Annotated in this window: 62 protein-coding genes (2 of these 62 cut by a window edge); 18 read left to right on the top strand and 44 right to left on the bottom strand. The window is 62.8% G+C overall.

Translation table 11 applies throughout. The features are described from left to right. From J2S97_RS00875 to J2S97_RS00800, 16 genes are all read left to right on the top strand, one after another. Window positions 1-179, top strand: the 3' portion of a protein-coding gene (locus J2S97_RS00875) for a TadE/TadG family type IV pilus assembly protein (protein WP_307045666.1). The gene continues 214 nt to the left of window position 1, outside the view; the window shows 179 of its 393 coding nt (coding positions 215-393); the start codon falls outside the window, past its left edge; it ends in the stop codon at window positions 177-179. Continuing rightward, window positions 167-1,201, top strand: a complete 1,035-nt coding sequence (locus J2S97_RS00870) for a pilus assembly protein TadG-related protein (protein ID WP_307045664.1) — start codon at window positions 167-169, stop codon at window positions 1,199-1,201. Before J2S97_RS00875 ends, J2S97_RS00870 begins: the two co-directional genes overlap by 13 nt. Before the next feature lie 18 nt (window positions 1,202-1,219). Further along, window positions 1,220-1,987 carry a Flp pilus assembly protein CpaB gene (cpaB, locus tag J2S97_RS00865; RefSeq protein WP_307045661.1) on the top strand — a complete coding sequence of 256 codons (768 nt, stop codon included), beginning with the start codon at window positions 1,220-1,222 and terminating at the stop codon, window positions 1,985-1,987. Next, window positions 1,984-3,183, top strand: coding sequence for an AAA family ATPase (locus J2S97_RS00860; protein WP_307045659.1), 1,200 nt, complete (start codon window positions 1,984-1,986; stop codon window positions 3,181-3,183). The genes cpaB (J2S97_RS00865) and J2S97_RS00860 overlap by 4 nt, the downstream gene beginning before the upstream one ends. Further along, entirely contained in the window at window positions 3,180-4,610 is a 1,431-nt protein-coding gene (locus tag J2S97_RS00855) for a CpaF family protein (protein ID WP_307045657.1), read from the top strand. The genes J2S97_RS00860 and J2S97_RS00855 overlap by 4 nt, the downstream gene beginning before the upstream one ends. Next, window positions 4,607-5,557 (top strand): type II secretion system F family protein, encoded by a 951-nt coding sequence (locus J2S97_RS00850; RefSeq protein ID WP_307045655.1) that lies wholly within the window; start codon window positions 4,607-4,609, stop codon window positions 5,555-5,557. The genes J2S97_RS00855 and J2S97_RS00850 overlap by 4 nt, the downstream gene beginning before the upstream one ends. Window positions 5,558-5,570: 13 nt before the next feature. Then, complete coding sequence (locus tag J2S97_RS00845) at window positions 5,571-6,449, top strand: type II secretion system F family protein (RefSeq protein ID WP_307045653.1); 879 nt, start codon at window positions 5,571-5,573, stop codon at window positions 6,447-6,449. A gap of 439 nt (window positions 6,450-6,888) precedes the next feature. After that, window positions 6,889-7,095, top strand: coding sequence for a Flp family type IVb pilin (locus J2S97_RS00840; RefSeq protein WP_307045651.1), 207 nt, complete (start codon window positions 6,889-6,891; stop codon window positions 7,093-7,095). A gap of 129 nt (window positions 7,096-7,224) precedes the next feature. Continuing rightward, the gene (locus tag J2S97_RS00835; RefSeq protein ID WP_307045649.1) at window positions 7,225-7,599 is read left to right on the top strand and encodes a TadE/TadG family type IV pilus assembly protein; all 375 of its coding nucleotides are present in this window, start codon (window positions 7,225-7,227) and stop codon (window positions 7,597-7,599) included. Next, window positions 7,587-8,633 (top strand): Tad domain-containing protein, encoded by a 1,047-nt coding sequence (locus J2S97_RS00830; RefSeq protein ID WP_307045647.1) that lies wholly within the window; start codon window positions 7,587-7,589, stop codon window positions 8,631-8,633. Before J2S97_RS00835 ends, J2S97_RS00830 begins: the two co-directional genes overlap by 13 nt. A 26-nt stretch (window positions 8,634-8,659) precedes the next feature. Next, the gene (gene cpaB / locus J2S97_RS00825; RefSeq protein WP_307045645.1) at window positions 8,660-9,421 is read left to right on the top strand and encodes a Flp pilus assembly protein CpaB; all 762 of its coding nucleotides are present in this window, start codon (window positions 8,660-8,662) and stop codon (window positions 9,419-9,421) included. Continuing rightward, entirely contained in the window at window positions 9,418-10,614 is a 1,197-nt protein-coding gene (locus tag J2S97_RS00820) for an AAA family ATPase (RefSeq protein ID WP_307045643.1), read from the top strand. Before cpaB (J2S97_RS00825) ends, J2S97_RS00820 begins: the two co-directional genes overlap by 4 nt. Beyond that, window positions 10,615-12,171 carry a CpaF family protein gene (locus J2S97_RS00815; RefSeq protein ID WP_307045640.1) on the top strand — a complete coding sequence of 519 codons (1,557 nt, stop codon included), beginning with the start codon at window positions 10,615-10,617 and terminating at the stop codon, window positions 12,169-12,171. Window positions 12,172-12,181: 10 nt separating this feature from the next. Beyond that, on the top strand, window positions 12,182-13,114 hold the full coding sequence (locus J2S97_RS00810; RefSeq protein ID WP_307045638.1) for a type II secretion system F family protein: 933 nt from the start codon (window positions 12,182-12,184) through the stop codon (window positions 13,112-13,114). Between the two features lie 7 nt (window positions 13,115-13,121). After that, window positions 13,122-14,006 carry a type II secretion system F family protein gene (locus J2S97_RS00805; protein ID WP_307045636.1) on the top strand — a complete coding sequence of 295 codons (885 nt, stop codon included), beginning with the start codon at window positions 13,122-13,124 and terminating at the stop codon, window positions 14,004-14,006. A gap of 239 nt (window positions 14,007-14,245) precedes the next feature. After that, window positions 14,246-14,590: an Hpt domain-containing protein gene (locus J2S97_RS00800; RefSeq protein ID WP_307045633.1), complete on the top strand. Its 345-nt coding sequence runs from the start codon at window positions 14,246-14,248 to the stop codon at window positions 14,588-14,590. Here J2S97_RS00800 and J2S97_RS00795 read toward each other — a convergent pair whose 3' ends face one another. Then, on the bottom strand, window positions 14,591-15,388 hold the full coding sequence (locus J2S97_RS00795) for a response regulator transcription factor (RefSeq protein WP_307045631.1): 798 nt from the start codon (window positions 15,386-15,388) through the stop codon (window positions 14,591-14,593). It lies immediately after the preceding gene. Window positions 15,389-15,643: 255 nt separating this feature from the next. On the opposite strand from J2S97_RS00795, the gene J2S97_RS00790 reads away from it, so the two are divergent. Next, complete coding sequence (locus J2S97_RS00790; RefSeq protein WP_307045629.1) at window positions 15,644-17,317, top strand: sensor histidine kinase; 1,674 nt, start codon at window positions 15,644-15,646, stop codon at window positions 17,315-17,317. 28 nt (window positions 17,318-17,345) lie between these two features. Here J2S97_RS00790 and truA read toward each other — a convergent pair whose 3' ends face one another. From truA to rpsJ, 36 genes are all read right to left on the bottom strand, one after another. Next, on the bottom strand, window positions 17,346-18,236 hold the full coding sequence (gene truA / locus J2S97_RS00785; RefSeq protein ID WP_307045627.1) for a tRNA pseudouridine(38-40) synthase TruA: 891 nt from the start codon (window positions 18,234-18,236) through the stop codon (window positions 17,346-17,348). A gap of 31 nt (window positions 18,237-18,267) precedes the next feature. After that, window positions 18,268-18,837, bottom strand: a complete 570-nt coding sequence (gene rplQ, locus J2S97_RS00780) for a 50S ribosomal protein L17 (protein WP_307045626.1) — start codon at window positions 18,835-18,837, stop codon at window positions 18,268-18,270. Between the two features lie 77 nt (window positions 18,838-18,914). Beyond that, window positions 18,915-19,925 carry a DNA-directed RNA polymerase subunit alpha gene (locus tag J2S97_RS00775; protein ID WP_104172048.1) on the bottom strand — a complete coding sequence of 337 codons (1,011 nt, stop codon included), beginning with the start codon at window positions 19,923-19,925 and terminating at the stop codon, window positions 18,915-18,917. 132 nt (window positions 19,926-20,057) lie between these two features. After that, complete coding sequence (gene rpsK / locus J2S97_RS00770) at window positions 20,058-20,459, bottom strand: 30S ribosomal protein S11 (protein WP_028265083.1); 402 nt, start codon at window positions 20,457-20,459, stop codon at window positions 20,058-20,060. A 52-nt stretch (window positions 20,460-20,511) separates the two neighbouring features. Then, a complete protein-coding gene (rpsM, locus tag J2S97_RS00765) occupies window positions 20,512-20,886 on the bottom strand; it encodes a 30S ribosomal protein S13 (RefSeq protein WP_066293239.1) in 375 nt (124 codons plus the stop codon). Between the two features lie 173 nt (window positions 20,887-21,059). After that, window positions 21,060-21,173, bottom strand: coding sequence for a 50S ribosomal protein L36 (gene rpmJ, locus J2S97_RS00760; protein WP_009358722.1), 114 nt, complete (start codon window positions 21,171-21,173; stop codon window positions 21,060-21,062). 69 nt (window positions 21,174-21,242) lie between these two features. Beyond that, on the bottom strand, window positions 21,243-21,464 hold the full coding sequence (gene infA, locus J2S97_RS00755) for a translation initiation factor IF-1 (RefSeq protein ID WP_009358723.1): 222 nt from the start codon (window positions 21,462-21,464) through the stop codon (window positions 21,243-21,245). Between the two features lie 153 nt (window positions 21,465-21,617). Further along, window positions 21,618-22,793, bottom strand: coding sequence for a P1 family peptidase (locus J2S97_RS00750; RefSeq protein ID WP_307045622.1), 1,176 nt, complete (start codon window positions 22,791-22,793; stop codon window positions 21,618-21,620). Window positions 22,794-22,914: 121 nt separating this feature from the next. Further along, window positions 22,915-23,742: a type I methionyl aminopeptidase gene (gene map, locus J2S97_RS00745; protein WP_307045620.1), complete on the bottom strand. Its 828-nt coding sequence runs from the start codon at window positions 23,740-23,742 to the stop codon at window positions 22,915-22,917. A 37-nt stretch (window positions 23,743-23,779) separates the two neighbouring features. Further along, on the bottom strand, window positions 23,780-24,691 hold the full coding sequence (locus J2S97_RS00740) for an NAD-dependent epimerase/dehydratase family protein (protein ID WP_307045618.1): 912 nt from the start codon (window positions 24,689-24,691) through the stop codon (window positions 23,780-23,782). After that, window positions 24,688-26,385 (bottom strand): class I adenylate-forming enzyme family protein, encoded by a 1,698-nt coding sequence (locus tag J2S97_RS00735; protein WP_307045616.1) that lies wholly within the window; start codon window positions 26,383-26,385, stop codon window positions 24,688-24,690. The genes J2S97_RS00740 and J2S97_RS00735 overlap by 4 nt, the downstream gene beginning before the upstream one ends. Next, a complete protein-coding gene (locus J2S97_RS00730) occupies window positions 26,375-27,577 on the bottom strand; it encodes a cytochrome P450 (protein WP_307045614.1) in 1,203 nt (400 codons plus the stop codon). The genes J2S97_RS00735 and J2S97_RS00730 overlap by 11 nt, the downstream gene beginning before the upstream one ends. Further along, window positions 27,574-28,359 (bottom strand): glycosyltransferase family A protein, encoded by a 786-nt coding sequence (locus tag J2S97_RS00725; protein ID WP_307045612.1) that lies wholly within the window; start codon window positions 28,357-28,359, stop codon window positions 27,574-27,576. The genes J2S97_RS00730 and J2S97_RS00725 overlap by 4 nt, the downstream gene beginning before the upstream one ends. After that, on the bottom strand, window positions 28,356-29,390 hold the full coding sequence (locus J2S97_RS00720) for a 3-oxoacyl-ACP synthase III family protein (RefSeq protein WP_307045610.1): 1,035 nt from the start codon (window positions 29,388-29,390) through the stop codon (window positions 28,356-28,358). The genes J2S97_RS00725 and J2S97_RS00720 overlap by 4 nt, the downstream gene beginning before the upstream one ends. A 209-nt stretch (window positions 29,391-29,599) precedes the next feature. Further along, a complete protein-coding gene (locus J2S97_RS00715) occupies window positions 29,600-30,169 on the bottom strand; it encodes an adenylate kinase (protein ID WP_307046517.1) in 570 nt (189 codons plus the stop codon). A 5-nt stretch (window positions 30,170-30,174) separates the two neighbouring features. Beyond that, window positions 30,175-31,485 (bottom strand): preprotein translocase subunit SecY, encoded by a 1,311-nt coding sequence (gene secY / locus J2S97_RS00710; protein ID WP_307045608.1) that lies wholly within the window; start codon window positions 31,483-31,485, stop codon window positions 30,175-30,177. A gap of 188 nt (window positions 31,486-31,673) precedes the next feature. Beyond that, window positions 31,674-32,168 (bottom strand): 50S ribosomal protein L15, encoded by a 495-nt coding sequence (gene rplO, locus J2S97_RS00705; protein WP_011692793.1) that lies wholly within the window; start codon window positions 32,166-32,168, stop codon window positions 31,674-31,676. Further along, window positions 32,169-32,375, bottom strand: coding sequence for a 50S ribosomal protein L30 (gene rpmD / locus J2S97_RS00700; protein WP_056626615.1), 207 nt, complete (start codon window positions 32,373-32,375; stop codon window positions 32,169-32,171). It abuts the gene before it with no gap. Between the two features lie 3 nt (window positions 32,376-32,378). After that, complete coding sequence (rpsE, locus tag J2S97_RS00695; RefSeq protein WP_307045605.1) at window positions 32,379-33,104, bottom strand: 30S ribosomal protein S5; 726 nt, start codon at window positions 33,102-33,104, stop codon at window positions 32,379-32,381. Further along, a complete protein-coding gene (gene rplR, locus J2S97_RS00690; protein ID WP_011692796.1) occupies window positions 33,101-33,484 on the bottom strand; it encodes a 50S ribosomal protein L18 in 384 nt (127 codons plus the stop codon). The genes rpsE and rplR overlap by 4 nt, the downstream gene beginning before the upstream one ends. A 2-nt stretch (window positions 33,485-33,486) precedes the next feature. Beyond that, window positions 33,487-34,023 (bottom strand): 50S ribosomal protein L6, encoded by a 537-nt coding sequence (gene rplF / locus J2S97_RS00685; protein ID WP_307045602.1) that lies wholly within the window; start codon window positions 34,021-34,023, stop codon window positions 33,487-33,489. 18 nt (window positions 34,024-34,041) lie between these two features. Beyond that, a complete protein-coding gene (gene rpsH, locus J2S97_RS00680) occupies window positions 34,042-34,440 on the bottom strand; it encodes a 30S ribosomal protein S8 (protein ID WP_011692798.1) in 399 nt (132 codons plus the stop codon). 86 nt (window positions 34,441-34,526) lie between these two features. After that, a complete protein-coding gene (gene rplE, locus J2S97_RS00675; protein WP_011692799.1) occupies window positions 34,527-35,108 on the bottom strand; it encodes a 50S ribosomal protein L5 in 582 nt (193 codons plus the stop codon). Further along, a complete protein-coding gene (rplX, locus tag J2S97_RS00670) occupies window positions 35,108-35,467 on the bottom strand; it encodes a 50S ribosomal protein L24 (protein WP_024366125.1) in 360 nt (119 codons plus the stop codon). The genes rplE and rplX overlap by 1 nt, the downstream gene beginning before the upstream one ends. 3 nt (window positions 35,468-35,470) lie before the next feature. Beyond that, window positions 35,471-35,839, bottom strand: a complete 369-nt coding sequence (rplN, locus tag J2S97_RS00665; protein WP_003803789.1) for a 50S ribosomal protein L14 — start codon at window positions 35,837-35,839, stop codon at window positions 35,471-35,473. Window positions 35,840-36,248: 409 nt separating this feature from the next. Next, window positions 36,249-36,557 (bottom strand): 30S ribosomal protein S17, encoded by a 309-nt coding sequence (gene rpsQ / locus J2S97_RS00660; RefSeq protein ID WP_104172035.1) that lies wholly within the window; start codon window positions 36,555-36,557, stop codon window positions 36,249-36,251. Further along, window positions 36,554-36,883, bottom strand: coding sequence for a 50S ribosomal protein L29 (gene rpmC, locus J2S97_RS00655; protein ID WP_307045597.1), 330 nt, complete (start codon window positions 36,881-36,883; stop codon window positions 36,554-36,556). Before rpmC ends, rpsQ begins: the two co-directional genes overlap by 4 nt. 2 nt (window positions 36,884-36,885) lie before the next feature. Continuing rightward, window positions 36,886-37,302 (bottom strand): 50S ribosomal protein L16, encoded by a 417-nt coding sequence (rplP, locus tag J2S97_RS00650; protein ID WP_104172033.1) that lies wholly within the window; start codon window positions 37,300-37,302, stop codon window positions 36,886-36,888. Then, window positions 37,303-38,136 (bottom strand): 30S ribosomal protein S3, encoded by an 834-nt coding sequence (rpsC, locus tag J2S97_RS00645; RefSeq protein WP_104172032.1) that lies wholly within the window; start codon window positions 38,134-38,136, stop codon window positions 37,303-37,305. Further along, complete coding sequence (gene rplV / locus J2S97_RS00640; protein WP_003803798.1) at window positions 38,137-38,502, bottom strand: 50S ribosomal protein L22; 366 nt, start codon at window positions 38,500-38,502, stop codon at window positions 38,137-38,139. A 38-nt stretch (window positions 38,503-38,540) separates the two neighbouring features. Continuing rightward, window positions 38,541-38,822, bottom strand: coding sequence for a 30S ribosomal protein S19 (rpsS, locus tag J2S97_RS00635; RefSeq protein ID WP_011692805.1), 282 nt, complete (start codon window positions 38,820-38,822; stop codon window positions 38,541-38,543). 12 nt (window positions 38,823-38,834) lie between these two features. Next, window positions 38,835-39,674 carry a 50S ribosomal protein L2 gene (gene rplB / locus J2S97_RS00630; RefSeq protein WP_104172031.1) on the bottom strand — a complete coding sequence of 280 codons (840 nt, stop codon included), beginning with the start codon at window positions 39,672-39,674 and terminating at the stop codon, window positions 38,835-38,837. A 29-nt stretch (window positions 39,675-39,703) separates the two neighbouring features. Continuing rightward, a complete protein-coding gene (rplW, locus tag J2S97_RS00625) occupies window positions 39,704-40,009 on the bottom strand; it encodes a 50S ribosomal protein L23 (RefSeq protein ID WP_066293292.1) in 306 nt (101 codons plus the stop codon). Beyond that, the gene (gene rplD, locus J2S97_RS00620; RefSeq protein WP_104172030.1) at window positions 40,006-40,623 is read right to left on the bottom strand and encodes a 50S ribosomal protein L4; all 618 of its coding nucleotides are present in this window, start codon (window positions 40,621-40,623) and stop codon (window positions 40,006-40,008) included. Before rplD ends, rplW begins: the two co-directional genes overlap by 4 nt. Window positions 40,624-40,627: 4 nt before the next feature. After that, complete coding sequence (gene rplC, locus J2S97_RS00615) at window positions 40,628-41,278, bottom strand: 50S ribosomal protein L3 (RefSeq protein WP_102973689.1); 651 nt, start codon at window positions 41,276-41,278, stop codon at window positions 40,628-40,630. Between the two features lie 17 nt (window positions 41,279-41,295). Then, window positions 41,296-41,604 carry a 30S ribosomal protein S10 gene (gene rpsJ / locus J2S97_RS00610; protein ID WP_003803825.1) on the bottom strand — a complete coding sequence of 103 codons (309 nt, stop codon included), beginning with the start codon at window positions 41,602-41,604 and terminating at the stop codon, window positions 41,296-41,298. Window positions 41,605-41,991: 387 nt separating this feature from the next. Between rpsJ and J2S97_RS00605 the strand changes: the two genes are divergently transcribed. After that, window positions 41,992-43,419 carry a GH1 family beta-glucosidase gene (locus tag J2S97_RS00605; RefSeq protein ID WP_307045589.1) on the top strand — a complete coding sequence of 476 codons (1,428 nt, stop codon included), beginning with the start codon at window positions 41,992-41,994 and terminating at the stop codon, window positions 43,417-43,419. Between the two features lie 8 nt (window positions 43,420-43,427). Here J2S97_RS00605 and J2S97_RS00600 read toward each other — a convergent pair whose 3' ends face one another. From J2S97_RS00600 to J2S97_RS00570, 7 genes are all read right to left on the bottom strand, one after another. Continuing rightward, window positions 43,428-43,553 carry a hypothetical protein gene (locus J2S97_RS00600; RefSeq protein ID WP_307045587.1) on the bottom strand — a complete coding sequence of 42 codons (126 nt, stop codon included), beginning with the start codon at window positions 43,551-43,553 and terminating at the stop codon, window positions 43,428-43,430. A gap of 38 nt (window positions 43,554-43,591) precedes the next feature. Continuing rightward, complete coding sequence (locus J2S97_RS00595) at window positions 43,592-47,800, bottom strand: hypothetical protein (protein ID WP_307045586.1); 4,209 nt, start codon at window positions 47,798-47,800, stop codon at window positions 43,592-43,594. A 164-nt stretch (window positions 47,801-47,964) separates the two neighbouring features. Then, a complete protein-coding gene (tuf, locus tag J2S97_RS00590; protein ID WP_307045584.1) occupies window positions 47,965-49,155 on the bottom strand; it encodes an elongation factor Tu in 1,191 nt (396 codons plus the stop codon). 263 nt (window positions 49,156-49,418) lie between these two features. Beyond that, window positions 49,419-51,533: an elongation factor G gene (fusA, locus tag J2S97_RS00585; RefSeq protein WP_307045582.1), complete on the bottom strand. Its 2,115-nt coding sequence runs from the start codon at window positions 51,531-51,533 to the stop codon at window positions 49,419-49,421. Between the two features lie 69 nt (window positions 51,534-51,602). Then, window positions 51,603-52,073, bottom strand: coding sequence for a 30S ribosomal protein S7 (gene rpsG, locus J2S97_RS00580; protein WP_011692813.1), 471 nt, complete (start codon window positions 52,071-52,073; stop codon window positions 51,603-51,605). A 1-nt stretch (window position 52,074) separates the two neighbouring features. Beyond that, window positions 52,075-52,449, bottom strand: a complete 375-nt coding sequence (gene rpsL / locus J2S97_RS00575; protein WP_011692814.1) for a 30S ribosomal protein S12 — start codon at window positions 52,447-52,449, stop codon at window positions 52,075-52,077. A 486-nt stretch (window positions 52,450-52,935) separates the two neighbouring features. After that, window positions 52,936-56,666: the 3' portion of a DNA-directed RNA polymerase subunit beta' gene (locus J2S97_RS00570; RefSeq protein WP_307045579.1), read on the bottom strand. Its footprint extends 169 nt past the window's final position; 3,731 of the gene's 3,900 nt are visible here — the last part of the coding sequence; its start codon lies off the right edge, out of view; the stop codon is at window positions 52,936-52,938.

The raw sequence follows: 56,666 nt of genomic DNA, 5'->3' as shown, positions 1-56,666 counted from the left end.
TCACTCCAAGCACGGTCACAACGACTTTTACCTTCAGTGGCGGCGGCAGCAGTTGCTCAGCCGGCAAGCAGGTGACAGCCACGACGAGCTACACCTTGCAAACCGTCACCGGTTTCATTGACGGCTTCACTGGCAGCATCGTCCTCACAGGCAAAGGAACAATGCAATGCGGCGGCTGACCCAAGACACAGAAAATGAGCGCGGCGCCACCGCCGTGATGGTTGCCGTGATGATGATAATGCTGCTCAGCTTCGGGGCAATCGCCGTTGATGTCGGTGCCATGTATGCGGAAAAGGCGGTTGTACAAAATGGCGCCGATGCAGCTGCCTTGGCGGTAGCGCAGAAATGCGCCAAAGACACTTCCGACGCCGCCTGCACCACCGGGTCGGCACTATCTGGTCTGCTAGCCAATGCCAATGCCAAGGACGACCTGACCAATGTCGCCTCCACCGTCGTGGATAAGGCTGCAAAAAAGGTCACCGTCACAACCAACGCCCAGGATTCCACGGGAGTACATTTCTCTACTTTCTTTGCCAGGGTCTTCGGCACCGACACCACCAATATCGGGGCCGTTGCGGAGGCACGGTGGGGTGGGCCAAAGTCTGGGGTGACTTCCCTGCCAATTGCCTTCTCAGAATGCGAAGTTGATTTGAGCGTGGCAGCTGACGGCAAAACGCAGTTCCTGCTTTCCCACGGAACCGGGGCGGGCAAAAAAGACAAATGCCACGAAACAGGCTCCGGTCTCGAAATACCGGGCGGCTTCGGCTGGCTGACGACAACCAGTGGGACTTGCGGCGCCACGGTTGATCTTGCGTCGCCATGGGTCTCCACCAATAACGGAAATAATCCCGAGAAAGACTGCGGCTCAGCGCTCCAGACCTGGAAGGAGAAGTTGATCGCAGATGAGAAGGTCGTAGCGCTTCTCCCGGTCTTCGACCAAGACAACGGTTTACCCGGCGACAAAGGCAAATTTCACTTGAAGGCCTTCGCCGCCATCGATGTCGTGGGCTGGGACCTGGCCAACCAGGACCCTTTCCACTACATGCCAGCCGCTGCGGTTGGATACAAAGAGGCTGGCGGATACAGTCCAAGCGCCTTAGGCATCATCGGAAAGTTCATCCGCTATGTCGCCCTCGACGAAGCATTTGACGTCGGCGGAACCACAGACTACGGCGGAACCGTCGTAGAGCTCACTAAGTAATAGTCAAAGGAGAATCCCGTGAAAATCAGGCTGCTGGGGGGCCTGGCAGCATTGCTCTTGGCAATTGTCGGATCTGTACTGATGTTCAATTACGCACAGGCAGCCGACAACCGTGCTCAGCAAGGCTTACAGCCCGTAGAAGTTCTCGTCGTTCAAAAAGCTGTCACTGCGGGTACACCCGTTTCTCAGCTATCAGAATCACTCAAACTCACCACTCTGCCTCGGACTGCCGTTCCGGCCGATGCCGTCAAATCAATTTCAGAGTTTTCCGGCAAGGTTACAGCCGTAGCTCTCCAGCCGGGTGAACAGCTCTTGGAGGCGCGCCTGGTGGATCCGAATGCATTGGCCACCCCCGGCACGGTACCTGTGCCAGCGGGCATGGAGGAGATCTCAGTCCTGCTGGAGCCGCAGCGTGTTATCGGTGGCCGGCTGGCGGCCGGAGACACCGTGGGTGTCTACATCTCCTACAAGCTGGACGAAAAAGCTGGCGCGGACGCGCCGGTCAGCAATGATCTGAAGGGCTTCAAGGAATTCACCCAAAAATCCTTCCACAAAGTTCTAGTTACTAGCGTCCAACAGGCGCCGCCCGAGGCCTCCAAGGACTCAACGTCTACGAGCCCGGCACTGCCTTCCGGGTCGGTGTATGTGACCCTGGCCCGTGAGGATGCTGATGCATCCGAGATCATTTTCGGTGCCGAGTTCGGCAAGATCTGGCTCTCTAAGGAGACCGAAGAGTCGAAGGATTCCAAGCCCGGCTTGGTGACGCTGGGGAAGGTCTTCCAATGAGCCGCTTCGTAGTCATAACGGCATCGCAGGACTTTCAGCGCAAAGTGCAATCGGCGATTCGGGGTGCCTTGCACGGCACAGTCCAAATGCTCCCACCATCAGTGATGCTTGGGGGCCCGCAGGAACTCTTCGGTCGCCTCACCGGTGAACCGCCGGAAGTCCTGGTCCTGGGCCCGGGACTCCCGGAAGACGAGGCTCTCAAAATGGCTACCGTGTTCGACCTTCAGTATCCGGAAGTCAGCTTGGTACTAGTAGAGGACACAGCACCGGAGCAGGTGATCAACGCCATGCGGGCCGGTATCCGGGACATCGTAAGTCCGGATGCTGACATTGCCCAGCTTCGAATCCTTCTGGAGCGCGCGTGCTTGGCTTCGGCCGGCCGTCGCAGAGGCCTGGTGTCAGCAGCGGGCCCCGAGCGACCAGCCGGACGTGTCATCGCCGTCATGTCTCCAAAGGGCGGCGTTGGCAAGACAACTGTGGCCACTAATCTGGCCATTGGCCTGGGGAAGATAGCCCCGATGGGGGTAGTGATAGTTGATCTCGATGTGCAGTTCGGAGATGTTGCAACAGGGCTCCAATTGGAACCTGAGCACACCCTCAGAGACGCAGTGAGTGGCGCCGCATTCCAGGATTCGATGGTGCTCAAGGCCTTCCTCACCGTTCATCCGAGCGGAATTTACGCCTTGTGCGCGCCTAATACGCCAGGCGATGCCGACCATATCAGCGGCGAAGCCGTGAGCCATCTGCTCAATCAGATGGCTGCCGAATTCCAGTTCGTTGTAGTAGACACAACTCCGGGCCTAGGCGAACATGTGCTCGCCACGCTTGAACAGGCCACAGATGCGGTGTGGGTCTGCGGCATGGATATTCCGAGTATCCGTGGCTTGCATACGAGCTTCGATGTGCTGAGAGAGTTGCAACTGTTGCCCCAGGGTCGGCACGTGGTACTCAACTTTGCCGACAGGCGGAGTGGTCTCACAGTCCAGGACGTGGAGGCCACCATCGGTGTCCCCGTGGACACAGTAGTTCCCCGTTCGCGTGCAGTGCCGTTTTCTACGAACAAAGGTGTACCCCTGCTGCAGGACTCGTCGCATGACGGTGCTGCGCGTGCCTTCGCCAAACTGGTGGAGCGCTTCGACCCCAAGTGGGCCACTCAACCACAGAAGAAAATACACCGGCGGATGGTGATCTCATGAGCCTTGCAGAACGACTGGAAGCCGCCCGTGGCGGCAAAACTACAATCGGAGCTTCCGGTATCGGAGCCTCAGGCCCGAGCTCACACGAGGCTCTGTCGCAAGTGACAGTGGCCGTCGGAACCGGAGGCTCTGCACCTGTCGACGCCCTGGCAGGCCTAAAGCAGCGAGCCGGAAAGGCCCTCTTTGAACGGCTCGGCGCGCGCCTAACTGACTCATCGCTCACCGACGAAGAGTTGCGCAAGATCGCGCGCGATGAATTGAGCCTGGTGATCGACGAAGAACAGGTGCCACTTAGCCCAGAAGAACGACGACGACTTATCCGCGACGTGGGCGACGACGTCCTGGGCTATGGGCCACTTCAGCGTTACTTGGAGGACCAGTCTGTAACCGAGATCATGGTGAACCGTCCGGACCAGGTGTACGTGGAACGTGACGGCCGGCTGATCCTGACCGATGGACGATTTAGTTCCGAGGAGCATCTTCGCAAGGTGATCGAGCGGATTGTCGCCAAGGTTGGACGGCGGATCGACGAATCATCGCCGCTCGTCGATGCTCGTTTGGAAGACGGATCCCGTGTGAACGCGATTATCCCGCCTCTGGCGGTCAACGGATCGTCTCTCACTATCCGAAAATTCAGCAAGATCCCGCTGACGGTCCAGAACCTGATCGACTTCGGCACGCTGACACCGGAGATGGCGGAGCTCTTGGACGCCTGCGTCCGGGCAAAACTGAACATCATCGTGTCGGGGGGTACGGGCACTGGAAAGACGACGCTCCTAAACGTACTTTCATCCTTCATCCCTTCGGATGACCGCATTGTCACGATTGAAGACGCTGTTGAACTCCAGCTACAACAGAGCCATGTGGTGCGACTGGAGAGCCGCCCGGCAAATATCGAAGGCAAGGGAGCTGTAACCATTCGGGATTTGGTCCGGAACTCTTTGCGTATGCGGCCGGACCGGATTGTGGTGGGCGAAGTCCGCGGTGGCGAAAGTCTTGACATGTTGCAGGCCATGAACACAGGACACGATGGCTCCATCTCAACGGTTCACGCGAATTCACCGCGGGATGCAGTGGCGCGATTGGAAACATTGGTCCTCATGGCAGGGATGGACCTACCGCTCCGCGCGATCCGCGAGCAGGTCGCTTCTGCAGTGAACCTCATCGTTCACCTCTCCCGGCTGCGCGACGGAACCCGGCGGGTAACACATATTACCGAGGTCCAGGGAATGGAGGGTGAAATCGTCACACTGCAAGATGCCTTCGTCTTCGACTATTCCGCCGGCGTGGATGCCAGCGGTAAGTTCCTGGGTAAGCCCATCTCGACAGGAATCCGCCCCCGCTTTATTGACCACTTCGCGGACCTGGGCATCGTTGTCTCTCCAGCTATTTTCAACGGTAGGCCGATGCAGGTGGGGCGGCGATGATGACGATGACGACTGCCTTATTTGCGATCGGCATGACGCTCCTCGTCGGAGCAGTTTTGGTGATTGTTTTCGTCGTTTTCCGCCCTGCGAACGGCTCCGTAGCCCTGAGCCGCCGCAGGCCATTCGGCGGCCCCGAACGTTCGCCTCTGACCAAGCTCGCGGACTCAACAGTGGGTGCAGTGGAACGGGTTCTTGCCGGCAATGGCAAATCCCGGGGTGAACGAGCCACACTGGATCAGGCTGGCCTCAAGATGGCCCGTGCAGATTTCACAGTGCTGGTGGGAGCTGTCGCTGTAGTCGCCGGCTTTGTTGGCCTCATCCTGCAGGGTCCGGTATTCGCAGTCCTATTCGCTGGTCTCACGCCGGTTCTGGCTGCAATGTACCTGTCCTTTCTGACGCAGCGTCGCAGGGGACAGTTTGAGGCGCAGCTGGGCGATACCCTCACGATGGTCTCCGGCGGCCTAAGAGCGGGTCACAGTGTCCTGCGGGCCATCGACGCGGTGGCGCAAGAGGCGAGCGAGCCTACCGCTACCGAGTTCGCCAGGGTGGTTAACGAAACCCGGCTCGGCCGCGACCTCCAAGAATCGCTAAACGATGTATCCCTGCGGATGAAGAGCGAGGACTTCAACTGGATGGCTCAGGCGATCGAGATTAACCGAGAAGTAGGTGGTGATCTTGCCCAGGTGTTCGACCAGGTAGGAGAGACCATCCGTGAACGTTCCCAAATCAAGGGGATGGTCAAGGCGCTTGCATCTGAGGGGAAACTCTCTGCAGTAATCCTCATGTCGTTGCCTGTCCTGCTCTTGGTCCTGATGGGATTGGTGAATCCCAAATACATCGGTTCACTAACAGGTCACCCAATCGGCTGGGTTCTTATGGGAGTGGCTGTAGTCATGATGACTATCGGCGGCCTGTGGATCCGCAAAATCAGCGATCTGAAGTTCTAAGGGGGAATCAACAATGCAACCAATCGCTTGGGCCATCATCGCTCTCACCGTTCTACCCGTTTCCTATCTTGTCTGGTCCTTCATTGTGGCCGACCGCAAATCCCGGCTGGTTATTCAAGGCAACCTCAGCAAAGGCCTCGAAACCGGAGGCACAGCCCAAGTCCCGCAAAACATGGATTTGGAGAAACTGGCTCGCAAGCTCACCCCGACTGGCTACGAGGCCAAGCTGGACCGCTTGCTGGCCCTTGCCGGCCGCCCCGCTTCCATGCCGCTCCCAAGGCTGCTGGTAGGCAAGCCCGCTGTTGCTCTTGTCGTGGCACTGCTCATGCTGCTGATGCTGAGCCGCAATGGGAGCCCTCAAATGATCCTACTAGCCGTTTTCGCAACGGGACTGGCGTATTTTGTTCCGGATCTACTCATCCGCAGCAGGGGGGCCGAGCGTCAAAAGAAGATCCAGTTGGAGTTGCCCAATACGCTGGACCAGATGCTTATCGCTGTCGAAGCCGGCCTTGGCTTCGAATCGGCGATGGCGCGGGCCGGTCAGAATGGCAAGGGTCCTTTGGCCGAGGAACTAATCAGGACACTGCAGGACATGCAGGTCGGGCGATCCCGCCGAGACGCCTACCTGGCTCTGGCGGATAGGAGCAGCGTCCAGGATCTACGGAGCTTCGTTCGGGCGGTGGTTCAGGCTGATGCCTACGGCATTGCCATCGCAAAGGTACTCAAGTCACAGGCCCGCGAAATGAGGGTCAAACGTCGCCAACGCGCCGAGCAGAAGGCCATGAAACTGCCCGTCTTGGTTCTCTTTCCGCTCCTGCTCTTCATTTTCCCCGTCATCTTCATCGTGATTCTGGGGCCCGCAGTTATCAACATCATCGAGGCATTCTCGTAGATCGGCTGCGCCACAGATTTTCCAAAGCTGGGGTGTTGGCGCCCCGAGCCACCCGACCGAGTCGCGGGATCTTGAGTCGGGCGAAGGCCCTGGGCGGGTGTGTGAGTGCGCGTTCAGGGCCTTCATGGGGAACAACCCTTATATCGGGGTGACCCTACAACTACAATCGCCGAATCAGATCATGCGAACGATTACCTCAGCCTTTCCAATAGACCGGACCCCCTCGGCAGCCAGAACCGAGGGGGTCCTCTTGCGTGCGCGGACTGGCCCTTGCCGCAGGCTCGGCGCAGAATTCCCCCAAGGAGAGGGCAGCAAAGCCGCAGTATTCGAAGGCTTGGCGCAGGATATTCCAAGGTCCCACCAAGCGCTACAAATCGCTTGCTAACTTCGTTCTAGAGCTGGTGCAGGGCCAGCCATCCGACTCGCTCAGGAGTACGAAATGCTTTCTCTCTACACCAACATCATGATCCGTCTTCGCCGCGAAGAAGCTGGGGCCACGGCTGTTGAATACGGCATCATGGTCGCCCTCATTGCAGTCGTTATCATCGTCGCCGTCAGCACCCTGGGTGGCACCCTCACAGATCTCTTCAATGGTGTAAACGACGACATCCTGACGCCTCCTGCCGCACCGGTCGAAGGCGAATAGGGTCCGGACCGAACCTACAGCTACGGAATCAGGATCGTTTGTGCGGTGCAGGTGAATACACCTGCACCGCACGACCTGTTTTCGTCCTCACCCATGCCCGCAAAGCTAGTAACGAGAGGTGCAGAGCGGATGCGAGAGCAACCCGAGCGCGGCGCAGTTGCCGTCGAATTCGCGATCCTTCTGCCCCTGTTGTTACTGCTAGTTCTGGGAACGATCGAATTCGGCCGGGCCTATACCACGCAGATTTCGCTCACCAATGCGGCCCGCGAGGGCGTACGCGTGATGGCCATTTCCAACGATGCGCCGGGAGCGGTGACCGCAGCCAAGCATGCTGCGGTCACCATACGGCCTGGAATTTCAGATTCCAACATCACGTTGAGCACACCGGCCTGCGCCGTGGGAGCACAGGTAACGCTCACGATCGAGTATGAGCTGTCCACTATCACCGGTGTCGCGGGTCCCTTCCCGATGACCGGCAAGGGAGTCATGCTGTGCGGTGGCTGATCAGCGGCAGGCCGACCGTCGACAAGGAACACGGGGCCATTACGGTCATTGTTGCACTCCTGATGGTCGTCCTGCTCGGATTCGCGGCGATCGCCGTCGATGTCGGTGTGATCTACTCCGAGCGCTCTCAGCTTCAAAGCGGCGCGGACGCCGCCGCCATCGCCACCGCCCAGAAGTGCGCCCGGGACTCCACTTCTCCGCTGTGCTCAACGACGTCGGCCCTCGCCGGCAGCCTGGCGAGCCAGAATGCCTTGGACGGCATGAGTAACGTGCACTCCATCGACCTGGACAAGACGGCACGAACTGTGGCCGTCCAGACTTCGGCCAAGGAACCCGGCGGCGCCGACAACTCCGTGTCCTTGTTCTTCGCCGACATCCTGGGAATCCCCTCAAAGGAGGTGGGAGCCCGAGCATCCGCCGCCTGGGGCAGCCCGCAGGCCGGACGGACGGCCTTCCCCCTGGCCTTCTCCGTGTGCCAGGTCAAGGACAACATCGGCGCTTCGCTGCAACTCCTCCAAGAACATGGCAAGAACGCCAACGCTGACTGCAACTACGGGCCGTCCGGCGCAGCGGTTGCCGGCGGCTTCGGCTGGCTCGCCCCGGATCCCGGAGTCTGCGGCGGAACCATCGACCTCACGCTCAGCGAAGGCGGAAGCGACACCGGCAACAACGCCCCGGGCAACTGTTCCACCGTCCTCAACCAATGGGCCATCGATATCACCGCCGGCCGTGAAGTCATCGTCCTTCTGCCTGTTTTCAACAAGGTCACCGGGACCGGGGCAGGCGCCGTCTACGGCCTGGTGTCCTTCGCCGCGTTCAAGGTAACCGGCTGGAAGTTCAGCGGGAACAAGGAACTCCCCTACGAGTTCCGCAGTGAAAAGTCGACGGCGACCGGCGTCACCACGGCTACGGAATGCAAAGGTGACTGCCGCGGAATCATCGGCAGCTTCGTAAAGTACGTGTCACTGGCCGACGGCTACACCCTCGGCCCCGTGGACCCCTTCGGAGCCACCATCGTCCGTATGACCCACTAACCCCATAACCGACCCAGGAGTTGAAAGTGAAGTCTCGCCTGCTCGCCGGAACGGCTGCGATTGCGTTGGCGATTGTGGGAGCCGTTCTCATCATCTTCTACGCACAGGGCGCCGACCAGCGTGCCCTGCAGTCGATGAAGCCGGTTGACGTTCTGGTCGTCAAAACCGCCATACCGGCCGGAACTTCGGTCGAAGCCATGGCGGCGTCTCTCGTTATTGAAAAGGTTCCGGCTTCCGGCGTAGCTGACACCGCGCTCAGCACGTTGGACAAGTCAGCCGGAACAGTCAGCGCCGTGAATCTCATTCCCGGTGAGCAACTCCTGGCCGAACGGCTCGTCGCCCCAGAGGAGGTCAAAGATGAAGGCAACACAAAAGTACCGGCGGGCCTGCAGGAAGTTTCATTCCAGCTCGAGCCGCAGCGGGTCGTCGGCGGGCGCGTAGCTGTGGGTGAACACGTGGGGGTCTTCCTTTCCTTCGAAAAAGGAGCCTTCAAGGCAAAGCCGGAAGACGAAACCACCCAGCTCACCATCCACAAGGTTCTGGTCACCGCCGTTCAAAGGGCACCGCAGACTGCGAGCGCCGAGAAACCTAAGGACGGACAGCAGCCCGCCCCGGAGGACACAACGCTCCCGGAGGGCTCGCTACTGCTGACTGTGGCAGTCACCGATATCGACGCCGGCAAGATCGTCTTCGCGTCCGAGTTCGGACGCATCTGGCTCAGCAAGGAACCGCTGGATGCCCAGGACAACGGTCCCCGCGTTGAACGACGTGAAGTGGTCTACAAATGAGCCGCTTCGTCCTCATCACGCCCGACGTCGACTTCGACGCCCGTCTTCGCCAGGCCGTTGCCGGCGGCCTCCAAGGAGGTGTGCAGACGTTCTTCACCAGCCTGCTCCCCGCCGATCCCAACGAACTGTTCGCCCACCTGAACCAGGAACAGCCCGAGGTGCTGATCCTGGGACCTGAAGTACTGGTGGACGAGGCGCTCCGGCTCGCGACGGTAATGAATGTCCGGTTTCCGGAGCTCAGTGTCATCCTGGCCAGCAACCCGGAACCGGACTTCATCCTGCACGCCATGCGCGCGGGCATCCGGGACATCCTCTCCCCCGACTCCGATCCCGCGCAGATCAGGGTCCTCCTGGAGCGCGCCACCCAGTCCTTCGCCAGCCGGTACCGCGTGCCAGTATCCCAGCAGCCGGACGAAAGCAACAAAGGCCTCGTGATCGGCGTTTTCTCTCCCAAAGGCGGAGTTGGCAAGACCACCATAGCGACCAACCTAGCGATAGGACTGGGCAAAATCGCCCCGATGAGCGTAGTGATCGTTGACCTGGACCTGCAGTTCGGCGACGTCGCTTCCGCGCTCTACCTCGACCCCCAGCACACAGTCACAGACGCGGTGTCGCCGGCTGCGAGCCAGGATTCGCTGGTCCTCAAGGCTTTCCTTACCGTCCACCCAGGCAGCATCTACGCCGTGTGCGCTCCCCCGACCCCCGTTGACGCCGACGAAATCACCCCCGAGCAGATTAGCCGGCTTCTGGAACAGCTTTCCGAACAGTTCCAGTACGTTGTGGTGGACACTGCCCCCGGCCTGCCCGAAATCGGCCTTGCGGCCATGGAAAAGTGCACCGATGTGGTGTGGGTCAGCGGAATGGACATACCAAGCGTCCGGGGCCTGCGCTCGGGGCTGGACGTCCTTCGCCAGCTGGACATCATGCCCGAGACGCGGCACGTGGTGCTGAACATGGCGGATTCGAAGCTCGGGCTGACAGTCCAGGACCTCGAATCGACCATCGGGGCACCCGTCGACGTAAGCATCCCGCGGTCCAAGGCCGTGGCGCTCTCCACCAACCGGGGCATACCCGTCCTCCAGCAAACAGTGAAGGACCCGGCAACCAAAGGGCTGAACCAGCTCGTCGAACGGTTCAACCCCGTCTGGCGGGCCAAATCGCAACGCAAGCTGCACCGAAGGGTAGTGGTCTAAGTGAAACTTTCAGAGCGCATCAGTGCCGCCCAAACAAAATCGCAGGCACGCACGCACCCGGCGCCCACGCCGACGCACCGCCCGGCGAGCTCCACCGCGACCCTCGAACTGGACCGCCCCGCCCTCCCCGACCGGCAGCCGGAACCGTGGGCCATGCCCCGTCCGGAAAAGCGGACGACGACGCCGCAACCTGCCGCCGTCGTCGTTCCTTCCACGGGGGCTGACCATGCGGACGAGGTGAAGCCGAAAGCCCAGCAGCCCGTCGACGCCTTCGCCGCACTGAAGGAGAGGGCAGCCACCGCGCTGTTCGAGCGCATGGGGTCCCGCTTCAACGACAATGCGGTCACTGAGCAGGAGCTCCGGACCTCGGCCCGTGACGAGCTCACGCGCATCATCGACGCCGAGCAGGTCCCGCTGTCCGCGGAAGAGCGCACCCGTCTGGTCCAGGACGTCGCCGACGACGTGCTGGGCTACGGACCCCTGCAGCGGCTGCTGGATGACCCCGCCGTCACCGAAATCATGGTCAACCGAATGGACCAGATCTACGTTGAGCGGAAGGGCCACCTCACCCTTGCGGACTCCCGATTCAGCTCGGAGGAGCACCTGCGCAAGGTGATCGAGAGGATCGTGTCGAAGGTTGGCCGCCGCATTGACGAGTCCTCGCCACTGGTGGATGCCCGGCTGGAGGACGGTTCCCGTGTCAACGCGGTGATCCCGCCCCTGGCCGTCGGCGGATCATCGCTGACCATCCGTAAGTTCAGCAAGGTGCCCCTCACCGTCCGCAACCTCATCGACTTTGGAACACTGACTCCGGAAATGGCCGAACTGCTCAACGCGTGCGTGAAGGCCAAGCTCAACATCATCGTCTCCGGCGGAACGGGAACAGGGAAGACCACCCTGCTGAACGTTCTCTCCTCCTTCCTGCCCGCGGACGAACGGATCGTCACCATCGAGGACGCCGTGGAGCTCCAGATCCAGCAGGACCACGTGGTCCGGCTGGAAAGCCGCCCGCCCAACACGGAAGGCAAGGGCGAAGTGACCATCCGCGAGCTCCTGAGGAACTCGCTGCGTATGCGACCGGACCGCATCGTGGTGGGTGAAGTCCGCGGCGGAGAGTCGCTGGACATGCTCCAGGCCATGAACACCGGACACGACGGCTCGCTGTCCACCGTTCACTCCAACTCACCGCGCGACGCCGTCGCCCGCCTCGAAACACTGGTGCTCATGGCAGGGATGGACCTGCCCCTGCGCGCCATCCGGGAACAGATCGCCTCGGCCGTGAACCTGATCGTCCAAATTTCACGCTTGCGTGACGGCAGCCGCCGCATCACCCACGTGACCGAGGTCCAGGGCATGGAGGGCGACATCGTGACGCTCCAGGACGCCTTCGTCTTCGACTATTCCGCCGGGGTGGACGCCCACGGACGTTTCCTCGGGCGGCCTGTTGCCACCGGGATTCGTCCGCGCTTCATCGACCGCTTCGAGGACCTCGGGATCCATGTCTCGCCCGGCGTCTTCGCCCCGCCCGCCGGTCCCGCCGGCGAAGGAAAGGCCTAGGACCGCCGCCATGCTCATGACCGCTGGAGCGGCGCTCCTCTTCATCGCACCAGTCCTCCTGGGTGTGGCGCTGCTGATACCCGGTACGCCGGAAATCGCCCTGGGCAGGCGCCGCCCGTATGACACAGACCCGCCCTCACGGCTGACCCGCCTGGCGAACATGACAGTCGGCGGCCTTGACCGCTTCCTCGCGGACAGGAACGTCCGCCTCTACAACCGCGACGCCCTGGAGAACGCCGGCGTCCGGCTCAGCCAGGCCGAGTTCTTCGTCCTGGTCATTGCCGGCGGCATCGTCGGAGCACTGGTTGGCCTGGTGATCGGTGTGCCTGCCGTGTCCGTCATCCTCGTGATCCTGGCGCCGTTCGTGGGGCACCTGGTGCTTGGCTTCCTGGCCGGGAAGCGGCGGGCGAAGTTCGACCAGCAGCTCGGCGACACCCTCCAGCTCCTCGCCGGCGGACTCCGGGCCGGCCACAGCATCCTCCGCGCCATCGACGCCGCGGCCTCCGAATCCCAAAGCCCGACGTCGGAAGAGATGCGCCGCGTGATCACGGAGACCAGCCTGGGCCGCGACCTCCTGGCCTCCTTGACGGACACCTCGGAACGCATGAAAAACGAGGACTTCGTCTGGATCGCCCAGGCCATCCAGATCAACCGCGAAGTCGGCGGAAACCTGGCCGAGGTCCTGGACCAGGTGAACGAGACCATCCGGGAGCGGTCCGAAATCAAGGGCCACATCAAGGCACTCGCTGCCGAAGGGAAGTTCTCCGCCTACATCCTGATTGCCATGCCCATCGGCATCGTGTTGATGCTCATGGCCGTGAACCCCGGCTATATGGATTCGATGTTCACGCATCCGCTGGGGTGGGCCATGATCGCGGGGTCCGTGGTCCTCATGACCATCGGCAGCCTGTGGATGCGCAAGATCATCGATCTGAAGTTCTGAGGCCCCGATGAATCCCATGGTTCTCGCCTCACTCGTCCTGGTGTGCCTGCCCGTCAGCTACCTGGCTTGGTCCGTCCTGTCGGTGGATCGCAAATCCCGGACCGCAGCGGTGGCCCTCCTAACCCGCGGCCGGAGGGTGGACGTAGCCCCGGAAAAGACGGAACGGCGCTTCCTCGACAGGATCGGCTACGCGCTGACTCCGCCAGCCTATGTCCGCAAACTCGACCGGCTGCTCTCCCTTGCCGGGCGGCCCGCGTCCATGCCGCTCGGACGCGTTCTGGGCTCGAAGCTGGCACTGGGGATTGCAGGCGTAAGTCTCGGTGCTTTCCTAAGCTCCACGGGCAGCACACCGCTTATGAAGTTGGCCGGGCTTTTCGTGCTGGTCTTCGGCTATTTCATCCCGGACCTGCTCCTCTACAGCAAGGGCATGGAACGGCAGAAAGCCATGCAGCTGGAACTGGCGAACACCCTCGACCAGATGCTCATTTCCGTCGAAGCCGGCCTTGGCTTCGAGGGCGCGATGGCCCGGGCCGGGGAGAACGGCAAGGGTCCCCTCTCCGAAGAGCTTGTCCGCACCCTGCAGGACATGCAAGTGGGACGCAGCCGCAGGGAGTCCTACATAGCCCTTGCAGAGCGCACCAATATTCCGGAGCTCCGCAGCTTCGTGCAAGCCATTGTGCAGGCCGACACCTACGGCATCGCCATCAGCCGGGTCCTCCGGATCCAGGCCAAGGTCATGAGGGTGAAGCGCCGGCAACGGGCAGAGGAAAAGGCCATGAAGCTTCCGGTCATGATCCTGTTCCCCCTATTGTTTTTCATCTTTCCGGTCCTGTTCATCGCCATTCTCGGCCCCGCCGTGATCAATACGGTTGTCACGTTCAGCGGTCAATGACGGCTTGCGTCGCGCCAGCCGCCCTCCCCAGCCCAGTAACCCGCAAGGTTTCCACAGGATTAGCTGAAGTCAAGCGAATTGACAGTTTCAGGAAGTAGCGTTGTCATATGTCCAACTCAGGTAGCTTCAGCGGCAATGGAGGCGGGGGCCTTGTCCCCACACCTCCGCAGCCCACGGCTGCCCCTGGTGGCCTATCAAATCCTGATGGCGCCCTATTTCCGGACGCTGAACTTCCCCTCGTGGACCTCGCAGTTCTGCAGGACCTTGCAGACCAGCTGGCACATCCAGCCGTAGCACAGAACTTTGCACGGGACTATGCGACGCTGTGGACCCAGCGCTACCAGAAGCTGGCAGCAGCCGTGGATCGCCAAGACGTTGCTGGCGCCCTGGACGCGGTCATAAGTATGAAGATCGCTTCAGCCATGGTGGGAGGGCTGCGGCTGGCCCGGCTAGCGGAACGGCTGGAAGAGTTCATCCGAAGGGGAGACCTGGAACATGGACATGCCCTGATCGCCGCTGTGAAACTCCACGGGAGCGCGACCGTCAAGGAACTTCAGGACACATACATCCTGGCGGATGAATAGCTACCGCTGTTCGTGGACCTCCTGCCGTTCATGCTCCGCCGGCGCCAGCTTGTACCCCACGCCGCGCACAGTCTGCAGCCACCGTGGGGACTGCGGGTCTTCGTGCAGCTTCCGCCGGAGATTTCCGATATGGACCTCAACGGCCCTCTCATCGGATTCGCTGACGTAAGTATCGTCGCGATCTTCCTCGCCCCTGACTACGCGAACCAGGTCAGTCTTCGTGCAGACAGCACCTCCCACCCGCAGTAGCTCCTGAAGGAGGTCGAACTCACTTCGGGTAAGGGGAAGTGCGTCACCATGGACAACAACCGACCGCGTCCTGCGATTCAGCGCCAAGCCATTATGCCTGAGAACCGCTTCCTCAGCGGCACTCCTGACAGGCGACTGCGCGGGGGCCGGCGCAGGCGGCCGTCCCTGGCGAGACTGGGGCCGGGGCCTGCGCAGCATTGCTGCTACGCGTGCCCTCAGCTCCAAAGGCCGAAACGGCTTGGTGATGTAATCGTCGGCTCCGGAGTGTAGCGCCGTCAGCAGGTCCGGCTCCTCTGTCCTGCCTGTCAGCATGACAACGTAGGCGTCGCTAAACAGCCGGATTTGCCGCAGCACCTCGTAACCGTCGATGTCGGGAAGGCCCACGTCCAGGGTGACGACATTTGCCTGGTGGTCGCGAACGACCTCCACGCCCTGCCGTCCGTCCGCGGCCGAGTAAACCTCAAACCCCGCCTGACTTAGCACCGCCTCCAACAGATTCCGCACATCGGCGTCATCCTCAACAACCACTGCAACCCCAAGATCACCCATGGACTCCCCAGCCTGACGAATTCTCCGAATATGCCCATCACATATGCGAATTTCATCACCACAAATTCACGTTACAACGCACGAGCTAAATCGTCATCACTTTTTGCCCTATGACCCCACGCATCACTTCGCTTACTATGACACCAAACGTAACTTCTGCTTCAAGAAGTCGGAGATCCTTCGCAGCGTTGCTTTGGATCCAGCTGTCAGTTCAGGCGAACGAGCGATTTGGCCCCAACGTAAGGAGTGGCACCAATGAGCGAGCGGTTTCTGGCGCGAAAGGCGGAGCGCTACTTCAGCGGCCTCCGGCCACGGGCACAAGTCATTCTTTGCCAATTGCCCCTCACAGTTTTCATTGCCGCACTCGTCATCGCAGCGCCAGCCGTTTGGGCGGGGGTACTGACCAGCGGCCTCTTCCAGGCCGCCCTTGTCCTTCACGCCATTATTTTTGCAGCCTGCGTGCTGGTTCCCTGGGAGAAACTGGGACCCAATGCACCCTTGCTAATACCGGTGCTTGACCTCGTGGCCATCTGGTTTACCCGTAACGGGGCGGCCGCAAATCTTCAGGGACTGGGAGTACTGGCGCTATTTCCGGTCATCTGGCTTTCCGCGTCGGCGATTTCAGCCAGAACAAGCCTTCTCCTCAGCTTCTTCGGTCCGTTGCTCATTGCAATGCCGACCCTGTTTTCAAAAATGCCGAACATTACGGCGGCCGACGTTACGTCAATTGTGCTTTTGCCCTTGATGATGCTCGCCGTTTCGCTCGCCATACGTTTTGCCAGCATTCATATGAGGAACCAGCAACGCAGGCTTGAAGCCAAGGACATTGAGCTTCAGGCACTCCTGGCAGAAAGCAAAGAGCGCGAGCGGCTCTTGAACATCATCCTGGAGACGGTGGACGTCGGAATCGTTGCTGTCGATGGCGACGGCAAACGCCTGCTTTCCAACCACCAGCAGTCCCTCTTTGAGGTGACGGCCAGTCCGGAGGGCCTGCCGGGACGCGCCCCGGAGTCGCTGCTGGTGGTCTCAGGCCACGATCGAAGGACACCGGTCCCGCTGGACCGACGCCCTGAATCCCGTGCTGCCCGCGGAGAAACCTTTGCCGACTATCTGGTTTGGTTCGGTGAAGGTTCGCAACAGCGCGCTGTATCCACTGCAGCCCGTCCCCTGAAGAACGACGACGGCGAGTTCGACGGCGCAGTCGTCGTCTTCAATGACGTCACCGGGCTGGTGGAAGCCATTTCGGCCAAGGATGACTTCCTTTCGAACGTCTCCCATGAGCTTCGAACGCCCCTGAATTCGGTGATTGGGAACCTCGACCTTGTGCTCGACGGCGACCAGGGGCTTCCGCCGTTGGTTGTCCAGCGGCTCGAGGTGGCGCAACGCAACACTGAACGGCTCCTCACCCTGGTTTCCGATCTCCTGGTGTCGGCGTCAGAGGCTTTGCATGTGCACCCACGCCGAACGGACCTTGCCGGTGTGGTCGAGGCGTCCCTCGGATCGGCTCGCGCCTACGCCGAAACGTCGAAGGTCTCGCTGCTCATGGACGTTCCCACACCGTTATGGGCGCAGGTTGACCCGCTCCGGATAGGCCAGGCACTGGACAATCTGGTTTCGAACGCCATCAAGTACTCCCCCGACGGCGGAACGGTGAAGGTTTCGGCGCGGGCCGAGGATGGCCTGATCTGCCTCAAGGTGGAGGATGCCGGAATGGGCATGACGGCAGCGGACACCGCGAAGGTCTTCACACGGTTCTACCGTAGCCCCGCCGCCCTCGAGGCTGACATCCCCGGCGTCGGACTTGGGCTGTCCATCACCAAGGCCATCGTTGAGCGCCACGGCGGCGGCATTTCCTGTGTAAGCCGGCCAGGCCAGGGCAGCACGTTTACCGTTTCGCTGCCAGCCGAGGGACCTCCCCCGGCCTTCTAGCAACAGCAGCCGCCACCAGGCCGCGGATCTACTTCCGCAGCGCCCGCGTCAGCTCGGCCCGGGCCAGCAGCTCATCGTCCGAGGGGTACGCAACTTCCTCCAGCACCAGCGGATGCGGTGCCGCCAGGACTGACTTCGCATCGCGTTTCTGCTCCAGCAGCCTCTCGTAGAGCCAACCTGGTTCCTCGACCCCCTCGCCCACGTAGAGGGCCGACCCCACCAGGGCACGCACCATGTTGTGGCAGAACGCATCGGCCTGCACGGTGGCAACGATGACGCCGTCGCTCCCCCGGGCGAACTCAAACCGCTGCAGCTCCCGGATGGTGGTGGAGCCTTCCCGGGGCTTGCAGTAGGAACGGAAATTCTGGAGTCCGAGCAGCTTGGACGCGCCTTCGTTCAGCAGCGCCACATCAAGCGGTTCCTTGTGCCACAGGGTGGAATACCTTCCCAGCGGATCCCACAGCGCGGGACCATCCGCAATGCGGTAACTGTACCGGCGCCACAGCGCCGAGAACCGCGCGTCGAATCCCTCCGGGGCAATGGTGACACTGTGCACTTCAACGGCACCGGTGAGGTCCCCCAGCCCCCGGCTGAGCGCACCGCGCAGACGCCGCAGGAGGGCGACGGCGGGATCCAGTTCCACGCCGCGGTTCAGTCCGAGCCACTCCTCTTCGGTGAGGTCCAGGTGCACCACCTGGCCGCGGGCATGCACACCGGCGTCGGTCCGGCCCGCGACCGTTACGCGCACCTTGCGCCTGACCAGGAGCGCAAGGGCCTCCTCCAGGACGCCTTGCACTGTCCGGAGGCCGGGCTGCACTGCCCACCCGTTGAACGGGCCGCCGTCGTACGCCAGATCCAATCGGATACGCAAAAACCCGCCGCCCCCCAAAACGGGGGCAGCGGGTTTTTGGTGGTTCATAGACTTAAGTCTAAACCAAGGATTTAGCGAATTACTTCGCGTCCTTTTCCTCGGCAGCAGTCTCGTCAGCAGCTTCCTCAGCGGCCGGAGCCTCTTCGGTTGCAGCAGCTTCAGCTTCCGGAGCAGCTTCGGTCTCAGCGACCTCAGTCTCGGCGGGAGCTTCCTCGGCTGCCGGAGCAGCCTTGTCTGCATCGCGCTTGGCAGCAGCAGTAGCCTCGGCTACAACGGCCTGCTTGGCGGAAACCGGCTCGAGGACCAGTTCGATGACAGCCATGGGAGCGTTGTCGCCCTTGCGGTTGCCGATCTTGGTGATGCGGGTGTAGCCGCCATCGCGGTTCTCCACTGCCTGTGCAATGTCGGTGAACAGCTCGTGGACGACGCCCTTGTTGCTGATCAGGCCGAGTACACGACGGCGGGAAGCGAGGTCGCCGCGCTTGGCGAAGGTCACCAGACGCTCTGCGTACGGCTTCAGGCGCTTGGCCTTGGTCACCGTGGTGGTGATCCGCTTGTGCTCGAACAGTGCTGCAGCCAGGTTCGCGAGCATAAGACGCTCGTGAGCCGGGCCGCCTCCGAGGCGCGGACCCTTAGTGGGGGTAGGCATAATTGTTTCTCCTCATATGGAAGCCGGTGGGCTGCGCACACCATGGTGCATCCAGCCAGCCGGCCAAGATCTGCTTGTTAGAGCTCGTCGTCGCTGAACGCGGCGTCGTCCTCTTCGATGGCTGCGGCGCGTGCTGCCAGGTCGAAACCGGGAGGCGAGTCCTTGAGGGACAGACCCAGTTCAACCAGCTTGGCCTTGACCTCGTCGATGGACTTCGCACCGAAGTTACGGATGTCCATCAGGTCGGCCTCGGAGCGGGCAACGAGTTCACCCACGGTGTGGATGCCCTCACGCTTGAGGCAGTTGTAGGAACGGACGGTGAGGTCCAGATCCTCGATCGGCAGGGCCATGTCAGCTGCCAGGGCAGCGTCCGTCGGCGACGGGCCAATCTCGATACCTTCAGCTGCGGTGTTCAGCTCGCGGGCCAGACCGAACAGCTCCACCAGGGTGGTGCCTGCCGAAGCAACGGCGTCGCGCGGGGCGATTGCCTGCTTGGTCTCGACGTCGACAATCAGCTTGTCGAAGTCAGTGCGCTGCTCAACACGGGTAGCTTCCACGCGGAAAGTAACCTTCAGCACCGGCGAGTAGATCGAGTCGACCGGGATGCGGCCGATCTCGGAATCGCCGGACTTGTTCTGAGCTGCCGAAACGTAGCCGCGGCCGCGCTCGATGGTCAGTTCGAGTTCGAACTTGCCCTTCGAGTTCAGCGTGGCAATGTGCAGATCCGGGTTGTGGAATTCGACGCCGGCCGGCGGAGCGATGTCCGCGGCGGTGACGACTCCCGGGCCCTGCTTGCGCAGGTAAGCAACAACCGGCTCGTCGTGCTCGGAGGAAACCGACAGGTTCTTGATGTTCAGGATGATCTCGGTGACATCTTCCTTGACACCCGGAACCGTGGTGAACTCGTGCAGCACGCCATCGATCCGGATGCTGGTTACAGCAGCGCCCGGGATGGAGGAGAGCAGGGTACGGCGGAGGGAGTTTCCGAGAGTGTATCCAAAGCCCGGCTCCAGCGGTTCAATGATGAAACGGGAGCGGTTATCGGAGACGACCTCTTCAGAGAGGGTGGGGCGCTGTGCAATGAGCACTTAGGTTTCCTTTCGGCGAGCATCCGCTATATGACGCAACACAGGTGGTGGAAATTCGGTCTGAAGACTTAACGCGGCTGGGCCTGCCCGGACCCGTGAAGGTCCGGGCAAGCTTTTGCTGCTGGAAACGTCTTAGACGCGGCGGCGCTTCGGCGGACGGCAGCCGTTGTGCGCGCTGGGGGTTACGTCCTGGATGGACCCAACCTCAAGGCCAGCGGCCTGCAGTGAACGGATCGCGGTCTCTCGTCCTGATCCCGGTCCCTTGACGAATACGTCAACCTTGCGCAGACCGTGCTCCTGTGCACGCTTTGCGGCGGCTTCGGCGGCCATCTGGGCAGCGAACGGGGTGGACTTACGTGAGCCCTTGAAGCCAACCTCACCGGCGGAAGCCCAGGAGATGACAGCACCGTTCGGATCCGTGATGGAAACGATGGTGTTGTTAAAGGTGCTCTTGATGTGCGCCTGGCCCAGCGCGATATTCTTCTTGTCCTTCTTACGCGGCTTGCGAACCGCGCCACGAGTCTTCGGGGGCATTATTTCTCCTACAGAAAGTTTATTGGGGGAAAACGCGTTAATCCCTCAGGGATTAACGTGCCTTCTTCTTGCCGGCCACGGTACGCTTCGGGCCCTTGCGGGTACGTGCGTTGGTCTTCGTGCGCTGTCCGCGAACGGGCAGGCCCTTACGGTGGCGAATACCTTCGTAGCTGCCGATTTCCACCTTGCGGCGGATATCTGCTGCTACTTCGCGGCGAAGGTCACCCTCAACCTTGTAGTTGCCTTCAATGTAGTCACGCAGCTCAACCAGCTGGGTATCGGTGAGGTCCTTAACTCGGACGTCAGCGCTGATGCCAGTGGCAGCCAGGGTTTCGTGTGCACGGGTCTTGCCCACGCCGTAGATGTAAGTAAGCGCAATTTCCAACCGCTTTTCGCGGGGAATGTCTACGCCAGCGAGACGAGCCATATTGGCGGTACTCCTTGTATAAACCGGAGGTCGTAGGCAGTACACCCGCACTTTCAGTGCGGCCCCAGCCTCCGACCGGGGGTTAGCTGTCCGGGCTCATACGTCCCAATTCAGCTTGTGCTGCCTTTATTTACTTGCGTGGGTTAGCAACCCAGGGTTTCCCGTGAAGGAAATTAGCCCTGGCGCTGCTTGTGGCGCGGGTTCTCGCAGATCACCATGACCCGGCCATTACGGCGGATCACTTTGCACTTTTCGCAGATCTGCTTGACGCTCGGCTTGACCTTCATGGCGTTCCTTTGCGTGTTGCAGTTGGTCAGCTGGACCGGCCTTCGGCTATTGCTCTGGCCGCCCAGTGTTTACTTGTAGCGGTAGACGATACGACCACGTGTCAGGTCGTACGGGCTCAGCTCCACCACTACCCGGTCCTCAGGGAGAATCCTGATGTAGTGCTGGCGCATTTTTCCAGAGATGTGCGCCAGAACGATGTGCTTGTTGGTGAGCTCAACGCGAAACATCGCATTAGGCAGCGCCTCAGTCACAACGCCCTCGATCTCAATGACCCCGTCCTTCTTGGCCATACCCTCCGCTAACTGTTGTTGCCACAGCCTTCCGATTGGCACCGGACATGACTGCGAACGTTTTTGATTGATTGGTTTCTGCCTTCCGACCGCAAAAGGGCGCAAACAGGGCAGACAACCAACAGACAACATTACGCCATCTTGGCAGGAATGTTAAATCGGACCATGGTAGCGCACTACCGGGCCGTACGCAGCAAATTCACCCGCCGGGGTTGTGATGCCCGCGGCCCGGGAGATGCCATCCAGGATGGCTTCGGTCACGACGTCGGCCGCCGCGCTCTGCAGCGCGATAAGGCTGAACGGCCTCGGAGTCCCGGCGCTCTCCAGTTCGACGGCGCCCGTGGCCAGGCAGAACACGGTGTCACCGTCCGCCAGGGTGTGGCTCGGATTCAGCGCGCGGGCCAGGCCGGCGTGGGCAGCCGAGGCGGTCCGCTTGCAGTCAGCCTTACTGAGGACAGCATTCGTGGCGACGACGACGAGCGTCGTGTTCAGGGGCGGTTCCTCTGCGGTTTCCGCCGCAACGGCCGAAACCGTCGGCGTGCTCGCTCGTTCCTCCCCACCGGCCCCCTCGCCTCGCAAGCTCGACGAGGGAACCCGGCCGTCGTGGCCCCCGCTTAGACGCACGCTGCCGGGTTCCGCCCGCTTCGGCAATATGCCAGACTCACCATCCGCGTTGGCGTATTTTTCAACAGGCTCACCCCTCGACCCGAACGGCATCCCCACCGCATTGACTATTGCCAGGGCCCCTACAACCACCCCGTTGTCTAAAGTGACCGAAGCCGTCCCTACTCCCCCTTTGTACGTCCCCCGGCCAATGACCGCTCCGGTGCCGGCCCCCACGCTGCCGCGTTCGACGTCGTGACCTTCCGGCTGCGCGGCAGCGGCGGCAGTTGCCGCGTAGCCCATCTCCTCGTCCGGGCGGGCAGCAAAGTTGCCGCCGCGGCCCAGGTCGAAGATGGCCGCAGCGGGGACGATCGGCACCAGGCCGCCGGGCACCGGGAGGCCCCTGCCGTTCTCCTCGCACCAGCGCTGGGCACCGCGAGCTGTGACCAGGCCGTAGGCGCTGCCGCCGGTGAGCACTACGGCGTCCACCTGCTGCGAGAGCGTGGTGGGATCCAGGGCGTCCGTTTCGGAGGTCGCCGGACCGCCGCCGCGGACGTCCACGGAACCCACGGTTCCGGGCGGGGGCAGCACCACGGTGACCCCGGTGAGCCAGCCGCTGTCGTTGGGGACACCGCCGTCGTTGGGGTCACCGCCGTCGGGCCCGTGGAATCCTGATCGCTGGACATGGCCTACCCGGATCCCGGGGACATCGGTAATCGCTCCCATGGGTCCATTGTGCCCCCTGTGCAGGACGCGCTTCCGGTGCCTCGATACGCAAAATCCCTGGCGCTACCGTTATTCCGGTGTCGCCAGGGATTTTGCGCGTCGCAAGGAAATTTGCGCGTCGCTACGGGATCGGGACGGGGACTACTCCCAGCGGCGCAAGCCGCTCCGCACCGCCGTCGGGCGCTGAAAGGACCCAGATGCCCTTTTCGTGCACGGCTACCGAGTGCTCCCACTGGCAGGAGCGCTTGCCGTCGGTGGTCACCACGGTCCAGTCGTCGTCGAGCACGGCGGTTTCGATGCTGCCGCGGACCAGCATGGGCTCGATCGCCAGGCACAGCCCGGGACGGATCTTGGGCCCGCGGTGGCTGGTGCGGTAGTTCAGCACGTCGGGCGCCATGTGCATCTCGGAGCCGATGCCGTGGCCCACGTAGTCTTCCAGGATGCCCAGCGGCTTGCCCTGCACGGAGGCGACGTAGTCGTCCACGGCGCAGCCGATGTCCCCCACGAACTTTCCCGTGGCCAGCGCCGCGATGCCGCGCCACATGGCTTCCTCCGTGACCTCGGACAGCCGGACGTCTTCGGGATCGGGGGTCCCCACAATCACCGTGCGGGCGGAGTCGGAGTGCCAGCCGTCCACGATCGCGCCGCCGTCGATGGAGATGATGTCGCCGTCGTTCAGCACACGGTTGCCCGGGATGCCGTGGACCACTTCCTCGTTGACGGAGGTGCAGATGGTGGCCGGGAACCCGTGGTAGCCGAGGAAGTTGGACTTGGCGCCCGCCTCGTCCAGGACCGCAGCGAATACGGCGTCCAGCTGCGCAGTGGTGGTGCCGGGAGTGGCAGCCGCAACCGCAGCGTCCAGTGCGCGGCTCAGGACCAGGCCGGCCTCATGCATGGTGCGCATTTGGGCGTTGGTCTTGTATTCAATGCGGGGCTGTCCGAATGCCATATATACCTCAGTGCTTCGTCTCGCTGGCGGGATGCGTTCATCCCAGGTCTCTGATCCATTCTCCCGCACCTGCGAAGCTGCTCGGGACAGGGTCCACTCCCAGCTCCTCCCGCAGCCGCCGTGTGCAGTAGGTCCGCTCGAAGCCGAGCTGGCTCACGGCGTAGCGCGTCAGCCGCGGCGGCCTGCGCGTCACGCCCGCCATCGCCTCCAGGGACGCCGCCAGCGTCATCGCCGCCCGCATCGGGATGAAGCCGAGTTCGACGTCGGACCGGCCGGTGGCGTCCAGTACCTCCCGCAGGACCTGGCCAAGTGCCACTGAGCGGTGGTCGGCGACGTTCACGGTTCCGGCCGCCTCCGAGGTGCAGGCAGCGAGCGCTGCCAGGGCCAGGTTGCCGATGGACGTCAGCTGGTGCTGGATGTCCGGGCCGCCGACGCTCAGCAGCCGGCCGTGGTGCACGTTGCTGATGAGCCGCGGCAGAAGCGTCCGGTCGCCGGGGCCGTAGACGCCGTGCGGCCGGAGGATCACCGAGTTGCCGTGCCGCGCCGCCGCGGCCTCCGCCAGGGCCTTCGAACTGGAGTAGGCATTCAGGTACCGCCCCGCCACCGCGTCCTCCGGCCGGTCAACGCACGGCTGCCACCACGGATAGACGCTGGAGCTGGAAATGTGGACCAGCCGCGCACGCGGGAAGGCCGCGGCAACGGCCTCGGTCCCCAGCACGTTGACACGGTGGAACAGCTGCGGCGGTCCCCAGTCGCCGACATGCGCGCCGGAATGCACGACGGCGTCAACGTTCGGCGGCGAGGACAGTGGCCCTGCGCTGAGGTCCCACACGCTAAGGCCCGGGAGCCGGCGCCGGCCGTACCGGATCACCTCCCAGCCGCGTTCCTCGGCGGCAGCGGCAACGGCTCCGCCGACAAAACCGCTTGCCCCGGTCACTGCGATCCTCACGGCGTCCCTTCCGGCGGGCGGCCTTGTGACCGCAGGTCTTCGAAACGAGTCCTCAGGGCAACGCGGTCCGGTTTGCGGTGCCTGCCGGACGCCGGGAGCTTCGACATGAGCTCGATCCGGTCAGGCAGCGCCGATTCGTCGATGAGTTTGGGCAGCGCGCGGAGGAGCGTCCGCAGCAGCTCCTCCTGGTTGCGACCGTGCTTCGGTTCAATGGCAAGCCATACCGCTTCGTCGCCGATGCCGTCCGGGACGCCCACCATCACGGCCTGGCCAACACCGTCAATGCCGGCAATGACGGGCTCATACAGGCCCGGGTAGATGTTGGTCTTGCCGCGGATGATCATGTCCTTCTTGCGCCCCAGCAGGACCAGCCGGCCGTGGTCCAGCCGGACGAGGTCGCCGGTGGCGTGCTCGTCCATGGTGTCCTCGCCGAGGTAGCCCAGGCACATGTTCGGCCCGGAGACGATCAGCTCGCGGTCGTCCGCCACCCGGAGGCGCACGCCCGGCAAGGGCTCGCCGAGGTAGTCGCCCTCCCCTGCGCCATCCGGCGTCCGGAATTCGGCGGTGCCTCCGGACGCGAAGCCCAGTTTCTCGTGCCCGTCGGCGATCGCGATGGGCAGCACTTCCGTCATGCCGTAGATGCAATGGAAGCGCACTCCGGGGAGGAGCCCGGCAGCCCGTTCCAGGAATGGGGCCAGGACCGGGGCGGCACCCAGCATGACCGTCTTCAGGGTGTCCGGCCACGCCAACTGTCCCGCTTCCACGGCGTCAAGGATCGGAGCCAGCTGTGAGGGCACCAGGAACACGTGGGTTGCCGCCTTATGCCCCGGCGAGGATCCCAGCTCGCCCGCGAACCGCAGCGGATCGATCGCGGCGGACAGCCCATACGCCGGCATGGTCCAGTGGGCACCCGCGATCAGGGCCGGCAGGCCCATCATCAGCTGCTCCGAATGGATGCGGTCACCGGCCGCGAAAGTACAGCGAGTGCTCAGCTGGCCGAAGCCGGCCGCCAGGGTCCCGCGGCTGTGCACCACTCCTTTGGGGTCCCCGGTGGTACCGGACGTGAAGATGATGACCGCTTCCTGCCCCGGCGCAGCCTCCATCGCCGGCAGTGAGGCGGAAGCGCCGCCGTCGTGGGCGCCGCCGTCGTACTTACGGCCACGGCGGGCCGCACTTCGGGACAGGGAACGGATGTCCATGGACTTCGGCGGGACTCCAGGAAGCCACGGACCGGAGTGATAGTGCCGGACGCTCATTGCTCCGTAGTCCGGAAGCAGCAGGCCGCGCCGGCGGGCAAGGGGCCGGAGCGGGCCGCGCGCGCTGAGGGCATAGAGCAGGGACTCGGAGGCCGCCCACCGCGGGGACGCCAGCGCGGTCCTCTTCCGGAACAGCTCGGGCCCAACCCCCGGGTCGATGAATACAATGGCTCCGCCTGCCCGGACGGCGGCCAGCGCGAGGGTGAATGCCGCCGGACCGGGCCGTACCGAAAACAGCAGGCGTTCCCCGGGGCCGAAGCCGTCACGCCGCAGGCCTGCGGCCGTGGATTCGATCCCGGCAGCAAGGTCCCGGTAGCTGATCGTCTTGCCGGGCCTTCCGCTGCGTTTGCCTGGGGCCGTGATGGCCGGATGGTCCGGGTACTCCGATGCGGCATCGTACACGGCGGCAATGAGGTCATCCGGCAGGTCAGTTGGCACGGGTCAGCTCCAGGGACTTGTAGTGCGGAATGAGCACGTTGCGGCTAACGGTCCGGGAGCGGATGGACCACGGGGTCCGGCGGTACTCGTCCAGCAGCGCGGCCAGCGCGCAGTTGATCTCGGCCATCGCCAGAGGCATGCCGATGCAGAAGTGGGCGCCCGCCCCGAACCACAGCTGGCGGGCCGCCGGGGGAACTGGCGTTGCCGGGTCGAAGCCGCCCAGGCTCTTGACCGCGTGCACGGTGGACAGCAGGATGCGGTCCCCCGGCCTGATCCGGACGCCGCCCAGCCGCCCGGCCGCCGTCGCCTCGCGGAGCATCATCGGCGACGGCGCCGTGTACCGCAGGCCCTCGTTGACGGCGTCCGGGAGGCCGCTGCGGTCGGCTGCCAGCCCGGGCACCCGGCCGTCGTCGAACAGCATGGCGGTGAGCCGCGGAACGTAGGACACCAGGGTTTCGGTCCCGGCGATCACAAAGGCGCTGACGATCCCCACTGCTTCGTCCTCGCTGAGTCCCAGGACACGGAGCCGCCCCGGAAAGGTGGCGGGATCGTCACTGCGGTAGGCGTTGCGCACGGGTCCGGCCAGAATTTCGACGGCGGCCTTCGCCTTCGCCACCTGCGGCGCCGTCAGCTGTGGCCGGCCCAGCCGCACCAGCGAGGTGATGGACGTGCCCAGGTTGAAGAGCTCGGTGTCCGGCAGCCGGCCGGGCGCATCGTCGCGGACACCCAGCAGCCTGCTGATTACTCCCCCGGACAGCTCCTTGACCAGCCCGACGAACTCCACGGAGCCACCGTTCGCCAGCCCGCCGGCCAGCCGTTCGCGCAGCCGTACGCCGGCCGGGGCAACGATGGCGTCAACGGCCCGCGGCGTGAAAAGGCCGTTCAGGCGGCGGCGCAGCTCAAGATGATCTTCCCCGTGCATGTTCAGCAGGACGCGGGGTCCCACCACGGGTGTCCACAGCGCCCCTGAAGCCTTGGAGCCGGACTTCGAATAGCTCGCGTCCATCAGGACTTCGCGGACGAGTGAGGCCTCGCTGACCAGCACGCCCAGGCCCGGCAGCCGGACAACGGGCCGGAGCTTCCCCAGCCCGCGGATCAGCGGGTAGGCCACCGGATGGGCTCCGGTGTGCAGCCGCCGCTCCCAGACGGCAAGGCTTCCCGTCGCCGCGGCCCGAGCCGGATCGGTTCTCACCGGATGTCCACGTGGTCGGGGCGGAACCGGTGGTCCGCGTACCAGGCAAGGGTGTTGGGCAGGCCCCAGGCCTGTACCCGGCGCGAGGATCCGAAGACCACCACGTTGCGCCGGAGGGCATAGGCGCGCGTGAGCTTGCGGACGCTGTTGGAAAGCGCACGGTCCTCATGCAGGTCCTCGATGCTGGTGCGGGGAAATCCCCCGGACCGCAGGTACAGCTCCGCGGTGATGGCCATGTTGCAGCCGGGCAGCATCTGGTAAGGACCCAGGTAGCCCTCCCCTTTGTTGCCCGGGCGGATGCGGCCAAAGAAGGAGGCGACTTCCACCGCCAGCAGCATCAGCCAGCGGCTTGCCCGGCCCAGGCCTTCGTCCAGCCGCGGGTTCAACTGCCCGGCAATCATTTCCAGGCCGTCGTCGAACGCTTCCATGATGCGCAGTGTCCAGTCCGGGGCGGGGAGGCAGTCCGCGTCCGTGCGTGCCAGCCAGCGCGCGCCCTTCAGGGCGCCGAAACGCATGCCCGTATCGGCGGCGGCCCCGGTCCCCTTTTGCGGCTCGTGGATCAGACGGACATCCATGGCCGGGTGAATCCGGGCAAAGTCCGCGACGATTGCCTGTGTTGCGTCCGTGGAACCGTTGTCCACCACCACGAGCGTGAAGTCTTTGTGCAGCTGCGTGGCCAGCGCCTGCAGTGACTGGCGGATCAGCTTCTCCTCGTTGAGGGCCGGCATCGCCACACACAGTGCCCGCACCGGCGGTTCGCTATCGGGCAACGGTGCCGTCACAGCCGCACCACGGCGATGCCCAGGCTCACGCCGCCGGCCAGCCCCACCAGTGCCACCAGGTCGCCGGGGCCGCACCGGCCCAGGTCCTGCGCCACCTTCAGCTGCAACGGCAGGCTGACTGAGGCCATGTTGCCGAAATCCTCCACGGTCCGGACAAGCTTCTCCTGCGGCACCCCGGCCCCGCGGGCGAAGATGTCCCGGTAGGGGGCACTCACCTGGTGGACGCAAACGACGGCGAAGTCCGTCCACGCCAGGCCCAGCCGTGCCAGGGTCTCGTCCAGGATGCCCCGGCCCAGGTCTAGGAACGCGTCCTTGAGCTTTTCGCCGTCCATGTTGAAGTACGTGGCCTCTGGGTCCCTCGGAGCCACGGAGCCGCCGGTGGCGAGCGTTCCCACGGCCCAGTGGCTGCTCTTGGCTGTGAACCCCATGCCCAGCACTCGGGACCCGGCGTCGTCGTCGGGGTCTGCCGGTTCCAGCAGCAGCGCGCACCCGGCGTCGCTCATGGTGTAGCCGGGGAAGGCCGCAGCGAACGTGTCCTGGTCCGGAACGGACCAGCGCACGGCCCGGGACGGCGATTCGCCGCTGACCAGCAGGACGCGACGGTACCGGCCGGATCCGATCAGGGCGTCGGCCACCTCGAGGCCGTTCAGGATGCTGTTGCAGGCGTTCTTGACGTCCATCACGGGGCAGTCCATGCCAAGTTTTGCGGCGACCATATGGCCGGTGGCCGGTTCCACCATGTCCTGGCTTGCCGAGGCAAAAAGGAGGAGGTCGACGTCGGCGGGCTGCAGTCCCTGGTCCGCCAGCAGTTTGGCCGCGGCGACGGCCGCAAGGTCGGAAGCCTGCTCGGTCACGGCCATCACCGACCGCGTCCGGATGCCCGTCAGCCTGCCGATCAGGCCCTTCGGGACGCGGAAACCGGGGCTGGCGGCCGCGAGCTGCTGCTCCAGTTGTCCGGTTCCCAGCCGCCCGGGCGGCACATAGACTTCGAGGCCGGCGATCCTCGCCGCCCCCGCAAGGGTCTGGTTCATGCAGTATCTCCCCACAGACAATGCGCCCGGTGATTCCCGGTTCCGGCGTGAGCGCCTGACGGCCTCCGCCAAGGGCGGCGCCGCCCACAATAGGGGCGCCCTAGACAAGGAAGGGCGCGTCCCGTACACGATGGTACGGGACGCGCCCTTGCTGGCACTGAAGGCGGGCCGGGTTCCGGCATGCGCCTCGGAGCCCGGCTAATCCTGGATCAGGCTGCCTGTGCTGCCTTGATGGCTTCCATCACGCGGTCGGTGACCTCGTCGATGGCGCCGATGCCGTCAACCTGGGTGAGGATGCCGCGTTCGGCATACTTGGCCACAACGGCCTCGGTCTGCTCGTGGTACAGGTCCAGCCGGTGGCGGATGACGGCTTCGTTGTCGTCGCTCCGGCCGGTGTCCTTGGCGCGGCCCAGGAGGCGGTGCACCAGTTCCTCGTCATCGGCGGTCAGCTGCAGGACAACGTCCAGCTTCTGCTCACCCTTGGCGAGGATCTCATCGAGGTAGTCCACCTGTGCGGTGGTGCGCGGGTATCCGTCCAGGAGGAAGCCGCTTTCGACGTCGTCCTCGCTGAGGCGGTCGCGCACCATCTTGTTGGTAACGCTGTCCGGCACGAAATCGCCGGCATCCATGTACTTCTTGGCCTCGACGCCCAGCGGCGTCTCACCCTTGACGTTGGCGCGGAAGATGTCGCCGGTGGAGATCGCAACGACGCCGAGGCGCTCGGAGATCCGATCCGCCTGCGTTCCCTTGCCTGAACCCGGAGGTCCGATAATCAGCATTCTCGTCATCGCAAAAGCCCTTCGTAGTGACGTTGTTGTAGCTGTGCGTCAATCTGCTTGACCGTTTCCAGGCCGACACCCACCATGATCAGGATCGAGGTGCCACCGAACGGGAAGTTCTGGTTGGCATTGATCAGGACCAAGGCGACCAGCGGGATCAATGCCACGAAGCCCAGGTAGAGGGCGCCGGGCAGGGTGATCCTGGATAGGACGTACTGCAGATAGTCCGCCGTCGGCTTACCGGCCCGGATACCCGGGATGAAGCCGCCGTACTTCTTCATGTTGTCGGAAACCTCTTCAGGATTGAAAGTGATTGCGACATAGAAGTAGGTGAAGAAAACAATCATGGCGAAATAGAGCGCCATGTAGATGGGGTGGTCACCCCGCGTGAGGTTGTTGTTGATCCACTCAACCCACGGCTGAATCGGTTCGCCCTGCCTCGGCTGGTTGAACTGCGAGATCAGGCCCGGCAGGTACAGCATCGAGGATGCGAAGATGACGGGCACGACGCCGGCCATGTTCACCTTGATGGGGATGTACGTGCTGGTCCCGCCTACGGTCCGCCGGCCAATCATGCGCTTGGCGTACTGCACGGGAATGCGTCGCTGCGACTGTTCCACGAACACCACGAGGGCCACGGTGAGCAAACCGATCGCCAGCACCATGAAGAAAGTGCCCGGGCCCTGCGAGGTCCAGATGGCTCCGAGGGACGTCGGGAAGCTGGCGGCGATGGAGGTGAAGATGAGCAGCGACATACCGTTGCCCACGCCCTTCTCCGTGACGAGCTCGCCCATCCACATGATCAGGCCGGTGCCGGCCGTCAGTGTGATGATGATGAGGATCGTGGTGATGACACTCGCATCCGGAATGATATCCAGCTGGCAGTTGGGCAGCAGCTGTCCTGAACGTGCCAGCGACACCAGCGTCGTGGCGTTCAACAGGCCCAGGGCGATGGTCAGGTAACGCGTGTACTGCGTCAGCTTGGATTGCCCGGACGCGCCCTCTTCGTACAGCTGCTGGAACCGGGGAATGACTACCCGGAGCAGCTGCACAATGATGCTGGCCGTAATGTACGGCATGATGCCCAGGGCGAAGATGGACACCTGCAGCAATGCACCGCCGCTGAACAGATTGACGAGCTGGTAGATCCCGCCCGAGGTCTGACCGTTCTGCAAGCATTGCTGGACATTCTGGTAGTTCACACCGGGCGAGGGGATGAAGGCACCCAAGCGGAAGAGCGTGATGATTCCCAGCGTGAACAACAACTTGCGTCGCAGATCAGGCGTGCGAAAGGCCCGGCCAAATGCGCTAAGCAAGCGTCCTCCTGATTGGTTTATAAAGTCGTGTGAGAAAGGTCAATAAAACCCAACAACCGAGTCTAACGGGTTGATGCGTCCCGCGAACAATCGGTGAGGTCCAAAATGAGAAAAAACTCCCGGTACGCAGGGCCTGGGCCCCGCGTACCGGGAGTTCTCACAACGGGCAGTTGCCCCGCCGTCCCCTATTAGAGGGCGGTGGTGCTTCCGCCTGCTGCTGCGATCTTTTCTGCGGCGCTGGCCGAGAATGCGTGGACCGTGACGTCTACCTTGACGGTGATGTCGCCGGTGCCCAGCACCTTGACGGGCTGGTTCTTGCGAACGGCACCCTTTTCGACCAGGTTCTCCACGGTGACTGCGCCACCTTCCGGGAACAGCTCGTTGAGCTTGTCCAGGTTTACAACCTGGTACTCGACCCGGAACGGGTTCTTGAAGCCGCGCAGCTTCGGCAGGCGCATGTGCAGCGGCAGCTGGCCGCCGGCAAAGCCAGCCTTGATCTGGTAACGGGCCTTCGTACCCTTGGTACCGCGACCGGCGGTCTTACCCTTGGAACCTTCACCACGACCAACACGGGTCTTGGCGGTCTTGGCACCCGGGGCGGGACGCAGGTGGTGAACCTTCAGTGCGTTCTGCTTCTCAGCAGCGGCGCCCTGTGCCTTTTCGGCGGTGTTCTTCTCTGCCATTTACTTCGCCTCCTCTACCTTTACCAGGTGCGGAACCGTGTTGAGCATTCCAACGGTCACGGCATCGGCGGTGCGGACAACGGTGTGTCCGATCCGCTTCAGGCCGAGGGACCGAAGGGTGTCGCGCTGGTTCTGCTTGCCGCCAATGGCGGACTTGATCTGAGTGATCTCCAACTGAGCGTCGGAGGGAATCAGGTTCTTAGCCATGACTCAGACACCTGCCTTCTGGTTCAGGAGAGCCTTCACCATTGCCGGCGGAGCGATCTCGTCGAGCGGGAGGCCGCGGCGTGCTGCCACTGCTGCCGGCTCTTCGAGGCGCTTCAGGGCATCAACGGTCGCGTGAACGATGTTGATGGCGTTGGAGGAACCGAGCGACTTGGAGAGGATGTCGTGGATGCCCACGCACTCCAGTACTGCACGGACCGGACCACCGGCGATAACACCGGTACCGGCGGAAGCCGGACGCAGCATGACGACGCCTGCGGCGGCTTCACCCTGAACGCGGTGCGGGATGGTGCTGCCGATGCGGGGAACGCGGAAGAAGGACTTCTTGGCCTCTTCAACGCCCTTCGCGATTGCGGCAGGAACTTCCTTAGCCTTGCCGTAGCCAACGCCGACCATACCGTTGCCGTCGCCGACGACGACGAGGGCGGTGAAGCTGAAGCGACGACCACCCTTGACGACCTTGGAAACACGGTTGATGGTTACAACGCGCTCTACGAACTGGCTCTTTTCGGCTTCGCGGCCGCCATCGCGGCCACCACGGCCACCACGGTCGCCACGGCCCTGGCCGCGGTCGCCACGCTCGCCACGACGAGCGCCACCACGGCGGTCGTCAGTGGTAGCAGGCGCAGCGGTCTCAGTTGCCGGAGCAGCTACGGCTTCAGTCGCCTTCTGATCTGCAGACACAATGTCCTTTTCGTTATTTTCGGTCACAGTGACAGCCCACCTTCACGTGCGCCGTCAGCGACGGCGGCGATCCGGCCGTGGTACTTGTTACCACCGCGGTCGAAGACAACTGCTTCGATACCGGCAGCCTTGGCACGCTCGGCGACCAGTTCGCCAACGCGCTTGGCCTTGGCGGTCTTGTCACCATCGAATGCACGAAGGTCGGCTTCCAGTGTGGAGGCGCTCGCTACGGTCAGGCCCTTGGTGTCATCGACAACCTGGACGAATACGTGGCGTGCGGAACGGTTGACGACCAGACGAGGCCGTACAGCCGTTCCGGAAATGCGCTTGCGGATACGAAGCTGGCGGCGGCTGCGTGAAGCAGACTTGCTCTTGTTCGTACGCTTCTTGTTAATTGCGATGGCCATGGTTACTTACCAGCCTTTCCGACCTTGCGGCGGATGACTTCGCCGGCGTAGCGGATGCCCTTGCCCTTGTAGGGGTCCGGCTTCCGCAGCTTGCGAATGTTGGCAGCAACCTCGCCGACCTGCTGCTTGGAGATACCTGAAACAGAGAGTTTGGTCGGGGACTCTACTGCAAAGGTGATGCCGTTCGGTGCCGAGACATTAACCGGGTGGCTGTAGCCCAGAGCGAACTCCAGGTCAGAACCCTTGGCTTGGACGCGGTAACCGGTACCGACAATCTCAAGCTTCTTCTCGTAGCCTGCGGTGACACCCTGGATCATGTTGGCGATCAGGGTGCGGGTCAGGCCGTGCAGCGAACGTGAGGCGCGCTCGTCGTTCGGGCGGGCGACAGTCAGGGTGCCATCTTCCAGGGTGATCTCGATCGGGCTGGCCACAGTGTGGCTCAGCTCGCCTTTGGAACCCTTGACGCTGACGACAGAGCCGTCAACCTTGACCTCAACGCCGGCAGGAACGGTGATGGGGAGACGTCCAATACGTGACATTATTCTCTTCCTTTCCCGTTACCAGACGTAAGCGAGGACTTCGCCGCCCACGCCCTTCTTGCCGGCCTGCTTGTCAGTCAAGAGGCCGGAAGAGGTGGACAGGATTGCGACACCCAGGCCACCGAGCACGTGCGGCAGGTTGGTGGACTTCGCGTAAACGCGGAGTCCCGGCTTGGAAATACGACGAACGCCAGCGATTGAACGCTCGCGGTTCGGACCGAACTTGAGCTCGAGGGTCAGCTTCTTGCCGACTTCAGCGTCTTCTTCTTTCCAGGAGGCGATGTAACCTTCGGCCTTCAGGATGTCGGCAACGCGTGCCTTGAGCTTGCTGTACGGCATAGTCACGGTGTCGTGGTATGCCGAGTTTGCGTTGCGCAGACGCGTAAGCATGTCTGCGACGGGATCTGTCATGGTCATGTTGGGCTCTTGCCCTTCCTCATAACGGTTTCCGCCCTGCCATCCCCTTGGGGAATCGGCAAGGCCGGACCTTCTATGTAGCTAGATTAAGCTTCGGTCTTGAACGGGAAACCAAGCGCCTTGAGCAGCGCGCGGCCTTCGTCGTCGGTCTTGGCGGTGGTCACGACGGTGATGTCCATACCGCGAACGCGGTCGATGGAATCCTGGTCGATCTCGTGGAACATAACCTGCTCGGTCAGACCGAAGGTGTAGTTGCCGTTGCCATCGAACTGCTTGCCACTGAGGCCCCGGAAGTCACGGATACGCGGCAGTGCCAGCGTGACCAGACGGTCCAGGAATTCCCACATGCGGTCCCCACGCAGAGTTGCGTGTGCACCGATGGGCATGCCTTCGCGCAGCTTGAACTGTGCGATCGACTTGCGGGCCTTGGTTACCTGCGGCTTCTGACCGGTGATCAGGGTCAGATCGCGGACAGCGCCGTCGATCAGCTTGGAGTCCTTGGCGGCATCTCCAACACCCATGTTCACAACGACCTTGACCAGACGGGGAACCTGGTTGACGTTTTCGTACTTGAATTCCTCGATGAGCGTGCTCTTGATGGAATCCGCGTACTTGGTCTTCAGACGAGGAACGATCTTGCTTGCCGGAGTCTCGAGAGTCTCAGTCATTAGATGTCCTTCCCGGAGCTCTTGGCCACGCGAACGCGCACTTCACGCTTCACGCCATCGCGCTCAACGGTCTCGGTGCGGAAACCGACGCGGGTGGGCTTCTTGGTCGAGGGGTCAACCAGAGCCACGTTGGAGATGTGGATTGAAGCCTCGACGACCTCGATGCCACCGGTCTTGGTGCCGCGCTGCGACTGACCGACCTTGGTGTGCTTGGTTACGCGATTGATGCCTTCAACCAACACGCGGTTGGTCTCCGGGAATACGCGCAGAACCTTGCCCTGCTTGCCTTTGTCGCCGCCGCGCTCAGCCTTGGCGCCAGTGATGACCTGAACGAGGTCACCCTTTTTGATCTTAGCCATGGACTAGAGCACCTCCGGAGCCAGAGAAACGATCTTCATGAACTTCTTGTCACGAAGTTCACGACCAACCGGTCCGAAGATACGGGTACCGCGGGGGTCACCGTCGTTCTTCAGGATCACAGCTGCGTTCTCGTCAAACTTAATGTAGGAACCATCCGCACGGCGGCGTTCCTTCTTGGTACGGACGATGACCGCCTTAACGACATCGCCCTTCTTTACGTTGCCGCCCGGAATTGCGTCCTTGACGGTAGCGACGATAACGTCGCCAATGCCTGCGTAGCGACGGCCAGATCCACCGAGAACGCGAATGGTAAGGATTTCCTTAGCACCCGTGTTGTCGGCGACCTTGAGTCGCGACTCCTGCTGAATCACTATTTACTCCTTGCGTCGCGCTGGTTCTCAGACCGAAAATCTTCCTACGGAATGAGCCTTGCGGAACGGTTGATCGGGGTGTCTCTTGACCTGCCTGGATTTTGCCAGACCAGGCCTAAACTCCCGTGCCAAAAACATTTGCTTCCCAGGCGATTCCGACGGATCGGGGCGCAAGGGGGCACTATGCCGTGGCACGATTATTTACGAGGTTGATGACGGCGCACGAACGGCGCCATACAAACTCAAAATCTTAGCACGTTGAAGCCCCCGGAGACTAACCGGCGCGGGCCTGGACCTGGCAAGGGCCAGGACGGGGCCAGGACACGACACGAAAAAGGCCCGCTCCCCTCGCGGGGAACGGGCCTTCCTGGTCAGTAATGACCTGGGCCGGACAGGTCCGGCTCAGGGGCTACTTGGCCTTTTCGAGGATCTCCACCAGACGCCACCGCTTGGTAGCGGACAGCGGGCGGGTCTCGGCGAGGAGAACGAGGTCGCCGATGCCGGCGGTGTTCTCTTCGTCGTGGGCCTTGATCTTCGTGTTGCGGCGGATGACCTTGCCGTAAAGGGCGTGCTTCACGCGGTCTTCGACCTGGACAACGATGGTCTTTTCCATCTTGTCCGAGACGACGTAGCCGCGCTTCGTCTTACGGTAACCGCGCTCGTCAGCCTTGGCTGCGTCGGAAACAGTTTCCGTCACGTTCTCGTCCTTTTCACTCACTTGGCATCCTCCTCGGCCTCAACCGTTTCAGCCTTGTCGGCCTTCTTGGTTGCAGCCTTCTTGGACTTCTTCTCTTCCTTGGCTTCCACAACCGGTGCGGCTACCTCGGCACGAATGCCGAGCTCGCGCTCACGGAGAACGGTGTAGATGCGTGCGATGTCCTTCTTTACCGCGCGCAGACGACCGTGGTTCTCCAGCTGACCGGTGGCGGACTGGAAACGCAGGTTGAACAGCTCTTCCTTGGCCTTGCGGAGTTCTTCAACGAGACGCTCGTTGTCGAAACCGTCCAGCTGTGCGGATGCAAGTTCCTTGGATCCTACTGCCATTTCTACTCACCACCTTCGCGACGCACAATGCGTGCCTTCAACGGCAGCTTGTGGATTGCCAGGCGCAGGGCCTCGCGAGCTACCTCTTCACTGACACCGGAGAGTTCGAAGAGAACCCGGCCCGGCTTGACGTTTGAGACCCACCATTCCGGAGAACCCTTACCGGAACCCATGCGGGTTTCGGCAGGCTTCTTCGTCAGCGGACGGTCCGGGTAAATGTTGATCCAGACCTTACCGCCACGCTTGATGTGGCGGGTCATCGCGATACGGGCAGATTCGATCTGACGGTTCGTGACATATGCCGGGCTCAGAGCCTGGATGCCCCACTCACCGAAGGAGACCCTGGTGCCGCCCGTAGCAGCGCCGGAACGACCCGGGTGGTGCTGCTTACGGTGCTTGACTCGACGTGGGATAAGCATTTAAGCCTGTCCTCCTTCTACTGCAGCAGGTGCAGCCTCAACTGCCGGAGCTTCAGCAGCCGGAGCTGCCTCCGCTGCCGGACGGTCGGTACGACGGCGGCGGTCACCACGGTCAGCGCCACCCGGGCGGCCCGGGCGATCGCTGGCACCACGGCCGCGGGACGGAGCAGCAGCTGCCTGCTGAGCCAGTTCCTTGGAGGTGACGTCACCCTTGTAGATCCAGACCTTCACGCCGATGCGGCCGAAGGTGGTCTTGGCTTCGTAGAAGCCGTAGTCGATGTTCGCACGCAGGGTGTGCAGGGGCACACGGCCTTCGCGGTAGAACTCCGAGCGGGACATTTCAGCGCCACCCAGTCGACCGGAGCAAGCGATACGGATGCCCTTGGCACCTGCACGCTGTGCGGACTGCATTGCCTTCTTCATCGCACGGCGGAATGCCACGCGGGAAGTCAGCTGCTCTGCAACGCCCTGGGCAACAAGCTGTGCTTCCATCTCGGGGTTCTTGACCTCGAGGATGTTCAGCTGAACCTGCTTGCCGGTGAGCTTTTCGAGCTCGCCGCGGATGCGGTCTGCTTCTGCACCGCGGCGGCCGATAACGATGCCCGGACGTGCCGTGTGGATATCCACGCGGACACGGTCGCGGGTGCGCTCGATTTCAACCTTGGCGATACCGGCGCGCTCCATGCCCGTGGACATGAGCTGGCGGATACGGATGTCTTCGCGAACGAAGTCTTTGTACCGCTGACCGGCCTTGGTGCTGTCAGCAAACCAGTGCGATACGTGATCGGTGGTGATGCCGAGTCGGAACCCGTGCGGGTTAACTTTCTGTCCCACTTAGCGAGCCTCCTCTTTCTCCGGGGTAGCGACTACCACGGTGATGTGGCTCGTGCGCTTCTTGATCTGAAATGCACGACCCTGGGCACGCGGCTGGAACCGCTTCATGGTCGGGCCTTCATCAACAAACGCTTCGCTGATGATGAGGTCACCTTCGTCAAACGCCACGCCGTCGCGGTCCGCGAGGACCCGGGCGTTGGAGATTGCCGACTGAACTACCTTGAATACCGGCTCAGAAGCTGCCTGGGGGGCAAACTTCAGAATTGCCAGAGCCTCGTTCGCTTGCTTACCACGAACAAGGTTGACGACGCGCCGGGCCTTCATAGGCGTTACGCGGATGTGACGCGCAATTGCCTTGGCTTCCATTGCTTTCCTTCTCTCGTCTTTGACGTAAGTGCAGGCGCCTAGCGGCGCTTGCCCTTACGGTCGTCCTTGACATGGCCGCGGAATGTCCGCGTGGGAGCGAATTCGCCGAGCTTGTGCCCGACCATCGACTCGGTGACAAACACCGGGATGTGCTTGCGTCCGTCGTGCACGGCGATCGTGTGCCCGAGCATGTCGGGGATGATCATCGAGCGGCGGGACCAGGTCTTGATGACGTTCTTGGTGCCCTTTTCGTTTTCCCTGTCCACCTTTACAAAGAGGTGCTGGTCAACGAAAGGACCTTTTTTCAGGCTGCGTGGCATGTGTCCAGGCTCCTATCGCTTGTTCTTGCCAGTACGACGACGACGCACAATAAGCTTGTCGCTCTCTTTGTTCGGGCGGCGGGTGCGGCCCTCACGCTTACCGTTCGGGTTGACGGGGTGACGTCCACCGGACGTCTTACCCTCGCCACCACCGTGCGGGTGGTCAACCGGGTTCATGGCGACACCACGGACGGTCGGGCGAACGCCCTTCCACCGCATACGGCCGGCCTTGCCCCAGTTGATGTTCGACTGCTCGGCGTTGCCGACCTCGCCGATCGTTGCGCGGCAGCGCACGTCAACGTTGCGGATTTCGCCGGAAGGCAGACGCAGCTGGGCGAAGCGGCCTTCCTTAGCAACGAGCTGGATCGATGCGCCGGCGGAGCGGCCCATCTTGGCGCCGCCACCCGGACGCAGTTCAACTGCGTGGATAACGGTACCCACCGGGATGTTGCGCAGGGGCAGGTTGTTGCCAGGCTTGATATCAGCGTTGGCACCGGCCTCTACGAAGTCACCCTGGGACAGCTTGTTCGGGGCGATGATGTAACGCTTGGTGCCATCAACGTAGTGCAGGAGGGCGATGCGAGCCGTACGGTTCGGATCGTACTCAATTTCGGCAACGCGGGCGTCAACGCCGTCTTTGTCGTGGCGACGGAAGTCGATCAGACGGTACTGGCGCTTGTGGCCACCACCCTTGTGACGGGTCGTGATCTTACCGGTGTTGTTACGGCCACCCTTTTTCGGGAGGGGACGTACCAACGACTTTTCCGGCGTCGACCGCGTGATTTCAGTGAAGTCCGCTACGCTCGAGCCGCGACGGCCCGGGGTAGTCGGCTTATATTTACGGATTCCCATAATTCATTTCCTCGTTAAAGTGGTCTCCGCTACGCGAGCGGACCGCCGAAGATGTCGATCGTGCCTTCTTTGAGGGTCACAATCGCACGCTTGGTGTTTTTGCGGGTTCCCCAGCCGAATTTGGTGCGCTTGCGCTTACCGGCACGGTTGATGGTGTTGATCGAGTCGACCTTGACGGAGAAAATTTTCTCCACGGCCAGCTTGATCTCGGTCTTGTTCGAGCGGGGGTCCACCAGGAAGGTGTACTTTCCCTCATCGATCAGGCCGTAGCTCTTTTCCGATACGACGGGTGCAAGCACAACGTCGCGCGGGTCCTTGATGGTGGCTGCGCTCACTTGGCATCCTCCTCGTTCTTTGCCTTGGCGGCAACGAATGCCTCGTAGGCAGCCTTGGTGAAGACTACGTCGTCAGAGACGAGCACGTCGTAGGTGTTCAGCTGGTCTGCGTACAGAACGTGAACATCTGCGAGGTTACGCACGGACAGTGCGGCAACATCGTTGGCGCGCTCGATGACAACGAGCAGGTTCTTGCGCTCGGACACGCCGCGCAGCGTTGCCAGTGCGTCCTTGGCGGACGGCTTGGTGCCGGCTACCAGTTCAGCAACAACGTGGATGCGGCCGTTACGTGCGCGGTCAGACAGTGCGCCGCGCAGTGCAGCAGCAATCATCTTCTTGGGGGTCCGCTGGCTGTAGTCACGCGGGGTCGGGCCGTGGACAACGCCACCACCGGTCATGTGAGGAGCACGGATTGAACCCTGACGGGCGCGGCCGGTGCCCTTCTGCTTGAACGGCTTGCGGCCTGCACCGGAAACTTCAGCGCGGGTCTTGGTCTTGTGGGTACCCTGGCGAGCAGCAGCGAGCTGGGCAACGACAACCTGGTGCAGCAGCGGCACGTTGGTCTGTACGTCGAAGATCTCTGCAGGCAGGTCAACCTTGACAGTGCTAGTCATTGAACTAGGCTCCCTTCACGGCGGTGCGTACGAGGACGACCTGGCCGCGGGCGCCGGGAACGGCGCCCTTGATGAGGAGCAGCGACTTCTCGACGTCAACTGCGTGAACCGTGAGGTTCAGCGTGGTGTGACGAACGGCGCCCATGCGGCCGGCCATTTTCATGCCCTTGAAGACGCGGCTCGGGGTGGATGCGCCACCGATTGAACCGGGCTTACGGTGGTTCTTGTGTGCACCGTGGGAAGCTCCAACGCCGTGGAAGCCGTGACGCTTCATAACACCGGCGAAGCCCTTACCCTTGGTGGTGCCTACGACGTCGATCTTCTGGCCGGCTTCGAAGACCTCAACAGAGAGCTCCTGGCCCAGCTCGTACTCAGCAGCATCTGCGGTACGGAGTTCGACGACGTGACGGCGAGGCGTGACGCCTGCCTTTTCAAAGTGACCAGCCAGCGGCTTGGTGACCTTGCGGGGATCGATCTGGCCGTAGCCGATCTGAACGGCGACGTAGCCATCAACTTCTGCGTTACGCAGCTGGGTGATGACGTTTGAGTCAGCCTGGACAACAGTGACGGGGATGAGCTTGTTGTTCTCGTCCCAGACCTGGGTCATGCCGAGCTTCGTGCCCAGCAGGCCCTTTACGTTACGGGTTGCGGTCATAGTCTCTCAGCACCTCCCTACAGCTTGATTTCGATGTTCACGTCAGCCGGCAGGTCGAGACGCATAAGCGAGTCAACAGCCTTCGGCGTGGGGTCGATGATGTCGATCAGACGCTTGTGCGTGCGCATTTCAAAGTGCTCGCGGCTGTCCTTGTACTTGTGCGGAGAGCGGATAACGCAGTACACGTTCTTCTCCGTCGGCAGCGGCACGGGGCCAACTACCGTTGCGCCTGCGCGCGTGACCGTCTCAACGATCTTCCGTGCTGAAACGTCAATGACCTCGTGGTCGTATGACTTCAGCCGGATGCGGATTTTTTGTCCCGCCATGTCGCCTGACTCTCTTTCAGTCTGTGCTTCCCCTGTTTGGGGCTGCCCTGTTTACTTACGCGTTGTGCGGCTGCCGAAGCATTTGAAGTCGTAACTACCACCCGCCGCACAAGCTGAATCCGGAAGAATCCGGGTTCCTCAACCTGCCGGCGTAACCGACCCCCGCGGTCGGGCGTGTCGCGCTGTGCACGCGTACTCGTCCGCAGTTCCATGGGGAGTGGGTTATGTTTGGTCTCCTACTTGGACCCTGACACCCGGCATTATCCGGATCGGGACGCGAAGGAGCGCTTGAACAACTCATCTAGTATGCCGGATTTTATGGACAGAAGCGAATCAGGCTGAGCAGGGGTCATTGCCTTCAGCAAGGGCCGAATGGATGATAGGGACATGACTGTGCAGAACTCTGCGGCGTTGCAGAGCCTGGCCGGTCGGCTGGGTCCGGAATTCACCCTGGGTGTGGCGGCCGCCGCCTTCCAGATTGAAGGATCCCTCAAAGCTGACGGGCGCGGGCCCTCCGGCTGGGATGCCTTTGCCGAAAAGCCGGGAAGCATCATGGACGGCCACTCCCCTGCCGTTGCCTGCGACCATTACAACCGCTCCGGCGAAGACGTGGCCCTGATGCGCGATCTGGGCGTCGACTCCTACCGGTTCTCCATTTCCTGGCCCCGGATCCAGCCTGACGGCCGCGGTCCCTTCAACAGCCAGGGCCTTGACTTCTATGACCGGCTAATCGACCAACTGCTCGACGCCGGCATCTCTCCGATGGCTACGCTGTACCACTGGGACACTCCCCTGCCGCTCGAGCACAGCGGCGGCTGGATGAACAGGTCCACGGCGGAGCGTTTTGCCGAGTACAGCGCAGCCGCCGGAGAAAGGTTCGGCGACCGGGTTGCCCAGTGGGTCACCCTCAACGAACCGGTTTCCGTGACACTCAACGGATATGCACTCGGCGTCCATGCGCCCGGCCACGACCTCCTGTTCAACGCCCTGCCTTCAATCCATCACCAGCTGCTGGCACACGGCCTCGCGGTCCAGGCACTGCGAAGTGTCGGGGTCGCCGGGGCCGTAGGCGTGACCAACCTCCACTCCCCTGTCCGGCCGGCAACCAGCAAGCGTGGCGACAGGATGGTGGCGAGGATTTTCGACATTCTAATGAACCGTGTGTACGCGGACCCCGTCCTGCTGGGCCGCTACCCGAAGCTGCCGCTCGTGGTCCGGCCGTGGTTCCGCTCCATGGGCAAAATCACCGACGCCGACCTCCGGACCATCCACCAGCCTCTGGACTTCTACGGACTCAATTACTACTACCCCGTAAAAGTGGCCCTGGGCCGGGGAACGGTCAGCGTTCCGGCGAATAATTCTGCGGCACTGGCCCAGTTGCCGTTCCACGAAGTGGGCTACCCGGAGTACGAGACCACCGGATTCGGCTGGCCGGTTGCCCCTGAACACCTCGGCATCCTGCTCCGCGAAATGAAGGACCGGTACGGTGATGCCTTGCCACCCCTATACATCACGGAGAGCGGGGCGAGCTTCCCGGAACCGGAACACGTTTCCGGTCCGATTGCCGACACAAAACGGATCGAATACCTGGCCAGCCATCTTGGCCACGCGCTGGCCGCGACGTCCCCGGGCGGTATTGCCGAGGACGTGAAGTTGCTGGGCTACTACGTGTGGACGTTGCTGGACAACTTCGAATGGGCGGCTGGATACTCCCAGCGTTTCGGGCTGATCCACGTGGACTTCGACACGCTGGAGCGCACGCCCAAGGAATCCTTCTACTGGTTCCAGGCGTTGAGCAGGGCGCGCAGGGCCTGAGCGCCGGCCTACTGGTTCTTGTTGGCGCGGTTGATGCGCTTGGCGCGGTCAATCTCTTGGCGGAAGTGCTTCTTCGCCCAAAAAACTCCGGCGACAACCGCAGCGGCAACCAGGAAGAAAATAATCCATTCCATGATGCTGTCCTTTCGTTGTCAGCAACCTTACCAAGGCTTCAGTACAAACGATCCTGCTGCCCGTCGGGGGTCGGTTGCGCTTCGGATTGCGGCCGTCCGTCAGCCGGCGCCTCCGGCTTGGCGCGGGCCAGCTTCCACAGGGCAAAAGCGATGAGCCCGACGGCGATCATAGCCAGCAGCGCGAACGTGTAGGACCGAAGGGCCCACATCAGGCACAAGGCGACTCCACCTGCACCCCACCAGACGAACATCCGTTCTCCGATGAGCAGTCCTGACAGCAGCAGTGCAGCGTGAACGGCCAGGACCCACAGCTGCTGACTTCCGGATCCCCCGAACAGAATCCCCAGCCCGCTCAGGCCAAGCAATGCGGCGCCCGACCCCAGGAGCATCCGGCCCGCCGGCCGGAATCCGGCAGCAAAGCGCAGCGCGGCCAGGGCTGCGGCCAACAGGACGTACCACTGCACCGCCCAGAACGGCTCCTGTAGGCGGCCGTCCGTGATGAGGACTGCACGCTGCAGAGCAACCGTCACCAGGAACGCGCCAATCTCGAGAGTCACCCTCCGCGCCCGGACCGGAACTTCCCGCACAACCACGGCCACGGTTGCGGCCACGAGGAGCGCCGCCGTCAGTGATGTGGCATCGCGCAACATGCCGGCCACGGCAGCTGTGGCCAGCCCGAGCGCCGCTGCGGAGACCAGCGTCCGCCGCCGCACCCCATCCTGGTCCCTGAGCGCGAAGCTGGCACCGTAGAGAACGAGTGCTGCCAACCCGCATCCGGCCAGCCATGGCAGGTAGGCCCCCCACTCCCCCTTGGCGCCCCGGAACACGGTGACGGCAACGAGGGTGGCACCTGTTAGGACGAGCGCTGCGGCCGGCGGATACAGCAGCGGTTTGCGTTCCACGTGCGATGCAGTAAACCCGGTGGCGGCCAGCACCAGTAGTGTGACGCCGGAGATCCAGTCCGCGGCCTGGCCGGCGGCAAGTCCGGCGGTGAGGGCGGGAACAGCAGCCCCGGCCAGCCAGAACCAGCGGTCCACGCCGGCTTCGGGCGAAGCATCGGTGAGCCGACGCCGTCGGATCCCAGCGACGTTGAAGGCGAGTGATGCAGCCAAAAGGGCCAGCGGGACGCCGTCCCAGCTCAGAAGCGGCGCCGCGAGAGCAGTTCCTGCCCCGAACTGCAGTGCCGGTCCCGATGCCACCACCGCAAACACGCCGCCGTACACGCACAGGTAGTGCGCCCCGCGTGCCGCGAACAGCCGATGGGCGGCAACCGCACCCAGCAGAAGCAGCAGTAGCTCCAGGAGGACAACTCCCCGCCCGCCCTCGGCCGCGTAGATGGCAGAGGCTCCGCCGCCCTGGATCACATAGAGCGCGGGCAGGACTGCCTGCGCGCCAAGGGTCAGCCAAACTGCGGCGTCCTGGAACGGTACCTGTTCCAGCCGGTGCCGCATGAACCAGCGGACGACGTGCTGGAAGGCCAGCACGCCGGCGAAGGTCAGTGACACTGCCGTGCCGGACGCCGTGATGTCGAAGCTGAAAACCATTGCAAGCGCCGCTGTCAGCAGGCGCGCCGCGGCGAAGTACGCGCCTTTCGCCTGCCGCGGTCCCACCGCAACCACCATGGCGGCGCTGAAGGCTGCGAAGATGCCAAGCACAAGTTCGACGTCGGACAGGCGGCCTCCGCTGCAGACAAGCAGTACCGCCAGCATCGACGGTGCAAAAGCTGCTGCTGCCGCCAGATCCCGGAACACGTACCCGGACGCCACTGCGCTGAGGGCCATAACGGTGATGGTGAGGGTTCGTTGCCAGTCCCATGTTCCCTCGCTAGTCGTCGTGTGCGGCAGAATCAGGCCCGCCGCCAAGGTGGCAGTCTGCAGCATCAAAACCAGGGCGACGTCGGCCACCACCGCGTCCGGAGCGCGGTCGCGTACCGCGGCGGCAAGCGGGAACACGAGCTGAGCACCCAAAGCTACGATCAGGACCGTGGCGAGCGAGATTTCCTGGCCGCCGAACAACACCGGCCCTATGGATTCCTGGAGCTGGCCGTAGGCCAGCACCAACAGGAGCGTTGCCCCGGCCCTGGCCGTCCACCAGTAAGTCCAACGCCGGATGACGACGGTTGAGCGTAGCGCCGAGACGCCAAGATAGAGGACCACGAGCAGCAGGACGCCGTTGCCCATTCCCAGCGAGACACTCGTGTAGGCCGTCAATGCAACAGTCGCCGAGACTGCCAGGGGCAACGCCTCCGCAGCTGCCGGTTGCCATGCAACGCCCACGCCGAGACGCGGAAACAGGATCAAACCTCCCGCCAGCGAAGCCACGAGCTGGACCACAAGGGCGATGGCCAAGAGTAGTTTCCCTGCCGTGGAATCCGTGACGGACAGCGCCACAAGGCCAACGATTCCGGCGGCAGTAAACCCGACAAGCGTGGGCATGGGGACGAGGACCCCGGCGCCGGCCCGCTCTGCGGCCGCCGAGGCAAGCTGCTGTAGAACGAGGGCCAGCGACAGGGCAAAGATGGCTCCAGAAAGTGCTTCCTGGCTCCCCTCCATCAGGGCGGAGGTCAGAGCCGGGACGGCCAACGTGCCCGCTATCCGCGCAGACAGGATGAAGTAGGAGCGTAGCGGTGAACGGGCGCCCGCCGCCCGCACAGCCCAAAACAGCAGTCCAGCCGCCAAAAGGTTCAGGACCAGCCATGGCCCCAGCTGTACGCCTGCGATGATGCCCGTGGCCAGCGCCGCCGGTGGTGCCCATTCAGCAGCTTCCCCCGCTTTCACCGCAATAATCATGCCGGTGGCTACGCTGGCAAGCACCGCCCAGAGCAGCAGGCCGTCCTGGCTGCCGGGTGCTGGCAGCAGCATGAGCACGACCAACAGAAGTTGGCTTCCAAAGGTGTAGAGCGAGTCAGCCCGCCAGTGCTTTTCTCCCTCCCGGGCAGGACACCACCGTTGCAGCGTGGCCGCCGACGCGGCCGTCACCACCGATTGCAGGGCCAGCAGAAACCCGGCCGTTACAAGGCACCAGGTGAAACTACCGGTAAGGTGCCAGGCCCACGCGGATGCCGCAATTGTGATCGCCAGTCGGGCACCATAGGTCTTCAGCAGACGGTGCCCGGCAGACGGCGTGGCAGCCGCCAGCGCGAAGTACGTTCCGCAGAGTGCCATGATCAGCGCGAACTCGCCGCGGTCCAAACGCAACGGCAGAATCGTTGCCGCGAGGGCCACGGCGGGAACCACGAACGGGTCAAGGAGCATGACGGGGCGCAGGAACAGGGGCGGAACCCAGCGCGGCCTCGCCAGAGTTACCAACGTCATCGCCGCCGCGAAGCCGATCATGGCCGCGAAGTACCATACGAGCGAAGCACCGAGAACGGAAACTCCGGACCACGCCGTCGAAACCACAAACGTGAGGGACAGGTACGCCAGCACCCGGCTTTCGAGCCGTATGGCGGCAGCGACGTAGGCCAGCGTTCCAACGACGGAGGTCAGGAGCCAGGCGAGGGGCCCGTCCTGCACGGCAAAGTAATACATTGCCAGGCCGGCGACGGGGACCAACGCAAGGCCGGTTCCGGTGAACGCTACGGCGGCAGGACGCAGCCGCGGAACCTTGGCGTGGAGCGCAAATCCGGCGCCGTAGAAGAACACTGTGATGAGGCAAACGCCGGCAAAACGCAGCCCGGCCGGCAGGCTTGTGCCCACGAAGAGTGCCCCTGCCGCCACCAGCAGCAAACTGGCAACATACAGCGTGACATTGATGTTCTGCCGCTCGCGTTTCTCCTTGCGCGCCAACAGTTCGGCCGGTGATTCCTCGGGCGGGGCCCCGGCTAAGGCCGGCTCCTCGAACGCCGCCCCATCATTTGGGCGGACCGGCATCGGCAGGTGGGTGAACGGCTGCTGAGCCGGTGCCGCGGGGGCCCAGTCCGGCATCAAGGCCGGCACCGCTGACAGTGGCTGTTCCTGTGCCAGTGCCGGTGCCGGTGCCGGTGCCGGTGCCGGTGCCGGTGCCACCGGAAACTCGGGCCAGCCGAGCGCGGGGCCGGCTGGCGCCGGCGTGGCGGCCTGGGCTGTGACCTGGGGCTGCAGCGGAGCAGCCATGGTGGCGTCATGCCACCCTTGGACGTGGCCAGCCATGAACCCGTTCCGGTAGGCCTCGCCGGCGCCTGCTTTCAACTGGCGAATGGAATGCCGGGAGACGAACAACAGAACGGCGGTAATGATGAGCAGAAGCGTCAAGAAGGCGGACCACATCTCGGTTCCTTTCGGTGTCATCGCCGCAGCTGCAAGCTTCCCAGCAATTTATCCAGCGATTGGATAAATCATAGCAAAAAACAGCCCCGCTGCGACATTCGCAGCGGGGCTGTTGATAAGTATCAGACGACCGTCAGACGGCGTGCTGATCCCTGATCATCAAACTACTTGATGATCTTGGTGACGCGTCCCGAACCAACGGTGCGGCCGCCTTCGCGGATTGCGAAGCCGAGGCCGTCTTCCATGGCGATGGGCTGGATGAGCGCAACGGTCATCTCAGTGTTGTCGCCGGGCATAACCATTTCCGTGCCTTCCGGCAGGGTGATAACGCCGGTTACGTCCGTGGTACGGAAGTAGAACTGCGGGCGGTAGTTGGAGTAGAACGGGTTGTGACGTCCGCCTTCGTCCTTGGAGAGGATGTAGACGTTAGCCTCGAAGTCGGTGTGCGGGGTGATTGAACCCGGCTTGACGACAACCTGGCCACGCTCTACGTCATCACGCTTCAGACCGCGGAGCAGGAGGCCACAGTTCTCGCCGGCCCATGCTTCGTCGAGCTGCTTGTGGAACATCTCGATACCGGTAACCGTGGTCTTCTGGACCGGGCGGATGCCGACGATCTCGACCTCAGAGTTGATCGCGAGGGTTCCACGCTCGGCGCGGCCCGTAACAACGGTGCCACGGCCGGTGATCGTGAAGACGTCTTCGATCGGCATCAGGAACGGCTTGTCACGGTCACGTACGGGGTCCGGAACAGACTCGTCGACAGCAGCCATCAGGTCCTCAACGGACTTGACCCACTCGGGGTCGCCTTCCAGTGCCTTGAGGCCGGAAACGCGAACGACCGGTGCTTCGTCGCCATCGAAGCCCTGCGAGCTCAGGAGCTCACGAACTTCCATTTCAACGAGGTCGAGGAGTTCCTCGTCATCGACCATGTCAGCCTTGTTCAGTGCCACCAGCAGGTAGGGAACACCAACCTGGCGGGCGAGCAGAACGTGCTCGCGGGTCTGAGCCATCGGGCCGTCAGTGGCGGCAACCACGAGGATTGCACCGTCCATCTGAGCAGCGCCGGTGATCATGTTCTTGATGTAGTCAGCGTGACCCGGAGCGTCTACGTGTGCGTAGTGGCGCTTCTCGGTCTGGTACTCAACGTGGGAGATGTTGATGGTAATGCCGCGCTGACGCTCTTCGGGAGCAGAGTCAATCGACGCGAAGTCACGCTTCTCGTTGAGAGTCGGGTACTTGTCGTACAGCACCTTGGAAATGGCGGCCGTCAACGTCGTCTTACCGTGGTCAACGTGACCAATGGTACCGATGTTAACGTGCGGCTTAGTCCGCTCGAACTTTGCCTTTGCCACAGGTTCCTCCTAGAACGTTTTCAAATGACTTACCCTTCAGTCGCGCTTGTCGCGGCCGAAACTTCAGTAAGTCTACTTGGGGGGCTTTGGATTGGTGAAATTGCAGATTCAGGAACTAATACTAGTCCCTCGAGCCTGTTCGCGCAGATGGCCGGCACCCGGTTATGACCGGATTGCATCTGGCCTGGTATCGGCCACCTGCACCGGGCTAGTTTCCGAATTCGGAAACGCACCCGAGTTTGTCGCTTTGAAAGTCCGGTGGACTACTCGCCGCGGGTCTTCTGGATGATCTCGTCGGCAAATGCCTTCGGGACCTCGGCGTAGCTGTGGAACGTCATGGAGTACACAGCGCGGCCCTGGGTCTTTGAACGCAGGTCGCCGATGTAGCCGAACATGCCGGACAGCGGGACGTGTGCGCGGATAACCTTGACGCCCTGAGCATCCTCCATGGACTGCATCTGGCCACGACGGGAGTTGAGGTCACCAATAACTTCACCCATGTATTCCTCAGGGGTGCGGACCTCGACATCCATCAGCGGTTCAAGCAGGATGGGGTTCGCCTTGCGTGCGGCTTCCTTGAAAGCCATACGGCCAGCGATCTTGAACGCCATTTCCGAGGAGTCAACATCGTGGTACGCGCCGTCAATCAGCGTGGCCTTGATGCCGACAACCGGGTAGCCAGCCAGGACGCCGTCGTTCAGTGCATCCTGGATACCTGCATCAACAGACGGAATGTATTCGCGCGGGATACGGCCACCAGTGACCTTGTTCTCGAACTCGTACAGCTCGCCGTCGGAAGTGTCCAACGGCTCGATCGCAATCTGGATCTTTGCGAACTGGCCGGAACCACCGGTCTGCTTCTTGTGCGTGTAGTCGTGACGCTCTACAGCACGCTTGATGGTCTCGCGGTAAGCAACCTGCGGCTTGCCAACGTTTGCCTCGACCTTGAATTCGCGGCGCATGCGGTCCACCAGGATGTCCAGGTGGAGCTCGCCCATGCCGGCGATGATGGTCTGGCCGGTGTCTTCGTTGAGGGAGACCTGGAAGGTCGGGTCCTCAGCGGAGAGCTTCTGGATGGCCGTGGAGAGCTTCTCCTGGTCACCCTTGGTGTTCGGCTCGATGGCAACCGAGATCACGGGCTCCGGGAAGCTCATGGACTCGAGGACGATCTGGTTGCTGGAGTCGCACAGGGTGTCGCCCGTGGTGGTGTCCTTCAGACCGATGGCTGCGTAGATGTGGCCGGCGGTAGCGCCCTCAACGGGCATTTCCTTGTTGGCGTGCATCTGGAACAGCTTGCCGATGCGCTCCTTCTTGCCCTTGGTGGAGTTAACCACCTGGGCGCCTGCTTCCACGTGACCGGAGTACACGCGGATGAAGGTGAGCTGGCCGAAGAACGGGTGCGCGGCGATCTTGAATGCCAGTGCAGAGAACGGCTCTTCGGAAGACGGCTTGCGGGTCAGTTCCTTCTCTTCGTCGCGAGGATCGTGACCGATCATCGGGGGGACGTCGAGCGGGTTCGGCAGGTAGTCGACGACCGCATCGAGCATCGGCTGAACGCCACGGTTCTTGAAGGCAGAACCACAGAACACCGGGTACAGCTCGGAGCTGATCGTCATCTTGCGGATGCCGGCCTTGAGCTCATCGACGGTGATTTCTTCACCTTCGAGGTACTTCTCCATCAGCTCTTCGGTAGCCTCGGCAACGGTCTCGATGAGCGTTGCGCGGTACTCTTCAGCCTTGGCCTGGAGATCGGCGGGGATCTCCTGGACCTCGTACTTGGCACCCATGGTGACGTCACCCTTGGCATCGCCGGGCCACACCAGTGCGCGCATCTCAAGGAGATCCACGACGCCAATGAAGTCGTTCTCGGCACCGATCGGCAGCTGCATAACCAGCGGCTTCGCGCCGAGGCGGCCGATGATGGTGTCGACGGTGAAGTAGAAGTCAGCGCCGAGCTTGTCCATCTTGTTGACGAAACAGATACGCGGAACGTTGTACTTGTCAGCCTGGCGCCAGACAGTCTCGGACTGCGGCTCCACGCCTTCCTTGCCGTCGAACACGGCGACGGCGCCGTCGAGGACGCGCAGTGAGCGCTCAACCTCAACGGTGAAGTCCACGTGGCCGGGGGTGTCGATGATGTTGATCTGGTTGTTGTCCCAGAAGCAGGTCACGGCGGCAGACGTGATGGTGATGCCGCGTTCCTTTTCCTGTTCCATCCAGTCGGTGGTCGAAGCGCCGTCGTGCGTTTCGCCGATCTTGTGGTTCACACCCGTGTAGAACAGGATGCGCTCGGTGGTGGTGGTCTTGCCGGCATCAATGTGGGCCATGATGCCGATGTTGCGGACCTTACTAAGGTCGGTAAGCACGTCCTGTGCCACGGGGTCTCCCTTTCGGATGGACTGCACGTTCGCCGCCGGCTCGTCTGAGCCGGCGGCGTCCGGGAAGTATTACCAGCGGTAGTGTGCGAAGGCCTTGTTGGACTCGGCCATCTTGTGGGTGTCTTCGCGACGCTTCACAGCGGCACCGAGACCGTTGGAGGCATCCAGGATTTCGTTCTGGAGGCGCTCGGTCATCGTCTTTTCGCGGCGGGCCTTGGAGTAACCGACCAGCCAGCGCAGGGCGAGGGCGGTGGACCGGCCCGGCTTGACCTCAACCGGAACCTGGTAGGTGGCGCCACCGACACGGCGGGAGCGGACCTCGAGGGACGGCTTGACGTTCTCCATGGCCTTCTTGAGGGCTGCAACGGGGTCGCCGCCGGACTTGGCGCGGGCGCCTTCGAGGGCACCGTAAACGATGCGCTCAGCGGTGGACTTCTTGCCGTCTACGAGCACCTTGTTGATGAGCTGGGTGACCAGCGGGGAGCCGTATACGGGATCTAGAACTAGCGGCCGCTTGGGGGCCGGACCCTTGCGAGGCATATTACTTCTTCTCCATCTTTGCGCCGTAGCGGCTGCGGGCCTGCTTACGGTTCTTCACACCCTGGGTATCGAGGGCGCCACGGACGATCTTGTAGCGGACACCCGGAAGGTCCTTCACACGACCGCCACGGACGAGCACAATGGAGTGCTCCTGGAGGTTGTGGCCTACACCGGGGATGTAGGCAGTGACTTCAACGCCACCGTTAAGGCGCACACGTGCAACCTTACGCAGAGCCGAGTTCGGCTTCTTCGGGGTGGTGGTGTAGACGCGGGTGCAAACACCGCGGCGCATCGGGCTGCCGTTAAGCGCGGGAGCCTTGGTCTTTTTGACCTTAGGCGTGCGGCCCTTCCGGACCAGCTGGTTAATCGTAGGCACTCTCGTGTTCTCCGTTTTATCCGGAGCGGCCGCTGACAGCCGCTCTCCTTTTGCTTTGCCCCGCCGCCCGAGCTTTGAAGAATCTCCAGAGCAGCTGAGGCGAAGCCTTAATAGTCGGATCGCACACCGGGAAACCTGACTCACGTCAGCGTTGGCCCCTAGGCATGCAAAAATGTGGCATACGTTGCACAAGAACCCTGCAAACCGGAAACGTCGCTCTGGTTTAGCCTTTCAGCTCAACCGGCGCACTCATCCACTGCCACAATAACAATTGGTATCCAGTCTAACATGGACGGCCCGCAGGCCTTAATCGGGCCCAACCATCCCAACTGACTGGCAGTTAACGTCGCGAAACGCCCGTTTGATGACGTTAACTGCCAGTCAGTTGGGTCAACGAACTGTCAGCTACTTGCGCCAACAGGAAAGGCCCCGCCCCGCTCCGCTGTTTCAAGCGGAGTGGGACGGGGCCTGACGACGAACTAACGGTTAGCGGAAGTCGCTGCCGAGGTCGTAGTCATCCAGCGGGATGGCGTGGAACTCAGGAGCTCCGTCGCCGCCCAGCGTGTCGTAGGAGAAGTCGCTGAATGCGCTCGGGCCTGTAAACAGGTTGGCCTTTGCTTCTTCAGTCGGCTCCACCGTGACCTCCGTGTAGCGCGGGAGGCCCGTGCCGGCGGGGATGAGCTTACCGATGATGACGTTCTCCTTGAGGCCGAGCAGCGGGTCGCTCTTGCCTTCCATGGCCGCCTGCGTCAGGACGCGGGTGGTTTCCTGGAAGGAAGCTGCGGACAGCCAGGACTCGGTGGCCAGGGATGCCTTGGTGATACCCATGAGCTCAGGACGTCCGGAAGCCGGAGTCTTGCCCTCGGACACAACGCGGCGGTTGGCGTCTTCGAAGCGGCTGCGCTCGGCCAGCTCACCGGGGAGCAGGTCCGATTCACCGGATTCGATGACCGTGACGCGGCGCAGCATCTGGCGAACGATAACCTCGACGTGCTTGTCGTGGATACCGATGCCCTGGCTGCGGTACACGCCCTGGACTTCGTCCACCAGGAACTTCTGAGCAGCACGGGGGCCCATGATGCGCAGAACCTGCTTGGGGTCGACCGGGCCGTTGATGAGCTTCTGGCCCACCGTGACGTGCTGGCCGTCTTCAATCAGGAGGCGAGAGCGGCGCAGGACCGGGTAAGCGATCTCTTCGCTGCCATCATCCGGAGTGATGACCAGGCGCATCTGGCGCTCGGACTCTTCGATGGCGATGCGGCCGGCTGCTTCTGCAATCGGTGCGACGCCCTTCGGAGTACGTGCTTCGAAAAGCTCCTGGATACGGGGCAGACCCTGGGTGATGTCGTCGCCGCCGCTGGCGGAAACTGCACCACCGGTGTGGAACGTACGCATGGTCAGCTGGGTACCCGGCTCACCGATGGACTGTGCGGCGATGATGCCCACTGCCTCACCGATGTCCACGGTCTTGCCGGTGGCCAGCGAACGGCCGTAGCAGAGGGCGCAGGTGCCGACGCTGGACTCACAGGTGAGTACGGAGCGGACCTTGACCTCAGTGATGCCGGCTGCGAACAGTTCGGCAATGACCACGTCGCCGCAGTCGGTGCCGCCTGCTGCCAGGACCTTGCCCTTGGAGTCAACGACATCCACGGCCAGGGTACGGGCGTATGCGCTGTTCTCGACGTTCTCGTCCAGCACCAGTTCGCCGTTGGCGTCAGCCACGGCAATCGGGGTGACGAGGCCGCGTTCGGTGCCGCAGTCCTCTTCACGGACGATGACGTCCTGCGAAACGTCCACCAGTCGACGGGTCAGGTAACCCGAGTTGGCGGTACGCAGCGCGGTATCAGCCAGACCCTTACGGGCACCGTGCGTCGCGATGAAGTACTCCAGCACCGACAGGCCCTCACGGTAGGAGGACTTGATCGGACGCGGGATGATTTCACCCTTAGGGTTGGCCACCAGGCCACGGATACCCGCGATCTGACGGACCTGCATCCAGTTACCACGTGCACCGGAGGACACCATGCGGTTGATGGTGTTCATCGGCGACAGGTTGTCGCGCATGACCTGGGCGATCTCGTTGGTTGCCTTGTTCCAGATCTCGATCAGTTCCTGGCGACGCTCGTCGTCGTCGATCAGGCCCTTGTCGTACTGGCCCTGGATCTTGGCAGCCCGCTCTTCGTAACCGGCAAGGATGACCGGCTTCTCGGCCGGAACCTCGATGTCGGAGATAGCAACGGTGACGCCTGAGCGGGTGGCCCAGTAGAAACCGGCATCCTTCAGGTTGTCCAGCGTTGCCGCGGTAACAACCTTCGGGTAGCGCTCGGCGAGGTCGTTGACGATGCGGGACAGCTCGCCCTTGTCAGCAACGGCCTCAACCCACGGGTAGTCCTCGGGCAGGGTCTGGTTGAAGATGACCTGGCCCAGAGAGGTCTGGACGAGAGCGGTCTGACCCGGCTCCCAGCCTTCCGGGGCTTCCCAGCCGGCGTAAGGGACGAAGCCCTCAAGCCGGATCTTGACCTGGGAGTTCAGGTGCAGCTCGTGCAGGTCGAACGCCATGATGGCTTCCGAAACCGAGGAGAAGATGCGGCCTTCGCCAGCTGAACCGACACGCTTGGTGGTCAGGTGGTAGAGGCCGATGATCATATCCTGCGAAGGAAGGGTCACCGGGCGGCCGTCAGACGGCTTCAGGATGTTGTTCGAGGACAGCATCAGGATGCGGGCTTCAGCCTGGGCTTCTGGGCTCAGCGGCAGGTGAACTGCCATCTGGTCGCCGTCGAAGTCAGCGTTGAAGGCGCCACAAACCAGCGGGTGCAGCTGGATTGCCTTACCTTCAACGAGCTGCGGTTCGAACGCCTGGATGCCGAGGCGGTGCAGGGTGGGTGCACGGTTCAGCAGCACGGGGTGCTCGGTGATGATCTCTTCGAGAACGTCCCAGACCTGCGGACGGTAACGCTCAACCATGCGCTTGGCCGACTTGATGTTCTGGGCGTGGTTGAGGTCAACCAGGCGCTTCATCACGAACGGCTTGAAGAGCTCCAGTGCCATCTGCTTCGGCAGGCCGCACTGGTGCAGCTTCAGCTGCGGACCGACAACGATAACCGAACGGCCGGAGTAGTCGACGCGCTTACCCAGGAGGTTCTGGCGGAAGCGGCCCTGCTTGCCCTTGAGCATGTCGCTCAGGGACTTCAGCGGACGGTTGCCCGGTCCGGTGACCGGACGGCCACGGCGGCCGTTGTCGAAGAGGCTGTCAACAGCTTCCTGAAGCATGCGCTTCTCGTTGTTGACGATGATCTCCGGAGCGCCCAGGTCAAGCAGTCGCTTGAGACGGTTGTTGCGGTTGATCACGCGGCGGTACAGGTCGTTGAGGTCGGAGGTCGCGAAGCGGCCACCGTCCAGCTGGACCATGGGGCGCAGTTCCGGCGGGATCACCGGGACGGCGTCCAGCACCATGCCGAGCGGGCTGTTGTTGGTGGTCAGGAACGCGTTGACAACCTTCAGCCGCTTCAGGGCACGGGTCTTGCGCTGGCCCTTGCCGTTGGCAATGATGTCGCGCAGCGAGTCAGACTCGGCCTGCATGTCGAAGTTCTCAAGGCGCTTCTTGATGGCTTCGGCACCCATGGAGCCTTCGAAGTACATGCCGTAGCGGTCGCGCAGTTCGCGGTAGAGGCCTTCGTCGCCTTCGAGGTCGGCGACCTTCAGGTTCTTGAAGCGGTCCCAGACCTGCTCGAGGCGCTCGATGTCGGCGTCGGCACGCTTACGCACGTTGGCCATCTGACGGTCCGCGGAGTCGCGGGCCTTCTTCTTGTCGGCAGCCTTGGCGCCTTCGCCTTCGAGACGGGCAAGCTCGTTCTCGAGGTCGCGGGCGATCGTGGCGATGTCGGAGTCGCGGTTGTCGACGAGCTGCTTCTTCTCGATGTCGTGCTCAACCTGCAGGTTGGGCAGTTCCTCGTGGCGGCTGTCGGCGTCAACGCTCGTGATCATGTAAGCAGCGAAGTAGATGACCTTTTCGAGGTCCTTCGGTGCCAGGTCAAGGAGGTAGCCCAGGCGGGACGGAACACCCTTGAAGTACCAGATGTGCGTAACCGGGGCGGCCAGCTCGATGTGGCCCATGCGCTCACGGCGGACCTTTGCACGGGTGACCTCAACGCCACACCGCTCGCAAATGATGCCCTTGAAGCGCACGCGCTTGTACTTGCCGCAGTAGCATTCCCAGT

The organism is Arthrobacter oryzae, assembly GCF_030812315.1.
GTDB classification, from domain to species: domain Bacteria; phylum Actinomycetota; class Actinomycetes; order Actinomycetales; family Micrococcaceae; genus Arthrobacter; species Arthrobacter oryzae_B.
This window is presented reverse-complemented; position numbering and strand designations above follow the sequence as displayed.

Coding starts and splice junctions, on each gene's coding strand:
- rplX (WP_024366125.1), bottom strand. CDS start 35,467: ATGGCTAAGATCAAAAAGGGTGACCTCGTTCAGGTCATCACTGGCGCC.
- rplE (WP_011692799.1), bottom strand. CDS start 35,108: ATGACTGAGACTCTCGAGACTCCGGCAAGCAAGATCGTTCCTCGTCTG.
- J2S97_RS00860 (WP_307045659.1), top strand. CDS start 1,984: ATGAGCCGCTTCGTAGTCATAACGGCATCGCAGGACTTTCAGCGCAAA.
- rplR (WP_011692796.1), bottom strand. CDS start 33,484: ATGGCCATCGCAATTAACAAGAAGCGTACGAACAAGAGCAAGTCTGCT.
- J2S97_RS00845 (WP_307045653.1), top strand. CDS start 5,571: ATGCAACCAATCGCTTGGGCCATCATCGCTCTCACCGTTCTACCCGTT.
- rplV (WP_003803798.1), bottom strand. CDS start 38,502: ATGGAAGCCAAGGCAATTGCGCGTCACATCCGCGTAACGCCTATGAAG.
- rplO (WP_011692793.1), bottom strand. CDS start 32,168: ATGGCAGAGAAGAACACCGCCGAAAAGGCACAGGGCGCCGCTGCTGAG.
- J2S97_RS00600 (WP_307045587.1), bottom strand. CDS start 43,553: ATGGAATGGATTATTTTCTTCCTGGTTGCCGCTGCGGTTGTCGCCGGA.
- J2S97_RS00720 (WP_307045610.1), bottom strand. CDS start 29,390: ATGAACCAGACCCTTGCGGGGGCGGCGAGGATCGCCGGCCTCGAAGTC.
- rplB (WP_104172031.1), bottom strand. CDS start 39,674: ATGGGAATCCGTAAATATAAGCCGACTACCCCGGGCCGTCGCGGCTCG.
- J2S97_RS00810 (WP_307045638.1), top strand. CDS start 12,182: ATGCTCATGACCGCTGGAGCGGCGCTCCTCTTCATCGCACCAGTCCTC.
- J2S97_RS00750 (WP_307045622.1), bottom strand. CDS start 22,793: ATGGGAGCGATTACCGATGTCCCCGGGATCCGGGTAGGCCATGTCCAG.
- J2S97_RS00840 (WP_307045651.1), top strand. CDS start 6,889: ATGCTTTCTCTCTACACCAACATCATGATCCGTCTTCGCCGCGAAGAA.
- J2S97_RS00595 (WP_307045586.1), bottom strand. CDS start 47,800: ATGTGGTCCGCCTTCTTGACGCTTCTGCTCATCATTACCGCCGTTCTG.
- rplD (WP_104172030.1), bottom strand. CDS start 40,623: ATGACTAGCACTGTCAAGGTTGACCTGCCTGCAGAGATCTTCGACGTA.
- rpsJ (WP_003803825.1), bottom strand. CDS start 41,604: ATGGCGGGACAAAAAATCCGCATCCGGCTGAAGTCATACGACCACGAG.
- J2S97_RS00870 (WP_307045664.1), top strand. CDS start 167: ATGCGGCGGCTGACCCAAGACACAGAAAATGAGCGCGGCGCCACCGCC.
- J2S97_RS00805 (WP_307045636.1), top strand. CDS start 13,122: ATGAATCCCATGGTTCTCGCCTCACTCGTCCTGGTGTGCCTGCCCGTC.
- rplQ (WP_307045626.1), bottom strand. CDS start 18,837: ATGCCTACCCCCACTAAGGGTCCGCGCCTCGGAGGCGGCCCGGCTCAC.
- J2S97_RS00850 (WP_307045655.1), top strand. CDS start 4,607: ATGATGACGATGACGACTGCCTTATTTGCGATCGGCATGACGCTCCTC.
- rpsH (WP_011692798.1), bottom strand. CDS start 34,440: ATGACCATGACAGATCCCGTCGCAGACATGCTTACGCGTCTGCGCAAC.
- J2S97_RS00715 (WP_307046517.1), bottom strand. CDS start 30,169: ATGCTGATTATCGGACCTCCGGGTTCAGGCAAGGGAACGCAGGCGGAT.
- rplP (WP_104172033.1), bottom strand. CDS start 37,302: ATGCTTATCCCACGTCGAGTCAAGCACCGTAAGCAGCACCACCCGGGT.
- infA (WP_009358723.1), bottom strand. CDS start 21,464: ATGGCCAAGAAGGACGGGGTCATTGAGATCGAGGGCGTTGTGACTGAG.
- truA (WP_307045627.1), bottom strand. CDS start 18,236: ATGAACCACCAAAAACCCGCTGCCCCCGTTTTGGGGGGCGGCGGGTTT.
- rpsK (WP_028265083.1), bottom strand. CDS start 20,459: ATGCCCCCGAAGACTCGTGGCGCGGTTCGCAAGCCGCGTAAGAAGGAC.
- rpmJ (WP_009358722.1), bottom strand. CDS start 21,173: ATGAAGGTCAAGCCGAGCGTCAAGCAGATCTGCGAAAAGTGCAAAGTG.
- J2S97_RS00790 (WP_307045629.1), top strand. CDS start 15,644: ATGAGCGAGCGGTTTCTGGCGCGAAAGGCGGAGCGCTACTTCAGCGGC.
- rplF (WP_307045602.1), bottom strand. CDS start 34,023: ATGTCACGTATTGGACGTCTCCCCATCACCGTTCCTGCCGGCGTTGAG.
- map (WP_307045620.1), bottom strand. CDS start 23,742: ATGGCATTCGGACAGCCCCGCATTGAATACAAGACCAACGCCCAAATG.
- rpsM (WP_066293239.1), bottom strand. CDS start 20,886: ATGGCTCGTCTCGCTGGCGTAGACATTCCCCGCGAAAAGCGGTTGGAA.
- J2S97_RS00855 (WP_307045657.1), top strand. CDS start 3,180: ATGAGCCTTGCAGAACGACTGGAAGCCGCCCGTGGCGGCAAAACTACA.
- rpsG (WP_011692813.1), bottom strand. CDS start 52,073: ATGCCTCGCAAGGGTCCGGCCCCCAAGCGGCCGCTAGTTCTAGATCCC.
- J2S97_RS00835 (WP_307045649.1), top strand. CDS start 7,225: ATGCGAGAGCAACCCGAGCGCGGCGCAGTTGCCGTCGAATTCGCGATC.
- J2S97_RS00820 (WP_307045643.1), top strand. CDS start 9,418: ATGAGCCGCTTCGTCCTCATCACGCCCGACGTCGACTTCGACGCCCGT.
- rpmD (WP_056626615.1), bottom strand. CDS start 32,375: ATGGCTAAGAACCTGATTCCCTCCGACGCTCAGTTGGAGATCACTCAG.
- rpsS (WP_011692805.1), bottom strand. CDS start 38,822: ATGCCACGCAGCCTGAAAAAAGGTCCTTTCGTTGACCAGCACCTCTTT.
- J2S97_RS00795 (WP_307045631.1), bottom strand. CDS start 15,388: ATGGGTGATCTTGGGGTTGCAGTGGTTGTTGAGGATGACGCCGATGTG.
- J2S97_RS00605 (WP_307045589.1), top strand. CDS start 41,992: ATGACTGTGCAGAACTCTGCGGCGTTGCAGAGCCTGGCCGGTCGGCTG.
- rpmC (WP_307045597.1), bottom strand. CDS start 36,883: ATGGCAGTAGGATCCAAGGAACTTGCATCCGCACAGCTGGACGGTTTC.
- rplC (WP_102973689.1), bottom strand. CDS start 41,278: ATGACCGCAACCCGTAACGTAAAGGGCCTGCTGGGCACGAAGCTCGGC.